54 protein-coding genes and 1 pseudogene (2 of these 55 only partly in view) are annotated in these 56,369 nt (G+C 61.5%); 19 read left to right on the top strand and 36 right to left on the bottom strand.

Annotated elements, in window-relative coordinates; translation table 11 throughout:
* The 7 genes from EFD55_RS11855 to EFD55_RS11825 all read left to right on the top strand — a co-directional run.
* Positions 1–257: the 3' end of an ABC transporter ATP-binding protein gene (locus EFD55_RS11855; protein WP_125845236.1), read on the top strand. The gene continues 529 nt to the left of window position 1, outside the view; the window shows 257 of its 786 coding nt (coding positions 530–786); its start codon lies beyond the left edge, outside the window; its stop codon occupies positions 255–257.
* Between the two features lie 39 nt (positions 258–296).
* Positions 297–1,226: an ABC transporter permease gene (locus tag EFD55_RS11850; protein ID WP_125845235.1), complete on the top strand. Its 930-nt coding sequence runs from the start codon at positions 297–299 to the stop codon at positions 1,224–1,226.
* Positions 1,223–2,350 (top strand): ABC transporter permease, encoded by a 1,128-nt coding sequence (locus tag EFD55_RS11845; protein ID WP_125845234.1) that lies wholly within the window; start codon positions 1,223–1,225, stop codon positions 2,348–2,350. The genes EFD55_RS11850 and EFD55_RS11845 overlap by 4 nt, the downstream gene beginning before the upstream one ends.
* 57 nt (positions 2,351–2,407) lie before the next feature.
* Positions 2,408–3,379: an ABC transporter substrate-binding protein gene (locus tag EFD55_RS11840; protein ID WP_125845233.1), complete on the top strand. Its 972-nt coding sequence runs from the start codon at positions 2,408–2,410 to the stop codon at positions 3,377–3,379.
* 400 nt (positions 3,380–3,779) lie between these two features.
* The gene (locus EFD55_RS11835; protein WP_125845232.1) at positions 3,780–4,970 is read left to right on the top strand and encodes an efflux RND transporter periplasmic adaptor subunit; all 1,191 of its coding nucleotides are present in this window, start codon (positions 3,780–3,782) and stop codon (positions 4,968–4,970) included.
* A 12-nt stretch (positions 4,971–4,982) separates the two neighbouring features.
* A complete protein-coding gene (locus tag EFD55_RS11830) occupies positions 4,983–8,303 on the top strand; it encodes an efflux RND transporter permease subunit (RefSeq protein WP_125845231.1) in 3,321 nt (1,106 codons plus the stop codon).
* Between the two features lie 164 nt (positions 8,304–8,467).
* On the top strand, positions 8,468–9,151 hold the full coding sequence (locus EFD55_RS11825; protein WP_125845230.1) for a Crp/Fnr family transcriptional regulator: 684 nt from the start codon (positions 8,468–8,470) through the stop codon (positions 9,149–9,151).
* Positions 9,152–9,186: 35 nt separating this feature from the next.
* Here the strand turns inward: EFD55_RS11825 and EFD55_RS11820 are convergent, their stop codons facing one another.
* On the bottom strand, positions 9,187–10,533 hold the full coding sequence (locus tag EFD55_RS11820) for a GAF domain-containing protein (RefSeq protein ID WP_125845229.1): 1,347 nt from the start codon (positions 10,531–10,533) through the stop codon (positions 9,187–9,189).
* On the bottom strand, positions 10,530–10,988 hold the full coding sequence (locus EFD55_RS11815; RefSeq protein WP_245438460.1) for a hypothetical protein: 459 nt from the start codon (positions 10,986–10,988) through the stop codon (positions 10,530–10,532). Before EFD55_RS11815 ends, EFD55_RS11820 begins: the two co-directional genes overlap by 4 nt.
* A gap of 185 nt (positions 10,989–11,173) precedes the next feature.
* On the opposite strand from EFD55_RS11815, the gene EFD55_RS11810 reads away from it, so the two are divergent.
* Positions 11,174–11,881, top strand: a complete 708-nt coding sequence (locus tag EFD55_RS11810) for a hemerythrin domain-containing protein (protein ID WP_125845227.1) — start codon at positions 11,174–11,176, stop codon at positions 11,879–11,881.
* A 255-nt stretch (positions 11,882–12,136) separates the two neighbouring features.
* On the opposite strand, the gene ureG is transcribed toward EFD55_RS11810, so the two are convergent.
* The 19 genes from ureG to EFD55_RS11715 form a co-directional block, all read right to left on the bottom strand.
* Positions 12,137–12,748: an urease accessory protein UreG gene (ureG, locus tag EFD55_RS11805; RefSeq protein WP_008534592.1), complete on the bottom strand. Its 612-nt coding sequence runs from the start codon at positions 12,746–12,748 to the stop codon at positions 12,137–12,139.
* Between the two features lie 89 nt (positions 12,749–12,837).
* Complete coding sequence (locus tag EFD55_RS11800) at positions 12,838–13,509, bottom strand: urease accessory protein UreF (RefSeq protein ID WP_125845226.1); 672 nt, start codon at positions 13,507–13,509, stop codon at positions 12,838–12,840.
* A 6-nt stretch (positions 13,510–13,515) separates the two neighbouring features.
* Entirely contained in the window at positions 13,516–14,142 is a 627-nt protein-coding gene (gene ureE, locus EFD55_RS11795; protein ID WP_125845225.1) for an urease accessory protein UreE, read from the bottom strand.
* An 87-nt stretch (positions 14,143–14,229) separates the two neighbouring features.
* The gene (locus EFD55_RS11790) at positions 14,230–15,093 is read right to left on the bottom strand and encodes a GGDEF domain-containing protein (RefSeq protein ID WP_125845224.1); all 864 of its coding nucleotides are present in this window, start codon (positions 15,091–15,093) and stop codon (positions 14,230–14,232) included.
* A 330-nt stretch (positions 15,094–15,423) separates the two neighbouring features.
* A complete protein-coding gene (locus EFD55_RS11785) occupies positions 15,424–16,095 on the bottom strand; it encodes a TIGR02117 family protein (protein WP_125845363.1) in 672 nt (223 codons plus the stop codon).
* 11 nt (positions 16,096–16,106) lie between these two features.
* Positions 16,107–17,819: an urease subunit alpha gene (gene ureC, locus EFD55_RS11780; RefSeq protein WP_125845223.1), complete on the bottom strand. Its 1,713-nt coding sequence runs from the start codon at positions 17,817–17,819 to the stop codon at positions 16,107–16,109.
* 3 nt (positions 17,820–17,822) lie between these two features.
* Positions 17,823–18,446, bottom strand: a complete 624-nt coding sequence (locus EFD55_RS11775; protein ID WP_125845362.1) for a Urease operon accessory protein — start codon at positions 18,444–18,446, stop codon at positions 17,823–17,825.
* Positions 18,447–18,462: 16 nt separating this feature from the next.
* On the bottom strand, positions 18,463–18,870 hold the full coding sequence (locus EFD55_RS11770; protein WP_125845222.1) for a lysozyme inhibitor LprI family protein: 408 nt from the start codon (positions 18,868–18,870) through the stop codon (positions 18,463–18,465).
* Positions 18,871–18,887: 17 nt separating this feature from the next.
* On the bottom strand, positions 18,888–19,193 hold the full coding sequence (locus EFD55_RS11765) for an urease subunit beta (RefSeq protein ID WP_003542314.1): 306 nt from the start codon (positions 19,191–19,193) through the stop codon (positions 18,888–18,890).
* 10 nt (positions 19,194–19,203) lie between these two features.
* Entirely contained in the window at positions 19,204–19,455 is a 252-nt protein-coding gene (locus EFD55_RS11760) for a DUF1272 domain-containing protein (protein WP_125845221.1), read from the bottom strand.
* 9 nt (positions 19,456–19,464) lie between these two features.
* Positions 19,465–19,767 (bottom strand): urease subunit gamma, encoded by a 303-nt coding sequence (locus tag EFD55_RS11755; RefSeq protein WP_125845220.1) that lies wholly within the window; start codon positions 19,765–19,767, stop codon positions 19,465–19,467.
* 111 nt (positions 19,768–19,878) lie between these two features.
* On the bottom strand, positions 19,879–20,700 hold the full coding sequence (locus EFD55_RS11750) for an urease accessory protein UreD (RefSeq protein ID WP_125845361.1): 822 nt from the start codon (positions 20,698–20,700) through the stop codon (positions 19,879–19,881).
* 151 nt (positions 20,701–20,851) lie between these two features.
* Complete coding sequence (urtE, locus tag EFD55_RS11745; protein ID WP_125845219.1) at positions 20,852–21,547, bottom strand: urea ABC transporter ATP-binding subunit UrtE; 696 nt, start codon at positions 21,545–21,547, stop codon at positions 20,852–20,854.
* Positions 21,548–21,565: 18 nt separating this feature from the next.
* Positions 21,566–22,084, bottom strand: coding sequence for a hypothetical protein (locus EFD55_RS11740; RefSeq protein ID WP_125845218.1), 519 nt, complete (start codon positions 22,082–22,084; stop codon positions 21,566–21,568).
* Between the two features lie 76 nt (positions 22,085–22,160).
* The gene (gene urtD, locus EFD55_RS11735) at positions 22,161–22,916 is read right to left on the bottom strand and encodes an urea ABC transporter ATP-binding protein UrtD (protein ID WP_020397630.1); all 756 of its coding nucleotides are present in this window, start codon (positions 22,914–22,916) and stop codon (positions 22,161–22,163) included.
* 5 nt (positions 22,917–22,921) lie between these two features.
* Positions 22,922–24,085, bottom strand: a complete 1,164-nt coding sequence (urtC, locus tag EFD55_RS11730) for an urea ABC transporter permease subunit UrtC (RefSeq protein WP_125845217.1) — start codon at positions 24,083–24,085, stop codon at positions 22,922–22,924.
* Positions 24,082–25,719 carry an urea ABC transporter permease subunit UrtB gene (gene urtB / locus EFD55_RS11725; RefSeq protein WP_125845216.1) on the bottom strand — a complete coding sequence of 546 codons (1,638 nt, stop codon included), beginning with the start codon at positions 25,717–25,719 and terminating at the stop codon, positions 24,082–24,084. The genes urtC and urtB overlap by 4 nt, the downstream gene beginning before the upstream one ends.
* 115 nt (positions 25,720–25,834) lie before the next feature.
* Entirely contained in the window at positions 25,835–27,127 is a 1,293-nt protein-coding gene (urtA, locus tag EFD55_RS11720) for an urea ABC transporter substrate-binding protein (RefSeq protein WP_125845215.1), read from the bottom strand.
* A gap of 188 nt (positions 27,128–27,315) precedes the next feature.
* The gene (locus EFD55_RS11715) at positions 27,316–29,220 is read right to left on the bottom strand and encodes an acid phosphatase (RefSeq protein ID WP_125845214.1); all 1,905 of its coding nucleotides are present in this window, start codon (positions 29,218–29,220) and stop codon (positions 27,316–27,318) included.
* Positions 29,221–29,399: 179 nt separating this feature from the next.
* Here EFD55_RS11715 and EFD55_RS11710 point away from each other — a divergent pair, with 179 nt between their 5' ends.
* Together EFD55_RS11710 and EFD55_RS11705 are read left to right on the top strand one after the other, a co-directional pair.
* Entirely contained in the window at positions 29,400–32,783 is a 3,384-nt protein-coding gene (locus tag EFD55_RS11710; RefSeq protein ID WP_125845213.1) for a hybrid sensor histidine kinase/response regulator, read from the top strand.
* Complete coding sequence (locus EFD55_RS11705; protein ID WP_125845212.1) at positions 32,776–33,693, top strand: response regulator transcription factor; 918 nt, start codon at positions 32,776–32,778, stop codon at positions 33,691–33,693. The genes EFD55_RS11710 and EFD55_RS11705 overlap by 8 nt, the downstream gene beginning before the upstream one ends.
* Positions 33,694–33,720: 27 nt before the next feature.
* Here the strand turns inward: EFD55_RS11705 and EFD55_RS11700 are convergent, their stop codons facing one another.
* The 7 genes and pseudogenes from EFD55_RS11700 to EFD55_RS11670 all read right to left on the bottom strand — a co-directional run bounded on the left by EFD55_RS11700 (position 33,721) and on the right by EFD55_RS11670 (position 40,541).
* The gene (locus EFD55_RS11700; RefSeq protein WP_125845211.1) at positions 33,721–34,692 is read right to left on the bottom strand and encodes a 2-hydroxyacid dehydrogenase; all 972 of its coding nucleotides are present in this window, start codon (positions 34,690–34,692) and stop codon (positions 33,721–33,723) included.
* A 135-nt stretch (positions 34,693–34,827) separates the two neighbouring features.
* Complete coding sequence (locus tag EFD55_RS11695; RefSeq protein WP_125845210.1) at positions 34,828–35,949, bottom strand: branched-chain amino acid ABC transporter substrate-binding protein; 1,122 nt, start codon at positions 35,947–35,949, stop codon at positions 34,828–34,830.
* A gap of 120 nt (positions 35,950–36,069) precedes the next feature.
* On the bottom strand, positions 36,070–36,423 hold the full coding sequence (locus EFD55_RS11690) for a DUF6867 family protein (protein WP_125845209.1): 354 nt from the start codon (positions 36,421–36,423) through the stop codon (positions 36,070–36,072).
* Between the two features lie 18 nt (positions 36,424–36,441).
* Positions 36,442–37,185 carry an ABC transporter ATP-binding protein gene (locus tag EFD55_RS11685; protein ID WP_183736695.1) on the bottom strand — a complete coding sequence of 248 codons (744 nt, stop codon included), beginning with the start codon at positions 37,183–37,185 and terminating at the stop codon, positions 36,442–36,444.
* Positions 37,185–38,060 carry an ABC transporter ATP-binding protein gene (locus EFD55_RS11680; protein ID WP_125845208.1) on the bottom strand — a complete coding sequence of 292 codons (876 nt, stop codon included), beginning with the start codon at positions 38,058–38,060 and terminating at the stop codon, positions 37,185–37,187. Before EFD55_RS11680 ends, EFD55_RS11685 begins: the two co-directional genes overlap by 1 nt.
* Positions 38,060–39,550, bottom strand: a pseudogene (livM, locus tag EFD55_RS11675) (high-affinity branched-chain amino acid ABC transporter permease LivM); the annotation flags it as partial. The gene EFD55_RS11680 and the pseudogene livM, both read right to left, overlap by 1 nt.
* An 88-nt stretch (positions 39,551–39,638) precedes the next feature.
* The gene (locus EFD55_RS11670; RefSeq protein WP_097613744.1) at positions 39,639–40,541 is read right to left on the bottom strand and encodes a branched-chain amino acid ABC transporter permease; all 903 of its coding nucleotides are present in this window, start codon (positions 40,539–40,541) and stop codon (positions 39,639–39,641) included.
* Positions 40,542–41,088: 547 nt separating this feature from the next.
* Between EFD55_RS11670 and cysQ the strand changes: the two genes are divergently transcribed.
* Together cysQ and EFD55_RS11655 are read left to right on the top strand one after the other, a co-directional pair.
* The gene (gene cysQ / locus EFD55_RS11660) at positions 41,089–41,886 is read left to right on the top strand and encodes a 3'(2'),5'-bisphosphate nucleotidase CysQ (protein ID WP_125845206.1); all 798 of its coding nucleotides are present in this window, start codon (positions 41,089–41,091) and stop codon (positions 41,884–41,886) included.
* A gap of 606 nt (positions 41,887–42,492) precedes the next feature.
* Positions 42,493–43,218 carry a sugar transferase gene (locus tag EFD55_RS11655; protein WP_125845205.1) on the top strand — a complete coding sequence of 242 codons (726 nt, stop codon included), beginning with the start codon at positions 42,493–42,495 and terminating at the stop codon, positions 43,216–43,218.
* 120 nt (positions 43,219–43,338) lie between these two features.
* Here the strand turns inward: EFD55_RS11655 and EFD55_RS11650 are convergent, their stop codons facing one another.
* Positions 43,339–44,085 (bottom strand): helix-turn-helix transcriptional regulator, encoded by a 747-nt coding sequence (locus EFD55_RS11650; protein WP_125845204.1) that lies wholly within the window; start codon positions 44,083–44,085, stop codon positions 43,339–43,341.
* Positions 44,086–44,485: 400 nt separating this feature from the next.
* Between EFD55_RS11650 and sciP the strand changes: the two genes are divergently transcribed.
* Positions 44,486–44,761, top strand: coding sequence for a CtrA inhibitor SciP (gene sciP, locus EFD55_RS11645; protein ID WP_007533628.1), 276 nt, complete (start codon positions 44,486–44,488; stop codon positions 44,759–44,761).
* A 20-nt stretch (positions 44,762–44,781) separates the two neighbouring features.
* Here the strand turns inward: sciP and EFD55_RS11640 are convergent, their stop codons facing one another.
* Positions 44,782–45,270, bottom strand: coding sequence for a paraquat-inducible protein A (locus EFD55_RS11640; protein ID WP_125845359.1), 489 nt, complete (start codon positions 45,268–45,270; stop codon positions 44,782–44,784).
* Positions 45,271–45,402: 132 nt separating this feature from the next.
* Here EFD55_RS11640 and EFD55_RS11635 point away from each other — a divergent pair, with 132 nt between their 5' ends.
* Positions 45,403–45,681 (top strand): GNAT family N-acetyltransferase, encoded by a 279-nt coding sequence (locus EFD55_RS11635; protein ID WP_125845203.1) that lies wholly within the window; start codon positions 45,403–45,405, stop codon positions 45,679–45,681.
* 156 nt (positions 45,682–45,837) lie between these two features.
* Here EFD55_RS11635 and EFD55_RS11630 read toward each other — a convergent pair whose 3' ends face one another.
* Entirely contained in the window at positions 45,838–46,188 is a 351-nt protein-coding gene (locus tag EFD55_RS11630; protein ID WP_125845202.1) for a flagellar export protein FliJ, read from the bottom strand.
* Between the two features lie 437 nt (positions 46,189–46,625).
* Between EFD55_RS11630 and ctrA the strand changes: the two genes are divergently transcribed.
* A complete protein-coding gene (ctrA, locus tag EFD55_RS11625) occupies positions 46,626–47,327 on the top strand; it encodes a response regulator transcription factor CtrA (protein ID WP_003542362.1) in 702 nt (233 codons plus the stop codon).
* A 306-nt stretch (positions 47,328–47,633) separates the two neighbouring features.
* On the opposite strand, the gene EFD55_RS11620 is transcribed toward ctrA, so the two are convergent.
* Together EFD55_RS11620 and chpT are read right to left on the bottom strand one after the other, a co-directional pair.
* Entirely contained in the window at positions 47,634–47,996 is a 363-nt protein-coding gene (locus EFD55_RS11620; protein ID WP_125845201.1) for a response regulator, read from the bottom strand.
* Between the two features lie 119 nt (positions 47,997–48,115).
* A complete protein-coding gene (gene chpT / locus EFD55_RS11615) occupies positions 48,116–48,763 on the bottom strand; it encodes a histidine phosphotransferase ChpT (RefSeq protein ID WP_125845200.1) in 648 nt (215 codons plus the stop codon).
* 194 nt (positions 48,764–48,957) lie between these two features.
* Here chpT and EFD55_RS11610 point away from each other — a divergent pair, with 194 nt between their 5' ends.
* Both EFD55_RS11610 and EFD55_RS11605 read left to right on the top strand, forming a co-directional pair.
* Complete coding sequence (locus EFD55_RS11610; protein ID WP_125845199.1) at positions 48,958–49,545, top strand: DUF1134 domain-containing protein; 588 nt, start codon at positions 48,958–48,960, stop codon at positions 49,543–49,545.
* Positions 49,546–49,773: 228 nt separating this feature from the next.
* Positions 49,774–50,934, top strand: coding sequence for a coiled-coil domain-containing protein (locus EFD55_RS11605; protein ID WP_125845198.1), 1,161 nt, complete (start codon positions 49,774–49,776; stop codon positions 50,932–50,934).
* 38 nt (positions 50,935–50,972) lie between these two features.
* On the opposite strand, the gene EFD55_RS11600 is transcribed toward EFD55_RS11605, so the two are convergent.
* Both EFD55_RS11600 and EFD55_RS11595 read right to left on the bottom strand, forming a co-directional pair.
* Positions 50,973–51,797, bottom strand: a complete 825-nt coding sequence (locus tag EFD55_RS11600; protein ID WP_125845197.1) for a TrmH family RNA methyltransferase — start codon at positions 51,795–51,797, stop codon at positions 50,973–50,975.
* A 7-nt stretch (positions 51,798–51,804) separates the two neighbouring features.
* Positions 51,805–52,185 (bottom strand): hypothetical protein, encoded by a 381-nt coding sequence (locus EFD55_RS11595; RefSeq protein WP_125845196.1) that lies wholly within the window; start codon positions 52,183–52,185, stop codon positions 51,805–51,807.
* Between the two features lie 41 nt (positions 52,186–52,226).
* Here EFD55_RS11595 and EFD55_RS11590 point away from each other — a divergent pair, with 41 nt between their 5' ends.
* Both EFD55_RS11590 and rpoH read left to right on the top strand, forming a co-directional pair.
* Positions 52,227–53,252 (top strand): RluA family pseudouridine synthase, encoded by a 1,026-nt coding sequence (locus EFD55_RS11590; protein ID WP_125845195.1) that lies wholly within the window; start codon positions 52,227–52,229, stop codon positions 53,250–53,252.
* 190 nt (positions 53,253–53,442) lie between these two features.
* The gene (gene rpoH / locus EFD55_RS11585; protein ID WP_125845194.1) at positions 53,443–54,351 is read left to right on the top strand and encodes an RNA polymerase sigma factor RpoH; all 909 of its coding nucleotides are present in this window, start codon (positions 53,443–53,445) and stop codon (positions 54,349–54,351) included.
* 100 nt (positions 54,352–54,451) lie between these two features.
* On the opposite strand, the gene EFD55_RS11580 is transcribed toward rpoH, so the two are convergent.
* A protein-coding gene (locus EFD55_RS11580) for a hypothetical protein (protein WP_125845193.1) crosses the window boundary here: on the bottom strand, positions 54,452–56,369 show its 3' portion. 617 nt of this gene lie beyond the right edge of the window; 1,918 of the gene's 2,535 nt are visible here — the last part of the coding sequence; its start codon lies beyond the right edge, outside the window — the gene reads right to left on this strand; the stop codon is at positions 54,452–54,454.

Here is a 56,369-nt window from a genome sequence, read left to right as displayed (position 1 = left end):
ATCTGAACGAAGAGCTGCTGAAGCTCTGGGCCCGCACCAACAAGACGATCTGCTTCGTCACCCACTCCATCCCCGAGGCCGTCTACCTCTCGACCAAGATCGTGGTCATGTCGCCGCGCCCGGGCCGCGTCACCGATGTGATCGACTCGACCTTGCCGGCCGAACGCCCGCTCGACATCCGCGACACTCCCGAATTCCTGGGAATCGCCCACCGCGTTCGCGAGGGGCTAAGGACGGGGCATAGCCATGAGGTTTAGGCGGTTGCACCCTCTCGACACCACATGGGGGCAAACCCCATGAAACCAGACACCTTCAAAAACAAGATTGTCCCCGTCACCACCATCCTGCTCGCTCTTATAGCCATCTGGTATGTCGCCGCCGTTCTCATGAATGCGCCGTTCCAGCGCGACATGGACAGCCGCGCCGGCGCCACGCCGACCACCTTCGAATTCGTCGGCAAGACGCTGGCGCAGCCGAAACCGATCCTGCCGGCGCCACATCAGGTGGCGCAGAACGTCTACGAGAATACCGTCCTGCGCAGCCTTTCGAGCAATCGCAGCCTCGTCTACCACGGCTGGGTGACGCTCTCCTCCACCCTGCTCGGCTTCGGCTTCGGCATGTTGCTCGGCATTCTTCTCGCCGTCCTGATCGTGCACAACCGCGCCATGGACCGCTCGCTGATGCCCTGGCTGGTGGCGAGCCAGACCATACCGATCCTTGCCATCGCACCGATGATCGTCATCATCTCCTACAACGTGCTGACTGGAGACAATGCGCTGGCGCATCTCCTGAACCTCGATTCCGACGCCTCCCGCCTCGTTTCCAAGGCGCTGATCTCGACTTACCTCTCCTTCTTTCCCGTCGCCGTCGGCATGGTGAAGGGATTGCGTTCGCCTGAAATCATCTATCTCGACCTGATGCGCACCTATTATGCGAGCCCGATGCAAACCTTCTGGAAGCTGCGCGTTCCGGCCTCGATCCCCTTCCTCTTCACCTCGATGAAAGTCGCGATCGCCGCGAGCCTCGTCGGCGCCATCGTCGGCGAACTGCCGACGGGTGCTGTCGCCGGCATCGGCTCGAAGCTGCTTGCCGGTTCCTATTACAGCCAGACCATCGATATCTGGGCAGCGCTCGTCGTCGGCTCGCTGCTTGCCGGCGTTCTCGTCGCGATCGTCGGCCTTGCGGGAAAGATCGTCGACCGCGCCATGGGAGGGAGGCCCGCATGAGACATCTGAGCTTCTCCTGGCAGGGCGTGACCGCCCTCCTTCTTTGTGCCGCGGCGCTGGCGAGCCTGCCCCTCCTGGGCGAGGGCGCGACGCGACCCTTGAGCGACGGCACGGCGAGCCTCATCTTCATCATCGTCGCCGCAGCCGCTCTCCTGTCTTTTGCGCCGCAGCCGACGGCCTATCGCGCCACCGTGCTGTTCATCGGCGCACATGGCGCCGCCTGGATGCTGCTTTCGGCTCTTTCCGGCAACGAGGCGACGGCAACGCGGGCATTCTTCCTGTTGCTTTTCGCCTCCTGGCTGCTGGCTTGGCGATGCGTCACGGAGCTCTCGAAACTGCAACCCATTACCGCTGTCGGCAAGTCGGCGCTCCAGCTCCTGATTCCGGCGATCTTCGGCGCCTGGATCCTCATTCTCTGGGAGGCGGTCACGCGCGGCGCCGGCGTCCCCTTCATTCTGCTGCCGCCGCCGAGCGCCATCGGCACACGCATCATGGCCTCGCTGCCGATCCTCCGCGACGACGTCAGGCAGACGATCTTCAAGGCGGTGCTGATCGGCTATGTCGTCGGCTGCCTCAGCGGCTTCGTCGCGGCGGTGCTGGCCGACCGCATTGCCTTCCTGCGCCGCGGCCTGCTGCCGATAGGCAACATGGTGTCGGCGCTGCCGATCATCGGCATCGCTCCCGTCATGGTCATGTGGTTCGGCTTCGACTGGCCGTCGAAGGCCGCCGTCGTCATCATCATGACCTTCTTCCCGATGCTGGTGAACACGGTCGCCGGCCTTGCCGCCTCCGGCAGCATGGAGCGCGACCTGATGCGCACCTATGCATCGAGCGACTGGCAGACGCTGCTGAAACTCAAGCTTCCGGCAGCGATGCCCTTCATTTTCAACGCACTGAAGATCAACTCGACGCTGGCGCTGATTGGTGCCATCGTTGCGGAATTCTTCGGAACGCCGATCGTCGGCATGGGCTTCCGCATCTCCACCGAGATCGGCCGCATGAATGTCGACATGGTCTGGGCGGAAATCGCCGTTGCGGCGCTGGCCGGCTCGATCTTCTATGGCGTCATCGCCCTGACGGAACGGGCGGTGACTTTCTGGCATCCGTCTATCCGTGGTGGCTAGACGCGCACGGGCTTTGCAAAGGGCTCGGGCATAACTTCAGAGGGTAAGGACAAGAAAATGAAAAAGTTGATGGTCGCAATGATGGCAAGCGCGATGTCGCTTGCGGCAGCCCATGCGATGGCCGCCGACAAGGTGGTGCTGCAGCTGAAATGGGTCACGCAGGGCCAGTTCGGCGGTTATTACGTCGCCAAGGACAAGGGCTTCTATAAGGAAGAAGGCCTCGACGTCGAGATCAAGCCGGGTGGTCCCGATATCGCCCCCGAGCAGGTGATCGCCGGCGGCGGCGCCGATGTCATCGTCGACTGGATGGGCGGCGCGCTGGTTGCCCGCGAAAAGGGTGTTCCGCTCGTCAACATCGCCCAGCCCTACCAGAAGTCCGGCCTGGAAATGATCTGCCGCAAGGACGGCCCGGTGAAGACCGAAGCCGACTTCAAGGGCCACACGCTCGGCGTCTGGTTCTTCGGCAACGAGTATCCCTTCTTCGCCTGGATGAACAAGCTGGGCCTGTCCACAGAAGGCGGCCCGAACGGGGTCACCGTGCTGAAACAGAGCTTCGACGTGCAGCCGCTCGTCCAGAAGCAGGCCGACTGCATCTCCGTCATGACCTATAACGAATACTGGCAGGCGATCGATGCCGGCTTCAAGCCGGAGGAACTGACGGTCTTCAACTATACCCAGATGGGCAACGACCTACTGGAAGACGGCCTCTATGCGATGGAAGACAAGCTGAAGGATCCGGCCTTCAAGGAGAAGATGGTCAAGTTCGTCCGCGCTTCGTTGAAGGGCTGGAAATATGCGACCGAGAACCCCGATGAAGCCGCCGAGATCGTCATGGACAATGGCGGCCAGGACGAGAACCACCAGAAGCGCATGATGGGCGAAGTCGCCAAGCTCGTCGGCGACGGCTCCGGCAAGCTGGACGAGGCGCTTTATGCCCGCACGGCAAAGGCGCTGCTCGACCAGAAGATCATCAGCAAGGAACCCTCGGGCGCCTGGACGCACGACGTCACCGACGCCGCCGCCAAGTAATTACGCCAGGATGCGAAGCGAAACGCGCGGAGAGATTTCCGCGCGTTTTTTATTTTTCCCATTTAGATGATAAAAACGCCTTGCAGCTGTCGCATTTATCCCAAGTGAAACGTCATTGGGGGAGAAGCTCGATCAATCATCGTAATGTTCGCATAACCCTGCGATGATTGATTCAGGTTCTGATGGTAATTATTATCGCCTCATGGGGAATTGTTTTCCACCGGGCTTGCATATCGAGCAAATCGATACCAACTAGAAGCCGATTTGCCGGCGAGGGATGAAGACGGCAAATGATGTGTGGATACCCCTGAGAATGCAGGAAAGGCGGTGGCCTGGTCGCGAGCTGAAATGGCAGACGCGCGAGTTCGGCTAACCTTGTGACAAGATTGGACCAAGACGCATGGTACTTAAGCCGTTTGGAATTCTAGGAACATCCACTTTTTTGGCAGCGGCTCTGGCTGCATCCGTCGCATTTTCGCAGGAAGCCCCGGTTGCAAAACCGCAGCAGAACCTGCCGGCAATCGTCGTCACCACGGCGGTGAACCGCACCCTCGTCGACCGTGTCATCGGCACGGGAACGGTCAAGCCCGTCGAGGAAGTGTATATCCAGCCGCAGGTCGAAGGCCTCTCGATCCGCACGCTGAAGGCCGATGTCGGCGACAAGGTCCAGGCGGAAAGCACGCTGGCGACGCTCAACGACGACGCGCTAGTGCTGGGGAAAAGCCAGATGATGGCGACGAAGGCCAAGGGCGAGGCGACCCTTGCCCAGCTGCGCGCCCAGCTCATCGAGGCGCAGGCCAATGCGGAACAGGCAAGGCAGCAGCAGGCCCGCGCCCAGGAAATGGGCAAGAAGGGCACGGTTTCCACCGCCCAGGTCGAGCAGGCCGATGCGACCGCCGCCGCCGCCAATGCCCGCGTCGTCTCCGCCGAACAGGCGATCGAGGTCGCCGAAGCCGATCTCAAGGTCTTCGACAGCCAGATCGCGGATGCGGATCTGAAGCTGGCCCGCACCGACGTCAGGACGCCGGTAGCCGGCACGGTCGCGGCAAAGAACGCCAAGGTCGGCGCCATTGCCGCCGGCAACGGAAATCCGCTGTTCACCATCATTCGCGACGGTGATGTCGAGCTTGTCGCCGAAGTCGCCGAAAGCGACATCGTCAGGGTCATGCCGGGTCAGAAGGCGACGGTTTCGCTCTCCGGCAGCCGTGAAAAACTTTCCGGCGCCGTGCGCCTGGTGTCGCCGACCGTCGATCCGGTGACCCGCCTTGGTCTCGTCCACATCTCCATCGACGATGACAGCAAGGCGCGTTCCGGCATGTACGGCAGCGCCGAGATCATCGTGCGCGAGGCCGAGGGCGTATCGCTTCCCCTGACCGCGGTTCTCACCGGCAGCGAGGGCTCTTCCGCCCGCAAGGTCGAGGGCGGTGTGGTAAAATTCGCGAAGATCGAAACCGGTATTCAGGACGGCCCCTATGTCGAGATCATCAGTGGATTGAAGAGCGGCGATGAGGTCGTCGCCAAGGCGGGCGCCTATGTCCGCGACGGCGACCACATAACGCCGGTGCATGAGCAGCCCTCGGCTTCCAACTAAAGAGACCATCCGATGAATTTTTCAGCCTGGTCCATTCGAAATCCCATCGCGCCGCTTCTGGCCTTCTGCCTGCTGATCTTCATCGGCATGCAGTCCTTCAATTCGCTGCCGATCACGCGCTTCCCGAACATCGACGTGCCGCTCGTTTCGATCAGCGTGACGCAGAGCGGCGCCTCGCCGGCCGAACTCGAAATGCAGGTGACGAAGGAGATCGAAGACGCGATCGCTTCCATCACCGGCATCGATGAAATCCAATCGACCGTGACCGACGGCAGCTCACAGACCAACGTGATGTTCCGCATGGAAGTGCCGACGGAACAGGCGGTACAGGACGTCAAGGACGCGATCGACCGCATTCGCAGCGATCTGCCGGCCACAGCCGAAGCACCGATCGTCACCAAGGTCGATGTCGAGGGCCAGGCAATCCAGACCTTCGCCGTTTCCTCGCCCGACATGTCGCTGGAAGAACTCTCCTGGTTCGTCGACGATACGATCAAGCGTGCGCTGCAGGGCCAGGCCGGCATCGGCCGCGTCGACCGTTACGGCGGCGCCGAGCGCGAAGTGCGTATCGAGCTCACTCCCGACAAGCTGAACGCCTACGGCATCACCGCCGCAAGCGTGAACCAGCAGCTGCGCGGCACCAACGTCGACCTCGGCTCGGGCCGCGGCCAGGTGGCGGGCAGCGAACAGGCGATCCGCGTTCTCGGCGATGCCCGCAACGTCGCCGAGCTTGCAGACACGACGATTGCGCTGCCGAGCGGCCGCTTCGTCAAGCTGTCCGAACTCGGCGCCATCAAGGATACCTACGAGGAGCCGAAATCCTTCTCGCGCTTCAACGATACGCCGGTTGTCACCTTCGGCGTCTTCCGTTCGAAGGGCGCCAGCGAGGTCAGCGTCGCCGAAACCGTGGGCAAGAGTCTCGACAAGGTTCGGAGCGAAAACCCGAACGTGAAGATCGAGATGATCGACGATTCGGTCTATTTCACCTACGGCAACTATGAAGCCGCCATTCATACGCTGCTCGAAGGCGCGTTGCTCGCCGTCATCGTCGTCCTGCTGTTCCTCAGGAACTGGCGCGCGACCCTGATCTCGGCCATCGCCCTTCCGCTCTCCGCGATCCCGACCTTCTGGGTCATGCACATGATGGGCTTCTCGCTGAACCTCGTCAGCTTCCTCGCCCTGACGCTCGCGACAGGTATCCTCGTCGACGACGCGATCGTGGAAATCGAGAACATCGCCCGCCATATCAAGATGGGCAAGACGCCTTATCGGGCGGCGATCGAGGCGGCTGATGAAATCGGCCTTGCCGTCATCGCCACCACCTTCACGATCATCGCTGTCTTCGTGCCCGTTTCCTTCATGCCGGGCATTCCGGGCCAGTATTTCATCCAGTTCGGCCTGACCGTTGCCTTCTCCGTCTTCTTCTCGCTGCTGGTCGCGCGCCTCATCACCCCGATGATGGCCGCCTATCTGATGCGCGCCGAAGACGGCGTCGATGACCATCACGACAATGACAGCCTGCTGATGCGTGGTTACACGCGCCTCATACGCGGCACGACCGGGCGTTGGTACACGCGTTATGCGACGCTGCTTGTGGCATTCGGTTTCCTGGCCGGCTCCATTTTGCTGCTGATGCAGGTTCCCGGCAGCTTTTTGCCGCCGGAAGATGCCTCGCGCATCGTTCTCTCCGTCGAGCTGCCGCCCAATGCACGGCTTGACGATACCGAGAAGACGACGGATGCGATCTACGACAGGGTCAAGGACATCAACGGCGTCGAAAGCGTCTTCGTCCTCGGCGGCGCATCGCCGAAGGGGGAACTCGAACTGCGCCGTGCGACCATCACGCTGGCACTTCACAAGCTCGACCAATCGCTGATCAAGAAGATGGTCAACGACGGGCTCGGCCATATCCCGGTCATCGGTCCGATGCTGCCGAAGGTGGAAGTCCACGGCCGCGAACGTCCGCAATGGAGTATCGAAAAGGAAGTCTTCGCCAAGCTGCACGATATTCCAGACGTTCGTATCTTGAAGCTCAACGACCGCGGCGAACGCGACCTCTCCTTCAACTTCCTCTCCAAGAGCGAGAAGGACCTGAACGACGCCGTCGGCATTCTGGAATCCAAGCTTCGCGCCGACCCGCTGCTGGCCAATGTCAGCGCCGACGGCGCCCTGCCCCGCCCGGAACTGCAGGTCTACCCGCGCAAGAACGAGGCCGCCCGCCTCGGGATCACGCCGCAACAGATCTCCGAGACGATCCGCGTTGCCACCATTGGCGATGTTGATGCGGCCCTTGCCAAGATCTCGCTTGACGATCGCCAGATCCCGATCCGCGTCCAGGCTGCGCTCGATATGCGCCGCGACCTTGCGGCCCTCCGGGCATTGAAGATCCAGACCGCCAGCGGCGGCACCGTTCCGCTCTCGAGCGTCGCCAATATCGACTATTCGGAAGGCGTAAGCTCGATCAAGCGCAACAACCGCTACCGCGTCGTCTCGATCGGCTCCGACCTGCCGCAGGGCGTGGCGCTCGATACGGCTTCGGCCCGGTTCCGCCAGATCGTCGACGAAGCCAAGATCCCGGCCACGGTACACCTTGCCGAAAGTGGCGACACCAAGGTGCAGTCCGAGATGCAGCAGAGCTTCGTCAACGCCATGTTGATGGGCCTCCTGCTGGTGTTGACCGTGCTGATCCTGCTCTTCAAGGACGTGATCCAGCCCTTCACCATCCTGTTCTCACTGCCGCTCGCCATTGGCGGCGTCGCAGCTGCCCTGATTCTCACCAGCAATCCGCTGTCCATGCCTGTCATGATCGGCATCCTGATGCTGATGGGTGTCGTCACCAAGAACGCTATCCTGCTCGTGGATTTCGCGATCGAGATGCGCCACCAGGGCATGGCCCGCGTCGAGGCCATGGTCGAAGCCGGCCGCAAGCGCGCCCGGCCGATCATCATGACCTCGATCGCCATGTCGGCGGGCATGCTGCCTTCCGCGCTCGGTGTTGGCGAGGGCGGTTCGTTCCGCGCGCCGATGGCGATCGCGGTGATCGGCGGCATCATCGTCTCGACAGTGCTCTCGCTCGTCGTCGTGCCCTCCTTCTTCCTGATCATGGACGATCTCTCCCGCCTGCTCGGCTGGATGTTCGGCCGCCTGGTCGGCAGGAAGGACGCGGAGGACCTGCCGCTCTCGCGCGAGGATCTCACCCGCGTTACCCGCGAAAACCAGAGCGACATCGACTCGCTGGACGAGCGCCTGACTGCGATCGAAAAGCCGGACAGCAAGCGCAAGAGCGCCAACGACACCAACGTGCTTCGCTTGCCGCCCTTCGCGGCGGAGTGAGCGAACTGCAGGAAACGGACGGGCCGGGGCGATCTCCCGGCCCGTTTCGTTTTGCCGGTCCTTTTCGCATTTGAGCGAAATCAATTCGGTCGCCATCTCCCTCCTTTATCTTAGCCGGCATGCACGGGAAATCGAAAAGACGGGCTGTTGCCGGAGGCTGGGAGATGGAGCGGACGCCGACATTCGGCGGGCATGAAATGACCATGCTTGCCGGGGCAGACATCATGACCGGGCTCGACCAAAACGAAGCCGCGGCGCTGCGCGCCTGCGCCACCGTCCGCCTCTGCGATCCGCACGAGATCCTTTTCGAGGAGGGCGAGAGGGCCGCCTATTTCTACTGCGTGCTCAGCGGTTATATCAGGCTCTATCGCAGCAACGGCGACAACAGGTTTGCCGATATCCGCATCTGCGAGCCCGGCGACAGCTTCGCCGAATGCCTGATCCATGCCGAAGCGATCTATCCCTACGGCGCACAGGCAGTGGACGATAGCGTGCTGGCGTGCTTTGACATCGCCAGGGTACGGCCGTTGCTCGATGAGCGCCCGAGGATCGGCAAGGCGATCATGCGCAGCCTGTCGCTGCATCTGATCTCGACGATGGAATGCCTGGCGGGCGACCGCATGCAGACCGCGCCGCAGCGCGTCGCCCACTATCTGCTGACCCACTGCACCGAAAACGGTGCGGCCGCCTCGCTGCGGCTACCCTTTCCGAAAGGCCTGCTTGCCCGCAAGCTGGGTCTCGCGCCGGAAGCGCTCTCGCGCGCCTTCTCGACGCTGAAGACAGCAGGTGTGACGGTCCGCGGCCGGGCCATCGCAATCAGCAACGTCGATGTGCTGCGGCAGCTCTGACCGTCCTTGTCGCCATGAGGGGAAACCCGTCGCGGTCAGTCTTCCACCACCTCAATCTCGGGACGGCCGGCGAGGATGAGCCGCAGGCGGCCGCGGTCAACGCGCTCGAGCATGATCGGGCCCGCCTTTTCCTCCAGTCGCCGGCGCAGCAAGATCAGCCGGGTCTCCAGATTGTCCTTGAAGTCAGGCAGTTGCAGGCGCCGGTCGCGGCGTATCTCGCGGTTCAGGAAGTCCCGCTTGCCGATGCGCGCATAGTCTTCAAGGAAATGCAGGAGCAGCCGCCCCGGCACGCCGCGGATGAGATAATCGTCATCGACGAACAGCGAACCGTCGCGTGGGTAGAAGCGCACGGCGATGCGCCGGCCGGCGGGCACGCTGCCGGAAGGGTCGGCCGGCGCATCGGCCTTTTCGCGCCCGTTCGTCTCCCCCCGCTCGCGTTCCTCGGAAAGGAAGGAGAGCGCGGTGGCCAGATGCGCCGCGATCACGACCAGCGCCTCCTCGTCACGATGGCGGAAGGTAAAGCGCTCGATCGATTCCGAAAACAGCACGCCGACGAGCCTTCCCCGCGCGACAAGCGGCAGCGCGATCTGACTGAGCGGCTTGTCAAGCGCCGGAAGCGGGATCGGCGTCGTATCCTCGACGCCCGCCATGGTCCGCACCGCCTGGATATAGCGCTGGCCGCGGCTGAGATCGGTGATCCGCACATTGCGCCGCCGCTCGGCCGCAATCCCGATAATGCCGCGCCCGAGAGGAACCTCCGCGCCGAAGCCGAACTGGTCGTAGCCACGGCTGGCGATCGTCGTCAGCCCGCCGCGTTCGCCGTCCGGCACCAGCACCATGGAATGGTTGTAGCCGAAGAGCTTGCCGAGGCCCTCAAGCGTCACGTCGAGCAGCGTTTCCGGATCGCTGCAGTCTGACATCCGTGCCGTCAGCCTCGCCACCTTGCCCATCAGGTCGGGCAGCACGAGCGGCTCCGGCTCGACCAGCGGATTGGCGGCCGGCACGGCCCGACAGTCCTCCACCCGGTAGATGTCGACAGCGCGCAGCTTCATGATTCCGGTCATCCGGCTTTCCAGGATCGCCAGATGGATCGCCACCCGCTCGAAAGTCTCGCTCTCCGTCTCGGAGCGCTCGAACGTCAGGTCGAGCACATGCTGCTGGCCGCTATAACCGTCGACTACCATCACGGTCGCGAGCCCGTTGCGCGCCACGTTGGTGGCGGTTTTGGAGAAGAACTGGTTGGAGAGCGCGACATGCGTCTCGTCTACATAATGCACGTGCGAGAGATAGGAGATATTGGGCATTCCGTCCGCATCGGTGGTGGCGATGACGGAGGGAATGATACCCTCGAAACTGTCCCGCAGCCTTTCGAGCGGAATCATGCGACGGCTTCCGGCGTCAGCCTGCGTCCGGCGCCCGGCCCGGGCGTCTGCTCGAAGATCTCCTGCGGCTCGATCGTCATGCAAACGAGTTCCTGGTCCGAGAGCGTGCTCGAGAGCTGCATCCGGGTGACCCCGAGCGCCAGCATCCGCGCGAGCTGTTCTGCGACATAGGCCTGGCCCAGTGCCCGGAAGGCGGCATCCGCCGGCCCCGCCTCCAGGACCCGGCCCTTGATCTGGTAGGCCTTGTAGTCGGCGGCCCGCACAAAGGTCGTGGCAATCGGCCGGCCGGCCAGCGCCTCGCCCGCGGCATCAGGCCATTGGCTGCCGGAGGCGAGAAAGTGTAGATGCCCGCTCTGCCGGTCGACGCGTACGCCGGAGCCGCGGCCAATCATCGGCCGGCCGGCCTCGTCGCGCGTCGCGAACAGGATCATGACGGGGCTCTCTATGAATTCCACAAGTTCCGGCCCCAGCAATGCTTTTCCCCCCGATGTCAGGCGATGATAGTTAGTTAGGATATTCTTAGCAATCGTTCCAATTGCTTAGGATGGTTTTAGGAAGCGTCTCGCAAAGGCCTCGGTTATCTCACGGCCATCAGCCCGGCGCACATAAGGAGGCGCCGGCCAACGAGAGGAAAACCATCGTGAGCCACGAATTCTCGCTTACCAGCATCCCCGATCTCAACGGCCGTTACGACATTTACGGCGCGATACACAAGGGCCTGCGCAAGGCCGGCTGTGACCTGCTCGGACGCCTCGGCACCGCCGATTTCCAGAATGTCGAGGAGACGATCTTCCTGATCGGCGACCTGCGCCATTACCTGATGCTTGCCGCCTCCCACGTCAGTCACGAGGACGACAACATCCACGTGGCGCTCGCCGCCAAAGGCGTCTCGACCGTCACGCTGGACGAGCAGCACGACGACCACCGCACCGCCTTCCGCGAACTCGAAGAACTTGTTGTCGCCTGGGAGAACGCTTGGCCGTTGCACAAGTCCGCCTGCGGCCGCAAACTTTATCTCGCCTTTGCCGCCTATATCGCCGACGACTTCGCGCATATGCATGAGGAGGAGGCGGTGACCGGCCCTCTGCTGTGGCGCAACTTCACCGACCAGGAAATATTCGGCATCGAGATGCGTATCATCGGCTCCCTGCCGCCGGAGAAGAGCATGGCCTTCATGCGCCTCATGATCCCGGCGATCAATCCGGCGGAGCGTGCGGCACTCTTGGGCGCCATGAAGAAGGATGCGCCGCCGGAAATCTTCCAGGCAGTCATCGACTTCGCCGTCCGTCCGGGGCTTTCGGCCGGCGACTTCGCCATGCTTGCCGACGCGCTGAAGCTGGCCGCCTGAAAAGATTGCTGCGGGCGGAGGATCGAGGCTCCGCCCGTGGCATCGCCGAGCATTTCCGGAGAAGAACCATGTGCAAACCGAACGGCAAGGCCGGCATTCCGGCCGCGTGTCCGCGCCGCGGCGATTGTCACAGCTGCCCCATGCTGCTTTCCGCCCTGGCGGGGGAAGGAAGCGCCTCGCGTCTTGACGCGCTCGTCAAAGAAGGACGCCCGCCACCCGCGTCGGAGAACCGCTCTAGGTCAATTCAGACTAAATCTAGAGCCCGCCCTGCTCTCTCAGGAAGCTGACGATCGAGCTGACCCCATCGCCGCGCTTCATGTCGGAGAACACGAAGGGGCGGCTGGCGCGCATGCGAGTCGCATCCCGGTCCATCACTTCGAGATCGGCGCCGACATGGGGTGCGAGATCCTTCTTGTTGATGACGAGCAGGTCCGAGCGGGTGATCCCCGGCCCGCCCTTGCGCGGGATTTCCTCGCCCTGGCAGACGGAGATGACATAGATGGTGATATCGGCAAGATCAGGCGAAAAGGTCGCCGCCAGATTGTCTCCGCCGGATTCGATGAAAACGACGTCGAGATCGGGGATACGCTCGTTAAGGCCGGCGATCGCCTGGAGATTGATCGTCGCATCCTCGCGAATGGCGGTATGCGGGCAGCCGCCCGTCTCCACGCCGACGATCCGGTCCGAAGGCAGCGCCTGCATGCGCACCAGCGCCTCGGCATCCTCGGTCGTATAGATGTCGTTGGTGACGACGGCGACGGAATAGTCGTCGCGCATCGCCTTGCAGAGCTTTTCCGTCAGCGCCGTCTTACCCGAGCCGACCGGTCCGCCGATGCCGACGCGCAGAGGTCCGTTTCTTGATTTCATGTGTCTTACTCCAATCGAACCCGATGATAGCGCCGCCGCTGGCGAGCGCCACCGTCAAATGACGCAGCCTCGGCGGAAATTTTGGACCGTTATGAGCGGAATAGCCGCGTCGCCTGGGTTTCGTGGCGCAGGCTTGCTATATCGGCCTGCACCGTCGCCGAACCCAGATCGTCGAGCGTCGAGGCGGCCGCGTGCCGCGCGATCTCCGCAATGCGCTCTTCGAGATCGGCGAGGACCGCAACCCCATCCTTCTGCCCGGCGACGCCGAGACGGATGCCCGCCGAAACCGCCTGTGAGGCATAGGCATGCAGGAAGGCGGCGAGCGCCTTCTCGGGCGCGATGCCATGCGCGCCCGTCACCGCCCCAACCGCAACGGGATAGGCAGCCTTCTGAGGCAACCTTTCGAACACGCCGTCCGGCCAGGCTTGCGCGGCCGAGAGGAAGGCGTCACCGAGCAGCATCGTTTCCTGATGGCGTTCACGCGATCCGGCAAGCGCCTCGGCGAGTGCGGCGATTTCGGCAAGGTACGCGGCGTCTGCATGGCGCCTGTGGCTTTCGGCCATCAGCACGGCATCGTTCCAGGCCGAACCATGGCCGATCAGCGTCCCGATCCAGGCCGCAAGCAAGGCCGCATCGGTGACCAGCCCATCGGCAACTGCTCGCTCCAGCCCGCCCGAATAGGCAAAGCCGCCGATCGGAAAGGCCGGCGAGAGCCATGCCGTCAGGCGCAGCAATGCCTGTAGCTCGCGATCCCCGGTCATCACGCTTCAATCGTGCTTGTGGCCGTGATGCCCGTGACCATGGTCGTGGTCATGATCACGATCATGGTCATCATGATCATGGTCGCAGCTGTGATCATGTTTGTGGTCATGGTCATGCGCGTGATCGTGGTGATCGTGCCCGTGGGCATGGCTATGTCCATGATCATGTGCGGCATGCCCATGATCATGCGAATGCCCGCCGTGGGAATGATAGGCTCCCCGCGCCGGCTGGAAGGGCTCGTCGATCTCCAGCACCGAGGCCCCCAGCCCCTGCAGCATGGCGCGGATGACATGATCGCGCAGGATGACGATACGGTCTTCTTCGATCTGGGCGGCCAGATGACGGTTGCCGAGATGCCAGGCAAGCTCGACCAGATGCACGCGGTCACGTCCGCGAATTTCGAAGAGCTTCTCGTCGGCCGCAAGAATCTCGATCAACTCGCCGTCCTCGCGCACCAGCAGGTCGCCATTGGCGAAAAGCACCGGATCCTTGAGATCGAGCATGACCATCTCGCCGTTTTCCAGATGCAGGAGCTTGCGGCGAAGATGGCGCAGATCATGCGGCAGCTTGACCTGGGCGGTCGGATGGGAAGAAGGAGTGCCGGCGGGAAGATATGAGGTGACGCGCTGCATGATATGTCCGTTTTGATGAGACGACGACCATGCAAAATAGCCTTTCCCGATGCAAGCACCAATGATCTTTCGCTTGCGTCTCAGCTTTTATATTCCGTAGGCCTGCATCACGTTGTCGCTGCCCGTGCCCCTGCTCTCGGTACCGAAGCCGTTTTCGGCAAGCCCGTGCCAGGCATGCTGCAGACCTTCCCGCTCGTGCACGACGCGATTGCGCCCGAGCGCCTTGGCGAGATAGAGCGCTCGGTCGGCCGAGGCATAGACCTGCTGTTTGCTGCGCCCGGCAACGAGATCGGCGACGCCCCCGGAAATGGTGATGGCGATATTCTGTCCTTCCACCGTAATCGGCCTGCCGGCGATGCGCGCCCGTACGGCGTGGATCCGCTCCAGCCGCGCCTCCAGCGGTTCGCCGGAAACGATGACGCCGAATTCCTCGCCGCCGAGCCGCGCGACGACGGACAATTCATCGAAGGCCGACGTCAGCACGGCCGAGACCGCCATGATGACCGCATCACCGCAGGCATGGCCGAAGCGATCGTTGATCGCCTTGAAGCGATCGACGTCGAAAATGACCAGGGAGGCGTTGTCCTCGGTGGTTTCAAGCGCCTCCGTGAAAGCGCGCCGGTTCAACAGGCCGGAGAGCGTGTCCGTGCGACTGAGCTTTTCGAACTCCGCCCGCGACAGCGTCAGCTCGTGCATGGTGAACCCCGCGGCCAGCGACAGCATGCCGGAAACCGTCCCGCCGACGAGCCAGGAAAAAATCGCGGCGAAGCCGATCGCATGCGGCAGCGTCATCGGCAATAGCCCGAAAAAACCGAGCGGCGGTATCGTCAGCGCGATGATGACGCCGGAGAGAATGACCGCGAGAAAGCTCATCTTCAGCGCGAAGACGTAGACGTTCCTGCGGTATTGAAAGTTGCCCAAATCGGCCTGCAGCGACATCCAGTTTCTCATGAGAATCAACCTTCCTGCCCGGCGTTACAAGGCATTGATAAGAGCCCAATTGCTGCGGGTGTCTTAATCGACTCGTTAAGATTCGAACAGTTTCGGACGATTCGGTAGGCAGGTTTTTTCTAGCAGGGGATGCAGATGTCCAATCCCTGAATCGGACAGTGCAAGGGGACAGTTAGACAATTGAAATAAAAGCGCTTTTTTGCGCTGTGCTGCAGGGCTGTTCCAGAATGGTTTAACTGGGGAAAATAATGGTTTTTCCCCTGATTTTTACAACCGAATGGAGAGTGCCATTCACAATTTAGTTTAAGAGCGGAATGGCCGTCTGTTGCTTCAATTGTAGACACCGACAGATAATCGCAATGATTGTGGAAACGGGTTCCATAAGCCGGTCCGAAGCCCGGCCGAGCGCAAGGCGGCGGCAGTCCAGGTGTTGCAGCCGAAGAGAGCGTTGAAGTATCCCTTGGCTTCGAAGAACCGGTCGATCTCGCCGTAACCCGCATCGGGGATCGGTATGATCTCGCCTTCGTCGCGGACGAAGCTGTCCACCATGAAGTGACGCAGCCGCTCCAGTTGATCGTCGCTGATATCGAATGCCGTGACAGCCGGTTGCGGCTCGGCGATATGACCGGCGAGGTCCACATGCAGCACCGAACGGTCGATCGTCAGCGCCCGCAGCACGGGCATCGGCTTCAGCTCTGCCCAGGTTGGGGTTTCCAAATAGAAGGCGCGGCCACCCCAGCCGACAACGAGCCATTCCGCATTCGGATGGCCGAGCGGAAAACCGGTATCGTCCAGAAAGGAAAATGCCGCCCGCGTCTCCTCATCGAGCGGGATTGCGATATCGGTATGAATCGGCCCCGACAGCAGGAATATCCGATGCGTCGCCTCCGTGGACGACGCCTTGACAGGAGCAATCAGCGGCCGCGGAATGAAGGTTCCGCCCGCAGCCAGAGCCACGAGCAGGACCATGATCCGCAGTAGCCAGCGCATGCCGGTCCGCACGGAATGGCCGGCTAGAACAGGAAATAGCGCTGCGCCATCGGCAGCACCGTCGCCGGCTCGCATGTCAACAATTCGCCGTTCGCCCTGACTTCATAGGTCTCCGGATCGACCTCGATCTCGGGTGTCAGGTCGTTGTGGATCATCGATGCCTTGGAGATGCCGCCGCGCGTATTTTTCACCGCCACGAGTTCCTTGGCAACGCCGAGCCTGCCCTTCAGGCCGGCATCGAGCGAGGCCTGGCTGACGAAGGTGACGGAGGAATTGGTGAGGCTCTTGCCGTATGAGGCAAACATCGGCCGGTAGTGCACCGGCTGCGGCGTCGGGATCGAGGCGTTCGGATCGCCCATGGGGGCTGCCGCGATCGAGCCGCCGAGCAGCACCATATCAGGCTTCACGCCGAAAAAGGCTGGGTTCCACAGCACGAGGTCGGCGCGCTTGCCGACTTCGACCGAGCCGATCTCATGGCTGAGACCATGGGCGATCGCCGGATTGATCGTGTATTTGGCGATATAGCGGCGAACACGGAAATTGTCGTTGTCGCCCTTTTCCTCCTTCAGCCGGCCGCGCTGGCGCTTCATCTTGTCGGCCGTCTGCCAGGTGCGGATCGCCACCTCGCCGACGCGACCCATGGCCTGGCTGTCAGAGGAGATGATCGAGAAGGCGCCGATATCGTGCAGAATGTCTTCGGCGGCAATCGTCTCCTTGCGGATACGGCTTTCGGCAAAGGCGATATCTTCCGGGATCGACGGGGACAGGTGATGGCAGACCATCAGCATGTCGAGATGCTCGGCGATCGTATTGACCGTGTAGGGCCGGGTCGGATTGGTCGACGACGGGATGACGTTCGGTTGGCCGCAGATCTTGATGATATCAGGCGCATGCCCGCCACCCGCGCCTTCCGTGTGGAAGGCATGGATGGTGCGACCCTTGATGGCGCCGATCGTATCTTCGACGAAGCCGCTTTCGTTCAGCGTATCCGTGTGGATCATCACCTGCACGTCGTATTCGTCGGCAACCGAGAGGCAGCAGTCGATGGCGCCCGGCGTCGTGCCCCAGTCCTCATGCAGCTTCAGCGAGGTGGCGCCGGCCAGCACCATTTCCTGCAACGCGCCCGGCAGCGAGGCATTGCCCTTGCCGGCAAAGGCAAGATTCATCGGGAAGGCGTCGGCGGCCTCGATCATGCGCGCAAGATGCCAGGGACCGGGTGTGCAGGTGGTGGCGAGCGTGCCATGCGCCGGCCCTGTGCCGCCGCCCAGCATGCAGGTCATGCCTGACATCAGCGCTTCCTCGATCTGCTGCGGCGCAATGAAATGGATATGGCTGTCCATGCCGCCAGCGGTCACGATCTTGCCTTCGGCGGCAATCGCCTCCGTGCCCGGGCCGACGATGATATTGACACCGGGCTGCATGTCGGGATTGCCCGCCTTGCCGATCGCAACGATGCGCCCGCTCTTGAGCCCGATGTCGGCCTTGTAGATGCCGGAATGATCGACAATGACGGCATTGGTAATGACCGTATCGACCGCGCCGTCCGCCCGCGTCACCTGGCTCTGGCCCATGCCGTCACGGATCACCTTGCCGCCGCCGAATTTCACCTCCTCGCCATAGGTGGTGAAATCCTTCTCGATCTCGATGAAAAGCTCCGTATCGGCAAGGCGCACCTTGTCGCCGGTGGTCGGTCCGAACATGCCGGCATAGGCGGCGCGCGAGATCTTGTAGGGCATCCATCAGGCTCCGTAGGAGGAAGAAACAATCATTTTTCCGTCGAGCCGCGTGATGCGGCCGGCGGCAACATAAGTATCAACAAGCTGCCTTTCGGCGGCGAACGGGTGCCATTCCCAGCCTGCGTGACCGAAGCCGGCCAGCACTACCTCGGCGTCGGCAAATTTATTCAGCATCTCGGCGATGACGATCATGCCGCTGCTCGGCACGACGTAAGGTGCGGGATCATAGGCCGAAAGCTCCGCATCGACGACCTCGTGAACCACCTTGTCGATGACGAGGTGCGTCTTACCTGTCTCGGCGCAAAAGGCGCTGAACGCGTCCGTATAATCGTCGCAGAAATCGTCGAGTTCGGGATGCGAGACGGCAAGGGGCGCCCGCAGTGCCCCGAATTTTTCCGGGTCGCGCACGCTCCAGATCTCGGAGGCCGAGACGACGCCGGGATGGGTACGCCACTGCTCCGAGCCGAGCATCGCCTTCGCCGGCCGGCCGGTATTGCAGACAGCAACGGCATCGGTGCGGCCACCGCTGGCGCCATAGGAGCGGCAATCGTTGAAGCGGATGACGAAATCGGCAGCGTCGATGACGCCAGCCGCTCCTTCCCCGATCTCACCATTGCCGACGATCATGATTTTGCTGACCACCTCAGTTGCTCATCGAATGTTCGAGCTCTTTCAGCTCTTTCGTGCGTTTGTCCGTGATATCGGCGAGACACCCGGCGACCAGCATGGGCTCCATCGTGCCACCTCGCGCCTGGAAGCCGGCGGCATCGCATTCGGCATCACGATAATCGATCCAGGCGCGCTGCGCCTTGACCAGCGCCTGCTCCGCGCCCTTCATGTCGCCATCCAGATCCTTGTCGATCGCCACCATCGCGGCGCGCGTTTTCTTATATTGCACGTTCAACGCCTTGTCGGCTGCATCGTGACGCGCCGCCTCGCAGGAGGTCATGTCCGATTGCGTCTGGGGGTTCTTGCAGTCGATATCCTGGGCAGAAGCCGCGCCTGACATCAGCAACATCGCGGCCCCGGCGAGGCAGATATTCAAACGCATGCATCCCTCCCGCTTGTTTAGAGCTTACCCATCACCAGCTGACGGAAACCATAGACCTCGCGCTTGCCGGAAAGCGGGATCAGCGTCACCGAGCGCGTCTGCCCCGGCTCGAAGCGCACAGCCGTTCCCGCCGGAATATCGAGCCGCTTGCCGTGAGCCGCCGCGCGGTCGAAGGAAAGCCCGGCATTGGTTTCGGCGAAATGGTAGTGGCTGCCGACCTGCACCGGCCGGTCGCCGGTATTGGAAACCTCCAGCGTCACCGTCGGCGCGCCGGCATTGAGTTCGATGTCGCCGCTTGCGGCAATGATCTCGCCCGGAATCATCTCATTCTCCCTAAGCCGCCTTGGGCGCGCAGCCCTCGGCCTTCAGCACACGCTTCGTCGACGCCGGATTTTTGGCGAGCATCGCGACCGGCCGAACGGGCCTGGCAACGAGATTGCCGCCGCAGTTCGGGCAGACACCCTTCAGCACATTGTCCACGCAATCGGCGCAGAAGGTGCATTCATAGGTGCAGATCCGCGCGTCCGCGCTCTCCGGCGGCAGATCTTTGTCGCAGCATTCGCAATTTGGCCTGAGCTCCAGCATTCTAAGTCCTCACCTGATCGGTTCGTGCACGGTCACGAGCTTGGTGCCGTCTGGGAAGGTTGCCTCCACCTGCACGTCGTGAATCATTTCGGCAACGCCTTCCATGACCTGGTCGCGGCCGATCACATGGGCGCCGGCCTCCATCAGCTCGGCGACCGGGCGTCCGTCGCGGGCGCCTTCGACGACGAAATCGCTGATCAGCGCGATCGCTTCGGGGTAGTTCAGCTTGACGCCGCGCTCCAGCCGCCGGCGCGCCACGATCGCCGCCATTGAAATCAACAGCTTGTCTTTTTCTCTCGGAGTGAGGTTCATCGCTTGCCCATCTGCTGCATGCCTAGAACAGGATGATCCTGTTCTACATTAAAGAGTTAGAGCATGATGTCGCCCGAAAACCGCTCACACTTTTCGGCATCATGCTCAGGTTTATAGATTCCAGACTTTCGGCACAGGCGCGCCGTTGCGCAAGGCGGAAATGACCGGGATCAGGATTTTTCTGAGCGAGAAGCCGTCAGGCGCGGCAAGGCGCACGATGAGCTTGTCGCTCCAGGCGCTCGCTCCGCCCATCGGCCCTTCGACGAGCGGCCGCACCTTGCCGAGATAGGCCTCCGCCAGCGGCCCCGCATAGAGCAGCGTCGCAAAGGCCACCTGCCCGCCGAGCACGGCCTGGCGCGCGGCAAGGGCCGCCACGCCATCGGAAAGCCTGAGTTCCTCGGCATGGATCAGACGGCCGGACCGGCGGATACGCCAGCGGTCGCGGAAAAGCCCCGTCTCCATCATCTCGCCCATCGCCTTGCGCCCGAGCAGCACGGCTTCGACGGCCAGAAATTCGGCTTTCTCGTCAAGATCGACATCCAGCCGGCGAGACAGCGATGCGCGGTCGAAAAGGATCGTCTCCTGCGGCAGCCAGTCGACGCGGGCACCCGCGCCGACCTCGATCGTGGTCGAAACCTCCGCCGTGCCGGCCGAAGCCTTGTAGATCTTCTCGCAGGCCTGGGTGGTGACGTCGATCCGCGTACCGGCGCCGGCAACGACGCTCCAGGCCATGCGGTCACCGCCTGTCAAACCACCAGCGGTATTGATGATCACGGCTTCCATCGAAGCATCGAAGGTATCGGGCAGGCGGATCTTTGCCGCGCCCTCCTGATAGAGTTCGCGGATACGCGTGCGGCCATCGAACAGCTTTGCCGCCAGATGCCCACGTCCTTCCGCTCTTTGCGGTCTCGTGCTCGCCGCCGCAATCGTCATATCGTCCTCTTCGGCCACGCCACCGGTTTTCATTCAATCGCGCGGATGACGGAAAGCAAGCAATTCCCATGCCGTCCGGGTAAACCTTTGGCAGCGGCGGAAGGTTTTGTCAGACGCCGCACCCTCTGCCGCAAAAAGCGGCATCTGCCGATCAGACGGTCAGATGACGGCGCGCTTCCGGCGTATCCAGCGTTTCGGCAAGCCCTTCATGCACGATCTCGCCGCGGTCCATGATGTAGACGTAGTCGGCAAGCTCACGGCAGAAATCGAGATACTGTTCGACGAGCAGGATCGCCATGCCTGTGGAATCACGGAGATAACGGATCGCCCGGCCGATATCCTTGATGATCGACGGCTGGATGCCTTCTGTGGGCTCATCAAGTACGAGGATCTTCGGCCTTGTCACCATGGCGCGTCCGATCGCCAATTGCTGCTGCTGCCCGCCGGAAAGATCGCCGCCGCGACGCGACAACATCGACTTCAGCACCGGGAAAAGACTGAAGATATCGTCCGGAATGTTGCGGTCACGGCGGCCAAGGGGCGCAAAGCCGGTCTCGAGATTTTCCTTGACGGTCAGCAGCGGGAAGATTTCGCGGCCCTGCGGCACATAGCCGATGCCCTGCTTGGCGCGGGCAAAGGGCGGCAGGCCGTTGAGCCTGGCATCGTTGAAGGTGACGGTGCCGGCCGAAAGCGGATGCTGGCCGGTCACGGCGCGCAGAAGCGAACTCTTGCCGACGCCGTTACGGCCCAGCACGCAGGTGATCTTGCCCATCTCGGCCTTGACCGAGATGCCGCGCAGCGCCTGGGCGGCGCCGTAGTGGAGGTTTGCGTTTTCGACTGTCAGCATCCGTTCACCCATTCCCCATCAATTCATCAACGTGCGCCTCAGCATCTGCAGGGCGTATTCCTGTTCCTTCGTTCTCTCGCCACCGGCCTCGGCCACTTCCTCGGCAATGCCGATCAGTTGCTGACGCTCGTGCATGCCGAGAGCCTTTATCCAGAGATCCCGGAACCGGCGGATCGGATCTTCGGGACTGGTGACGTTTTTTGACGCCCACTCCCCGAAAAGCAGCACTTCATCCATGTCGCCCGGCCGGATGATGCCCTTCATGCGGTTGCGGACGACATTCTTCGCAGCGTCCAGATACATCGGTTTTTCCTTGGCAAGGCAGAAGAAGAAGGCCACCGCTGCTATCGCCGGATCGGCGATCGAGGCCAGCGGCGCTACCTCGGCCTGCTTGCGAAACTTTTTGCGCTTATAAGCGCCCCGCATCCGCTCGACGGAATCGATGATCTCGTTTCCCACCTCACGCACCATTTTAAAACGCCAATACCAGATGACCGCGCCGCTGAGCGCCGCTACCAGAATACCGAGAAAAGCCATGATGAAACCCCACAATGAAACCCGCTCGTTTTAGAGCGTCTTCTTTTGTCAGGTTCAAGCCTGGAAGTTGCATCCCTCACCGCCCCAAATAGTTCTCGATCACCTTCGGATCGGAGCTGACGAAATCGATCGATCCTTCCGCCAGCACCGAGCCTTCCGCGAGGCACGTGACCTTGACGCCGAGGTCGCGGATGAAGCCCATGTCGTGCTCGACGACGACGACCGACCGGGTCTTAGCGATATCCTTGAGCAGGATCGCCGTCTCCGCCGTTTCGGCATCCGTCATGCCGGCCACCGGTTCGTCGACCAGCAGCAGCTTCGGCTCCTGCGCCAGCAACATGCCGATCTCCAGCCACTGTTTCTGCCCATGCGAGAGATTGGCGGCGAATTCGTCGCGCCGGTGCGTCAGCCGCACCGTTTCGAGGATCTCCTCAATGCGCGCCTTGTCCTCACCGGAGAGCCGATAGAACAGGGTGGAGAACACGCCGCGGCGGCGGTTCAGCGCCAGTTCCAGATTGTCCCAGACCGTATGGCTTTCGAAGACCGTCGGTTTCTGGAACTTGCGGCCGATGCCGAGCTGGGCGATATCGGCCTCGTCCTTCTTGGTCAGGTCGATCGTGCCGTTGAAGAAGACTTCGCCTTCATCGGGCCGGGTCTTGCCGGTGATGATGTCCATCATCGTTGTCTTGCCGGCGCCGTTCGGGCCGATGATGGCGCGGAGTTCGCCGGGCTCGATGACGATCGAGAGCGAATTCAGCGCCTTGAAGCCATCAAAGGAAACCGAGACGCCGTTGAGATAGAGCACGCTGTTGGGTTTGACGTCGGGAATCATGGCGCTCACTCCGCTGCCTGGATTTTCGGCTCGAGATCGTCTTCCTGCGCCGCGGGCGGGGCAGCATTGGAGACGGCTTTCCGTTTGCCGAGATATTGCGCGATCGTGCCGACGACGCCCTTCGGCAGGAACAGCGTGACGGCAACAAAGAGGCCGCCCAGCGCAAACAACCAGATCTCCGGGAAGAGGCCGGTGAAGATCGTCTTGCCGCCGTTGACGAGGATCGCACCGATGATCGGCCCGATCAGCGTCGCCCGTCCGCCGACCGCCGTCCAGATGACGACTTCGATCGAGTTGGCCGGTGCGAATTCGCCGGGATTGATGATGCCGACCTGCGGCACGTAGAGCGCGCCGGCAATGCCCGCCATCATCGCCGAGACGACGAAGGTGAAGAGCTTGAAATGCTCGACGCGGTAGCCGAGGAAGCGCGTGCGGCTCTCCGCATCGCGCACGCCGACCAGCACCTTGCCGAATTTCGAGCGCACGATCGCCGAGGCGATCACCAGCGACAGCGCCAGGAAGACTGCGGTCGCGGCAAAGAGGCTTGCGCGCGTGCCGTCCGCCTGGATGTTGAAGCCGAGGATGTCCTTGAAATCGGTCATGCCGTTATTGCCGCCGAACCCCATGTCGTTGCGGAAGAAGGCAAGCAGCAGCGCATAAGTCATCGCCTGGGTGATGATCGAGAGGTAGACGCCATTGACGCGCGAGCGGAAGGCGAACCAGCCGAAGACGAAGGCAAGCAGGCCCGGCACGAAGAGCACCATCAGCGCAGCGAACCAGAAATGGTCGAAGCCGTACCAGAACCAGGGAAGTTCCTTCCAGTTCAGGAACACCATGAAGTCAGGAAGGATCGGATCGCCATAGACGCCGCGCGAGCCGATCTGGCGCATCAGGTACATGCCCATCGCATAACCGCCGAGCGCGAAGAAGGCGCCATGGCCGAGCGAGAGGATGCCACAGAAGCCCCAGACGAGATCGAGCGCCAGCGCCAGCAGCGCGTAGGTCAGATACTTGCCGAACAGCGCCATGATATAGGTCGGGATGTGCAGCGGATGGGCCGGGCCGGTTGCGAGATTCAGCACCGGCACGAGAATGGCGATCGCCAGCAAGAGGGCGACGGCGATGGAGATCCTGCGATCGAGCGACCGGAGAAGGAAGGCCGTTATCATGCTTCCACCGCCCTTCCTTTGAGTGCGAAGAGCCCGCGCGGACGCTTCTGGATGAAGAGAATGATGAGGACGAGCACCAGGATCTTGCCGAGCACGGCGCCGGCGAAGGGCTCGAGGAACTTGTTGACGACGCCAAGTGAGAGTGCGCCGACCAGCGTGCCCCAGAGATTGCCGACACCGCCGAAGACGACGACCATGAAGCTGTCGATGATGTAGGATTGGCCGAGGTTTGGCGAGACGTTGTCAATCTGGCTGAGCGCCACGCCGGCGATGCCGGCAATGCCGGAGCCGAGCGCGAAGGTGAAGGCATCGACCCAGCCGGTGCGGATGCCCATCGACGACGCCATGCGGCGATTCTGCGTAACGGCACGCATCTGCAGGCCGAAGGCGGAGCGCTTGAGCAGCATCAGCAGCGTCAGGAACACGACCATCGAGAAGACGATGATCCACAGCCGGTTCCAGGTGATGGCGAGCCCGCCGAGATCGAAGACGCCGGACATCCAGGTCGGATTGCGGACCTCGCGGTTGGTCGGGCCGAAGATGCTGCGCACTGCCTGCTGCAGGATCAGCGACACGCCCCAGGTGGCGAGCAGCGTTTCGAGCGGCCGGCCGTAGAGATAGCGGATGACCGCGCGCTCGATCACCAGACCGACGAAGCCCGTAAAGACGAAGGCCGCAGGCACGGCAAAGGCCAGCGAATAGTCGGCAAGTTCCGGAAAGGCTGAGGTTATGTATTCCTGCACCACATAGGTCGTATAGGCGCCGATCATCACCATTTCGCCATGCGCCATGTTGATGACGCCCATGACGCCGAAGGTGATGGCAAGGCCGATCGCGGCAAGCAGCAGTACCGAGCCGAGAGACAATCCGTACCAGATGTTCTGGACGATATCCCACAACGCCAGACTGCGATTGATGGAGCTGATATCCGCCTGGATCGCCGGTTTCAGGTCTTCTGGCGCGGTTTCGAGTGTGGTCGTGAGGATGGTCAGCGCATCGCGATTGCCGCGCGCCGCAATCGTATCGATCGCAGCCTTCTTGTCTTCGACGCTCGCATCCGTCTTGAGCAGCAGCACAGCGCGCGCCGCTTCCATCGTATTCTTGATCTCAGCGTCCTTCTCGGCCGCAAGCGCCGAGTTCAGCAGGTCGAGATTGGCGGGATCAGCATCTTTCAGCAGACCCTGCGCCGCGGCAAGCCGCGCGGAACGGTCCGGGCTCATCAGTGTCAGCTGGCTGGTGGCGGCGCTGATGACGCCGCGAAGCGCGTTGTTGATCTTGACCTTCGTCATCAGATCCGGATCGACATCGGCAGCGGCTTCGCCGGTGATCGGGTCTGAATAGGTCGGCTCGTCATCGGTACCGCCCTGGAGGAGAACCGGGCCGCCATCGGAATTGACGTAGAGAAGGCCGTCGCTCAACTGCTGCAGGATCTGGCTGACATGCTGGTCCTTGGAAGCGACCAGCGCTTTGATGGCCGCTTCGCGTTCCGGAAAGTCGCCGGCGCCGAGCGCGTCGATGAGCACGTGGATATCGTCCTGGGCCTGGACTTCGCTCGAGATTGTCAGGCCCGAAAACGTCAGACCCGGAAATGTCAGGAAAACCGTGATGAGGAAAATCTTTACGGCGCGATACATCGGCTTTCTCGCCCTTGATAGTGTTGGCCTCGCGGCGCGATCGCTGGGACAGAGCGTCCGCCCGGGATCAAACCCGGACGGAAGCCTTCAGGCAATCATCGGATCGGGGTCGTACTCAGGAACCCTTGCCACCGCACTTGCCCGTCGCAACGTTGAAGTTGCCGCAGGACATCGGCTTGCGCCAATCGGAGATCAGGTCCTTGGAGTCAGGCAGGTAGTCGGACCATTCGTCACCGACGACGGCAGGTGTCTGCTGGACGATTTCGAACTGGCCGTTGGCCTGGATTTCACCGATCAGCACCGGCTTGGTGATGTGGTGGTTCGGCATGACGGTGGCAGTGCCGCCGGAGAGGTTCGGAACGCTGACGCCGATGATGGTGTCGAGAACCTTGTCGGTGTCGGTCGTGCCGGCAGCCTGGACGGCCTTAACCCATGCGTTGAAACCGATATAGGCGGCTTCCATCGGGTCGTTCGTCACGCGCTTGTCGTTCTTGGTGAAAGCGTGCCAGTCCTTGATGAACTTCTTATTGGCGGGGCTTTCGACCGACTCGAAGTAGTTCCAGGCGGCGAGATGGCCGACGAGCGGCTTGGTGTCGAGACCGGCAAGCTCTTCTTCGCCGACCGAGAAAGCGACGACGGGAATGTCGGTTGCCTTGATGCCCTTGTTACCCAGTTCCTTGTAGAAGGGAACGTTGGCATCGCCGTTGATCGTCGAGACGACGGCGGTCTTCTTGCCAGCCGAACCGAATTCCTTGATCTTGGAAACTTCGGTCTGCCAGTCGGAGAAGCCGAACGGCGTGTAGTTGGTCATGATGTCTTCTTTCGGAATACCCTTCGAAATCAGGTATGCCTCGAGAATCTTGTTGGTCGTACGTGGATAAACGTAGTCCGTACCTTCGAGAACGAAGCGCTTGACGCCTTCTTTTTCCATCAGGTAGTCGACAGCAGGAATGGCCTGCTGGTTCGGAGCAGCACCGGTGTAGAAGATGTTGCGCGAAGACTCTTCGCCTTCATACTGGACCGGATAGAAGAGCAGCGAATTCAGCTCTTCGAAAACCGGCAGAACGGACTTGCGCGACGAGGACGTCCAGCAACCGAAGACGGCGGCAACCTTGTCCTTCTGGATCAGCTCGCGTGCCTTTTCGGCAAACAGCGGCCAGTCGGAAGCCGGGTCGACGACGACGGCTTCAAGCTTCTTGCCGAGAAGGCCGCCCTTCTTGTTCTGCTCGTCGATGAGCATCAGCATGGCGTCTTTGAGCGTGGTTTCGGAAATCGCCATCGTGCCCGAAAGCGAATGCAGCACGCCGACCTTGATCGTGTCGTCGGCAGCAACCGCACCGTGGAAGGCGGCCGATGCGGCCATAACAGCGCCGAGCGCTGCGCCCGTAATAGTGGATTTGAGATTCATCTGATTGAACTCCCCTCTTCTTGTTCCGCAACAGGCCGGAAACGGAAATTAACTGTTGCCGAGGGGACTATCGGGTGCTGCAGCGCAAAAACACATACGCCAAATGACGTAGGCGCAGGGGGCAAACGGGCAGACGAGAACAAGGAAGGGCACCCCACGGAAAGGGGATGCCCTGTGGTTCGATATTATTATCCGCCGATCGTCAGGGTGACCGATGTCGGGCCGTAGGAAAGGGCCGCCCTGTGGCCGGAGATGGTGAACCTGTCGAAGATGCCGGTGACGGCTCCTGCCTTCAGGATCTCGATCGTCGTTCCGGGCGCCGGGTCATAGCCAGCGGCAAGCGTCACGTCGAGGTCGCCGGAGAGCGCCGCCTTGCCCGCGATGACCAGCGTGCCTGCGCCGTCAGCACCGAGCGTCGGCTTCGCCGCGGCATTGCCGAACTGCTGGTAATCACCGCCTACAGTCAGGGGCTTGTCGGCCGCCAGGACGAGAAAGCCGCCGTTCACCGTCAGTCCGCCGGTGCCGAAGGCCGAGGGTGAGCCTGCCACCAGTACGCCTTCTTCCAGCACCGTGCCGCCGGCATAGCTGTTGGTGCCGGAAAGGCCGAGTATGCCGCTGCCGCGCTTCACCAGCTTGCCCTTGCCGCCGATATCGTTGCGCCAGGTGTCGATCACATTGAAGCCGCCCTTTTCGGCATCCATCGTCACCGTCACATCCTGTTCGAAGGCGCCATAACCGTCGGGGGCAGCAAACAGGTTGAGGCGGCCGTAGCCTTCGGCATCGTCGAGCAGCGGATAGCCCGAGGCGATCTCCGTCGTCTTCAGCACGTCACGGCGCTGCTCGCCGTCGAGATAGGGCAGACGGGTTTCGAGAAGCGCTTCCGCGCCCTGCGGCACGCGGGCCGGCTGGTCGGTCGCATGGACGGTGGGCAGGCCATAACTCAGGCGCTGCAGCACATAAGCGCGGTTGGCATCATGATCGGCGAAACGGTCCGCGGCAAGCGGCGCTGCATGGGCGGCGACTTCAAGCGCGCCGGCATCCGCAACGCCTGATTTGGCGGCGAGCCAGGATTGCGCCTGGGCGTAAGCATCGCTCTTCAGCGCTGAATTGTCGGCCTTGTTCAGATTGTAGACGACCGTGGCGGTGCCAAGCATGCGGCCACCCATCACGTCGAGGGGGGAATGCATGCCGGCAAGGATGCGGTCTTCGCCCATTTCGCTGGCGCGCGTGATCATTTCCTGAAAACGCTGCGGCACGAGATAGGCCATAGCGAGCGCATCGCGCCAGGCTTCTGCCGTATGCCCGCTCGGGAAGCCGCCGTCCTCGACCGGCTTGCCGTTCTTGGCGGGCTCGAGCGTCGGGATGACCGAGACATCCTGGCTCCAACGATAGGGACGGGCATATTTAAAATAACGCTTGGCCGGCTCCGTCGAGCCGTCACCGCTCGCGGCATTGATGAAATCGATGGCAAGGCCCATGTCCGGGTTGGCATCGGTCTTGTTTTCCGTGTCCGGCTTGCTGCCGGCGCCGCGATTGTTGCCCTTGTCGTCATATTTGACGGTCGTCGCATCGGCGGCCACTTCGGTAATCGTGGTGGTCTGCTTGGAGCCCGCCTTCCAGGCATCCGTCAGCGGGCCGAGGCCATCGACGATGCTGGCATTCTTGCCGCGCCGATCGTCGAGATAGGCGGCGACCGCCTGATCCGCCGTCCGGGCCTTCGTCGCCTTGACGACATAGGCGATGTTTGCATCATGGACTGGCTTGTTGACGACCTGGCCATCGGCCTTGCTGAAGGGAATGCCGTCCCAATCCGTCTTGGCCACCGCTGGGCAATTGTCCTTGGCCGGGGCCTCAACGCCGGCATCTACGAAGGGCGTGCGCGGTGTCCAGACTTCGAGGAAGCCAGAGAGAAGATGGACAGCGGCATTGGTATCCACCGTCGAGAAGCAGGCATCGCCACGCTTGTTCGTGTTTCCGGCCTCGGCATAAGGCGCTTTCGCCGCTGTCGCCTGCTCGGCGGCGGCAAGCGACGGCACGATCGAAACAAGGCAGACGAGGGCGGTGCTCAGGCGGAAAAGGCTTAAAGCAGACATGATGATACCCGAAATGATTGAACGAACGGCGGGAGAGTTAGAGCCCTTATGTGACAGACCGGTTTCAAAAATATTGCTGTTCTGTGAATCTGCCGGCGCTCCGCCTCTTGCCTTTCCCGCCCGTCCCGCCAAGAGTGCCTGGGAGACGATAGGCCCAACCGGAATGCCGGAAGGAAGACATGGCAGCACGCCAACGCATCATTCCGGTAAGACGCGAATACAATCGCTGGGTCGCCAACCAGACGCTGGAAGATTATGCGCTGCGCTTTACCGCAAAGAGCGCCCGCCATTTCTCTTCGCAGCGCATCTCGCAGACGGCGATCGGCGCGATCTCCTTCCTGGCGCTGGAAGCGATCGGCGGCGCGATCACGCTCTCCTACGGCACCACCAACGCCTTCTATGCCATTATCGTCGCTTCGATCGCCATGCTGGCGATCGGCCTGCCGATCAGCCGCTATGCCATCCGCCACGGCGTCGACATCGATCTTCTGACGCGCGGCGCGGGCTTTGGCTACATCGGCTCGACCATCACCTCGCTGATCTATGCAAGCTTCACCTTCATGCTGTTTGCGATCGAGGCCTCGATCATGTCCGGCGCGCTGGAGCTGACGCTCGGCATCCCGCTCTGGATCGGTTACATCATCAGCGCCGTCATGGTGATCCCGCTGGTGACGCACGGCGTGCGGCTGATCAGCAAGTTCCAGTTGATGACCCAGCCCTTCTGGATCGTGCTGAACATCCTGCCCTTTATCTTCATCGCCTTTATGGACTGGGGAAAATTCGATCTCTGGCGCGCCTTCGCCGGCATCCGCCACGCTTCCGGCCCTCCCGGCACGGTCGCGGATTTCAATCTCGTCGAATTCGGCGCCGCCTCCGCCGTCATCCTGGCGCTGATGTCGCAGATCGGCGAACAGGCGGACTTCCTGCGCTTCCTGCCGCCCGACCCGCAGCGCAAATGGCGCCATCGCCTCGCCATCTTCCTCGCCGGTCCCGGCTGGGTCATCATCGGCGCGCCGAAGCTGCTTGCCGGTTCGTTTCTCGTCGTGCTGACCTTCACGTCAGGCGTGCCGCTCGACCGCGCAGCCGACCCGGCGCAGATGTACCTGACCGCCTTCGGCTACATGGTCCCCTGGCACAATGCCGCGCTGCTGCTGATGGCCGCCTTCGTCGTCGTTTCTCAGCTGAAGATCAACGTGATGAACGCCTATGCGGGCTCGCTCGCCTGGTCGAACTTTTTCTCGCGGCTGACCCACAGCCATCCCGGCCGCGTCATCTGGCTGGTCTTCAACGTCGCAATCGCCCTGCTCCTGATGGAGCTCGGCATCTACAGGCTGCTGGAGGAGACGCTCGGCATCTTCTCGATCATCGCCATGGCATGGCTCTGCACGATCTCCGCCGATCTCTTCATCAACAAGCCGCTGGGGCTTGCTCCCCCAGGCATAGAGTTCAAGCGCGCCCACCTCTACGACATCAACCCGGTCGGCCTCGGCGCCATGACGCTGTCGGCGACGGTGTCGCTGATCGCCCATTTCGGCGCCTTCGGCGGGACCGCCGCCTCGCTCGCCCCCTACATCACCCTCGCCATCGCGCTGGTCGCCACGCCGGCGCTCGCCTGGGCGACGAAAGGCAAGTTCTATCTCGCCCGCAAGCCGCGCCAGAGCTGGAAGAACCTGACGAGCATCACCTGCTCCGTCTGCGAGCACCCCTTCGAGCCGGAGGACATGGCCTGGTGCCCGGCCTATGCTGCGCCGATCTGCTCGCTCTGCTGCTCGCTCGACAGCCGCTGCCACGACATGTGCAAGCCGGCCGCCCGTTTCAACGCGCAGGTCGGCACCGTCGCCAAGACGCTGCTGCCGGAGAGCATTCTGGGCAAGCTGACGACGCGCCTCGGCCGCTACGGCATCGCCGTCGCTTTGGCGCTGACCGCGATCGGCGCGATTCTCGCGATGATCGCCCATCAGGTCGCTTCCGCCTCGCCGGAGACCGCCGAGGTCGTCAACCGTACCATCCTGATCGTCTTCTTCGTCTTCTCGGTGATCTCAGGCGTCGTCTGCTGGTTCTATGTGCTCGCCCATGACAGCCGCGTCGTCGCCGAGGAGGAATCCTCGCGCCAGAACACGCTGCTGCTCAAGGAAATCGCCGCCCACAAGAAAACCGACGCGGCTTTGCAGAATGCCAAGGAGACGGCCGAAGCCGCCAACCGCGCCAAGAGCCGCTATGTCGTCGGCCTCAGCCACGAGCTGCGCACGCCGTTGAACGCCGTGCTCGGTTATGCCCAGATCCTCGAGCGTGACGAGACGATCCCTGTGCCGCGCCAATCTTCGATCAAGGTCATCCGCCGCAGCGCCGAACATCTCTCCGGACTGATCGACGGTCTCCTGGATATTTCCAAGATCGAGGCCGGGCGCCTGCAGGTCTATTCCAACGAGATCAATATCCAGGACTTCCTCGATCAGATCGTCGACATGTTCCGCCCGCAGGCGCAGGCAAAGGGGCTCGCCTTCACCCATGAGCGCTCGCCGGCCTTGCCGCAATTCGTCCGCACCGACGAAAAGCGCCTGCGCCAGATCCTCGTCAACCTGCTCTCCAACGCCATCAAGTTCACCGACGAAGGCAGCGTTGCCTTCGATGTTGGCTACCGCAGCCAGGTTGCGACGTTCACCGTCACCGACACCGGCCGCGGCATCGCCGAGAAGGACCTGACGCGCATCTACGAACCCTTCCAGCGCGGCGAGGCCGAAAGCGTCCGCCCGATGCCGGGCCTCGGCCTCGGCCTTACCATCACGCGGCTTCTCACCAACACGCTCGGCGGCGAGATTGCGGTTTCGAGCATCAAGGACGAAGGCTCGACCTTCCGCGTGCGGCTGATGCTGTCTGCCGTCATGCGCCCCGCCGCTCCGCCGCAGGAAAAGCGCATCGTCGGTTACGAAGGCCCACGCCGCACGGTCGTTGTCGTCGACGACAACGAGGATCACCGCGAGATGATGCGCGAAATCCTGGCGCCGCTCGATTTCATCGTTCTGACGGCGGCAGGCGGCGGCGAATGCCTGACGCTGATCGAGGGCATCATGCCTGACCTTTTCCTCGTCGATATCCTGATGCCCGGCATGAGCGGCTGGCAGCTCGTCTCGCGCCTGCGCGAAGCCGGCCAGACCGCCCCGATGCTGATGCTGTCGGCCAATATCGGCGACGCGGCGGTTCTCGGCGACAGCGACGACAGCCATAACGATGCGATCGGCAAGCCCGTCGACATCCGCCAGCTGCGCGACAAGCTTGCCCTCCATCTCGGTCTGGCATGGGTCTATGCCGACACGGCCCCCGCTATCGTGGAAAAGACCGAAGCGCCGATGCTGAGCCCGGGTACTGCCCATGTGCAGGAGTTGCTTCGGCTCGGCGAGATCGGCTATATCAGGGGCATCGAAGCCAAGCTCTCGGATCTTGCCAAGCTGGAGGCAAATCGGCCATTCACGGAGGCGCTTCGCGCCTATGTCGCCGCCTTCGACCTGGCCGGCTTCATGACCTTCCTGCACGACTTCGACGAAAAGGTAGAACCCATTGGCTGAGCCGGCCCTCCCCCGCGACATCGTTCTGCTCGTCGACGACTCGGCAGAAGCGCTCGGCTTCCTGACCGACGCGCTTGAGCAATCCGGCTTCTCCGTGCTGATCGCCACCCCCGGCGCGGCAGCACTTGGTATCGTCGAGCGCATCACGCCCGATCTCATCCTGCTCGACGCCGTCATGCCTGCCATGGACGGCTTCGAGACTTGCCGCAGGCTGAAGGCGAATGCAGCGGTGGCGCAGGTGCCGGTCATCTTCATGACCGGACTGACCGAGACCGAACATGTCGTGCATGCGCTGGAATCCGGCGGCGTCGATTATCTTACCAAACCGATCAACATCGACGAGCTGCGCGCCCGCATCCGCGTCCACTTGCGCAATGCCCGCTCGGCCCAGAGCGCCCGCGTCGCCCTCGACGCGGCCGGCCGCCATCTGCTGGCGGTCAAAGGCGATGGTGCGATCCACTGGTCGACGCCGCAGGCGACCCGGCTCGTCAATGCCGCCATGGGCAGCGATGACGGCATGGAGATCGTCGTGCGCCATATTTCCGGCTGGATGCGCGACCGTATGGCCGCGGTGCGCGACGGCATCATCTCGATCGCTCATGCCGGCCAGGCGGCCCTTCAGCTTGCCTTCCTCGGTGCGATTGGGCCCGACGAATATCTCTTCCGCCTCACCGCCGCCAGCCAGCGCAGCGACGACGAGGTGTTGCGCCAGCGCTTCTCGCTGACGCAGCGCGAATCCGAAGTGCTGCTCTGGATCGCCAAGGGCAAGGCCAACCGCGATATCGGCGAGATATTAGGACTGTCGGCGCGCACGGTGAACAAGCACCTCGAACAGATCTACGTGAAACTCGGCGTCGAGAACCGGGCATCAGCCGCCGTGAAGGCGACGCATGTGCTGCACGAGATATAGCACGGCGCGCCACCCAAGACTGACAGCTCAGACCACGCGGTCCGGCGCATCCCGACCCTCGAAAAACGCCGTCACGTTATCGACCACCTTCATGCCCATGGCCGTGCGTGTCTCTTCCGTCGCGCTGCCAAGATGCGGCAGCACCACAACGTTCTCCATCCGCCGCAAGGCGTCCGGCACGTTCGGCTCCGCCTCATAGACGTCAAGCCCCGCGCCACGGATCGTACCGTTCTCCAGCGCTGAAATCAGCGCCGTCTCGTCCACCACATCACCGCGCGCGGTATTGATGAGAAAAGCACCCGGTTTCATTGCCGCAAGCCGCGCCGCGTTCATCAGATGCCGGTTCTCCGCCCCTCCGGGGCAATGCAGCGAGACGAAATCGGCCGTCGCCAGCACCTCCTCCACCGAAGCCAACTGCCGTGCACCGTAACGGGCCGCCTCGGAGGGATCGACCGGCGAGCGGTTGAAGAACACGACGTCCATGCCGAAGCCGAAATGACAGCGTTGCGCGAAGGCCTTGCCGATGCGGCCGAAGCCGATGATGCCGACCGTCTTGCCTGTTACCTTGGTGCCGATCATATGGGTCGGGCACCAGCCCTTCCATTCACCGGCGCGCACCTGCCGCTCGCCCTCGCCACCGCGCCGGGCGACGGAAAGCAGCAGCAGCATGGCGATGTCGGCAGTGCAGTCGGTCAGCACGCCCGGCGTGTTGGTGACCGTGATGCCTCGTGCTTTAGCAGCTGTTATATCGATGTGATTATAGCCGACGCCGAAATTGCCGAGGATCTTGGTGACGACAGATGCGCCTTCGAAGATCGCGGCCGGCAACCGGTCGGAAACCGTCGGCAGCACGGCGTCATAGGTCGAAAGTGCCGGGCGCAACTCGTCTTCGCCAAGCGGAATGTCATTGCGATTAAGCGTGACGTCGAAACGTTCCGCAAGGACGGTCTCCACCGCGGTTGGCCAGCGCCGGGTGACGAGAATGCGGGGTTTGGACATGGGCGGCTCCGCTCGATGCTGCAAAACGATGGCAAGAGTTAACCCAGGCGGAGAGCAATTGAAACGCCCGCAAAACGAAAGAAGCCCGGTCGAAACCGGGCTTCCACAATCCTGTCCCGTAAAGGACGGCTAAGCTTACATGCCCTGCGGGACGTAGGTGTACTTGCCGTCCGCGCCCTTCTTCCATTCGTACATGATGTAACCAGGAATCTTCGGGTCGCCCTTCTCATCGAAGGAGATGTCGCCGAGAACGGTCGAGAACGGACCCTTTTCCTTCATGGCCGTGGCAACAGCTTCAGCATCGAGCGATCCAGCAGCCTTGGCGGCACCGGCGATCGCCTGCATCGCAGCGTAGGAATAGAGCGTGTAGGCTTCCGGGTTGAAACCGGCGGCCTTGAACTTCGCAACGAGGTCCTTGTTGGCCGGGTTCAGCGTCGGATCGGGACCGAAGGTGTTCAGCGTACCGGCGACGGCGTCACCAGCGATGGAGGCCAGTTCGTTGGAAACGATACCGTCACCCGAAACGAGCGTTGCCTTCAGGCCCTGGTCGGCCGCCTGGCGGATGATGAGACCGGCTTCGGTGTGCAGACCGCCCCAATAGATGATCGAGACGCCGGCTTCCTTCATCTTGGCGATGAGGGCCGAGAAGTCCTTGTCGCCAACGTTGATGCCTTCGTACATAACTTCGGTGAGACCAGCGGCATTCATGGCCTTCTTGGTTTCATCGGCAAGGCCCTGACCGTAAGGGGTCTTGTCGTGAACGACGGCGATCTTGGCGTCCTTGAAGTGATCGGCAAGATACTTGCCGGCGATGGCGCCCTGCTGGTCGTCACGGCCGCAGGTGCGGAACGTGTTCCAGAGGCCGCGCTCCGTAAACTTCGGGTTCGTAGCGGCCGGGGTGATTTCGAGAATGCCGTTTTCGGCATAGACTTCAGAAGCCGGGATCGAAACGCCCGAGTTGAAGTGGCCAATGACGAACTTGACACCGTCGGCAACGAACTTGTTGGCGACCGAAATGCCCTGCTTCGGATCGGAGACGTCGTCACCGAGCTCGATCTTGATCTGCTCGCCGTTGATGCCGCCAGCAGCATTGATGTCGGCAGCAGCCTGCTCGGCACCCTTCTGGAGCTGAGCGCCGAATGCGGCGTTCGGGCCGGTCAGCGGACCAGCGACAGCGATGAGAACGTCGGCCCAAGCGTTGCCGCTGAAGGCGACCATCGCCGTCAGAGCCACTGCCGACAGAAGAGACTTCTTCATATTGTTACTCCCAATTTTTGGGCGGGTTCCGGTCCAAGGCCCGGCGCACTACCCACCATTGACTGCGCCAGGAAAGCTGTTCCACTCTGAAGGCAATTCATGCCTAGTTTCAACGGACTGTCAATGTTTGTCCTTCCACGAGAACGCGGAAGTTTTTTCGTACAGCCAGTAATAGTTGTTGACCATCTGATTGGTGCGGCGAAAGCGGAAGCCGGCCGTCGAAAAGACAAGCAGCGTCACGAAGTCGATAGCGTAATAGAGGGTGCTGAGCATCGGCCCATTGAAGAGGGCATGGTGGAGGAACTGCATCGCCCAGGCAAGCAGGAAGGTGTAGACGATCACCCGCGGATAGTTGCTCCAGCTGTCCGCAACCGCTTTGCCTGCTCGCCAAGCCGTCCAGAAGCCGATGAGCGCGACAATCGCGCGGATGACCAGACGGGCGCCGTCATCGCTTTCGAAGAAAAGTCCCTGCATGTCAAACTCTCCCTTCGACTAGTGTCTTCCGCCTTCGAGATAGGCGGCGCGAACTTCGGGATTGGCGAGCAGTTCCTTGCCGGTGCCACTCATGGTCACCTTGCCGTTCACCATCACGTAAGCGCGGTGCGAAAGCCTCAGCGCAGCGAATGCGTTCTGCTCGACGAGGAAAACCGTGAGCCCTTCCTGTTCATTGAGCTTTCGGATCGCCTCGAAGATGCCCTTGACGATCAGTGGCGCAAGGCCGAGCGAAGGTTCGTCGAGCAACAGCAGCTTCGGACGAGCCATCAGCGCGCGGCCGATCGACAGCATCTGCTGCTCGCCGCCCGAAAGCGTACCGCCGCGCTGGGCGTGGCGTTCCTTGAGACGCGGGAAGAGCGTGAAGATCTTCTCGACGTCTTCGGCGAAGTATTTGAGGTTGTCGAGGCCCGCACCCATCTGGAGGTTTTCCAGAACCGTCATGCGCGGAAAGATGCGGCGGCCTTCCGGCGACTGCGCGATGCGCAGCCGGGCGATTTCATGGGTCGGAAGCTTGGTGATGTCGCGGCCCTCGAAGACGATCGAACCGACACGGGCCTGCGGACTGCCGCAGATCGTCATCATCAGCGTCGACTTGCCGGCGCCGTTTGCGCCGATCAGGCTGACGATCTCGCCCTTGTTGACATGAACATCGATGCCGGCCAGCGCACGGATATTGCCATAATAGGTTTCGACGCTGTTTACCTGAAGGAGCGCTTGACCCGTCATTACTTCATCGCCCATCAGTTTGCGCCTCCTTCGAGCTGCTCGACGGTTGCGATCACCTCTTCCACTTCTTCATCCTCGACACCGAGATAGGCCGCGATGACCCTCGGATCGTTCTTCACATGATCCGGCGTGCCATCGGAAATCTTCTGGCCGTATTCGAGAACGACCACGTGGTCGGAAATTTCCATGACCACCGACATGTCATGCTCGATGAGCAAGATGGATGTTCCGGTTTCGGCACGGATGTTCTGGAGAAGCTCATTGAGCGTCGCGGATTCGCGCGGGTTAAGGCCCGCGGCCGGCTCGTCCAAGCAGAGCAGTTCCGGACCGGTGCACATGGCGCGCGCAATCTCGAGACGGCGCTGAGCGCCGTAGGGCAGATCACCGGCGGGGTCGTCGGCGCGGTCGATCAGGTTGGCCTTCTCAAGCCAATGACGCGCGAGCTCGATTGCTGCGGCGGCTTCACGCTTGTAGGGACCGACGCCGATGAGGCCGAGGATCGTATAACCCGAGGCCTGCATCAGTTTGTTATGCTGGGCGACGAGCAGATTTTCGAGAACGGTCAGGCCGGAAAACAGCCGGATGTTCTGGAAGGTGCGCGCAACCTTGGCTTCCTTGGTGATCCGGAAGTCCGGAAGACGCTCCAATAGGTATTGCTTGCCGCCCTTCTGGTTGAGCGTGATCATGCCCATCGTCGGCTTGTAGAAGCCGGTGATGCAGTTGAAGACGGTCGTCTTGCCGGCGCCGTTCGGGCCGATCAGCGCAGTGATGTCGCCACGCTTGGCTTCGAAGGAGAAGTCGTTGATGGCCATCAGGCCGCCGAACTTCATCGACAGGTGCTCGACCTTGAGAAGAATGTCGCTCGACATCGTATTGGTGACCGGGCTCATCAACCGTGTCCCTCCTTGATGAAGCTTCCGGAGATTGCCTTACGCGCCTTGAGGAAGGCTGTCGGCGATCGCGAGCCGACGAAACCACGCGGCTTGAATAGCATCACCACAACCATGGCGAGGCCGAAGATAAGCATGCGGTAAAGCTCCGGCGTGAAGGTCGGACCGAAGATGTATTTCAGGAAGTCCATACTGCGTAGCGCCTCGGTACCTCCGACCATGACGATCGCAGCAATCGCGATTCCGGTCAGCGAGCCCATACCGCCGAGCACGACGATGGCGAGGATGACAGCCGACTCCAGGAAGACGAAGGATTCTGGCGAAACGAAGCCCTGGCGTGCTGCAAAGAACGAGCCGGCAAAGCCCGCGAACATCGCACCGGTAGCGAACGCCGTAAGTTTAGTCGTCACCGTGTTGATGCCAAGTGAGCGGCAGGCGATCTCGTCTTCACGCAACGCTTCCCAAGCTCGGCCGATCGGCATGCGGCGTAGCCGGATCGTCACATAGGCGGTCAGCATGCAGAGCGCCAGGATGACGTAGAACAGGAAGATTTTGTAATAGGCCGATGACGAAGGCAGCCCGAAAACCTTGGCGAAATTATTCACCTTGCCGACATCGAAGGTCCAGATACCGAAGACCGAAGCCTTGGCAATGCCTGAGATGCCGAAGGTGCCCTTCGTCAGATCAGTCCAATTGATGATCACGAGGCGTATGATTTCGCCGAAGGCGAGCGTCACGATGGCGAGGTAGTCGCCGCGTAAGCGCAATACCGGGAAACCGAGGATGACACCCCAGAGTGCGGCGAAGATACCGGAAAGCGGCAGCAGCACCCAGAAAGACAGGCCGAAATAGCTCGACAGCAATGCATAGGAATAGGCGCCGACGGCGTAGAAGGCGACATAACCAAGGTCGAGAAGACCGGCAAGGCCGACAACGATGTTAAGACCCCAGGCGAGCATCACGTAAATCAGGATCTGAATGCCGAAATTGTCGACAAACGTCAACGAACCCTGAGGACCTCTGAGCGCTACAGCCATCACAGGATAGAGCAGCAACAGAGCCAGCACGACCTTCAGAAAATGGGTCTCATACGGGCTTGCTTCCAGCGGCAATCCAAGTCTTTCGGCCTCTACATTGCGTTCCCGACGCCTCTCCTCTGCCGGGAGAAGAACGTATTTGATCAGCACGCCCAACAATGCGGCCAGCACAACCAGGCCGCCCAGGATCAGCAGATCGAGCCAAAACTGTTCACGAATGAACACGTAAGCCAGGTAGGCCACGATCATCAGAACCGCTACAGGAACCACCACTCGCATAGTCTTGGCGAACAGGCCGGGTATTGCTGCAAACATGACGACGGCGAAGCGGCCAACTGCGGCGATTATGACGAAAATCGCAAGCAGTCCCCAGCGCTGAACGATGACCAGCTCGTTGCTGATATTCTGGTCGGTCTTGAGACCGACATAGAGAACGAACATGCCGAACGCCAGCACGGCGGCGAAAAGGGCTTGGATAAGACCCTTGCGGACAAGTCCGGCATCGGGCTTGCCTGCAGAATTCTCAATGTTTGCCATGACGTTATACCTTCTCGACTTCCGGCCGCCCAAGAATGCCCGTCGGCTTGAAGATCAGCACGAAAGCGAGGATGGCGAAGGTCGCGACATCCTTGTACGCGATGGTGAAATAGGCTGACCACAAAGATTCGATGAGGCCGATCATCAACCCGCCGAGAACGGCGCCCGGCAGCGAGCCGATGCCGCCGAGGACGGCTGCGGTAAATGCCTTTACACCCGGCGTGAAGCCGTCGGCGAACGAGGCAACGCCATAATACATCAGATACATCGTGCCGGCGACGGCAGCGAGTGCGGCACCCATGACGAAGGTGATCGAAATCGTCTGGTCGACATTGACGCCGAGCAGCGCCGCCATCTTGCGGTCCTGCTCCGTGGCGCGCTGGGCGCGGCCGAGCGCTGTATGGTTGACGATATACCAGAAGACCGTGAGCAGCACCGCCGTGATGATGATGATGACGATCTGCTTCAGCGACACGGAGATGTTGCCGAACTGATAGACCGAGCTCACCAGCGGCGGGATCGGCTTGTTGCGCGGACCCTGCGTCACCTGGATGAAGTTGGACAACACGATCGACATGCCGATCGCGGTGATCAGCGGCGCCAGGCGGAAGGAACCGCGCAGCGGACGGTATGCAATGCGCTCGATCGTCCAATTCCACAAACTCGTCATCAGCATCGCGACGACAAGCATCGCCAGCAGCAGAATTGCCACCGGGAGACCTGCGAAGATGGATGTGAGGACGAGAAAGACGATAAGAGCGGCAAAACCACCGAGCATGAAGATGTCGCCATGGGCGAAGTTGATCATGCCGATAATGCCATAAACCATCGTATAGCCGATAGCCACAAGGCCATAGATGGATCCGAGCGTCAGCCCATTGAAGAGCTGCTGGACGAAATACTCCATATGTCGTTTTCCCCTGGATGCGAGCCGAATAAGCTGCATCTCTTTTTGGTTCATTGGTTCTCCGTTTCAGAGAACCTCATAGGCCGCATGCATAGCGGTTTCGTTGAAAATGTGAAGACAAAAAGGCTTTACTCCGACAGATTCTTGGTGGAACAGGCCTAAATGGCTCGTTTTGAACCAAAATCCACAGAAAAACGGCACCGAAAGGCGGATTTTTAGCCAGAAATCGCCATCGGGTTAACCATCCGGTGATATTGCCGCCGATTTCTTGCGCCGCTCGCCGCGTAAGCTATTCCACAGAATTGGAAGATGGCGCAAATTCAGACCCTGGGGTGGATGCTTTTTCGAATGCCATTTCATGACTGAATGCTCGCCTCTCGTCTGACAAGGCTGGGAACTTATGGTAGCATCACCGGATTACGTATGAGGGGTGCGAAGCGCGGCGGGAAACACCATATAAATTCTCGACGGGTAGATGGCATGACTGGGATGGTTTGCGGACGAGCGACAGCGGGGTGCTCGCCGCACGGCGAACGGCAAAAGGACAATGCTGAGGACATTCGAAAAGGCGGCACTGGAAGCCGGTAAGGCCATCATCACGGTCTTGCGCGAGGGCTTTCCCGTCTCCATGAAAGCGGACGCAAGTCCGGTCACGGTCGCCGACGAGGAGGCCGAACGCATCATCCTCGCCCATCTCGCCAGAGACTATCCCGAAATACCCGTCGTGGCGGAAGAGTCGGTTGCCGCCGGCAAGGTGCCTGATATCAGCGGCCGAGGCTTCTTCCTGGTCGATCCTCTCGACGGCACACGCGAATTCGTCGACGGACGGCAGGAATTCACCGTCAACATCGCCTATATCGAGAACGGCGCCCCGGTGGCCGGCATCGTCTATGCGCCGGCGCTCGGGCTTGCCTTCTCGGGAGAGTGCGGCCACGCCGAAAGGCTTGTTGTCACCGACGATTTCACGGTCGGCGCGCGCAGCACGATCACCGTGCGCGAACAGCCGGACGACAGGCTGGCGCTCGCAAGCCTTCGCCACAACAGCCCGGAGACCGGCAGCTTCCTTGCCCACCACGCGATCTCCAAATGCACCAATATCGGCTCCTCGCTGAAATTCTGTCTGCTGGCCGAAGGCAAGGCCGACGTCTATCCGCGTTTCACCCGCACAATGGAATGGGACACGGCGGCCGGCGATGCGGTGCTGCGCGCCGCCGGCGGCTCGACGGTGACGCTCGATGGCGCGCCCCTGACTTATGGCAAGACGGGAGCGGCGGCCGATTTCGACTTCGCCAATCCGAACTTCATCTCCTGGGGCGGCAGGAAACGCGTCCTCGAACCGGCGTGACCATCCGCAGCAAGCGCTGAAGGTAGCCAAGCCGCAATCCTCCTGCCGCGTGATGCTCAGTTGCCGCCATTGGCCGCAGCATCCCTCCCGCGCGATCACCTCACATCATCTTGTCGTTCTCAGGCCGCTGCCCCTCGCGGAGCGATTCGCAGGGTCGGCGCCCGATCAAGTGATTCTCGACGCGACCCGATTCTCTGCATATGCGGTCACCGATCCTGCCTTGATTTTGTCACATTGTGACACAGGTTGACGGCAACCGAGCGCCCTCACCAAAAAAATTTCGTGTCGGATCCGGTTAAAAATATTGGTTAACGAGTACCGACCGAGTGTCGAAACAGCACGCCATCACACCCCTGGAAGCCCTCGCCAAGGGCCTAAAAACCTTGACGAAATTCCAATTCTTAACGGAATATCATGAGGTTGCCTCAACTTAACGCAAGTGCGAAAGATTTGCTGCGATGCGATATTTCTCTGGACAGCATTACACAATTGTCGCATTTTTCCGTTTTAGTAGGGTTACTAAGACCTGAGTGCACCCCTGGTGACAGGGTTAACCATTGATCGCCTATTGCCGCCGCGCCCCTCGAAGACAACAGAGTACGATCCTTGAGCATCACGGAACTAAACAACAGCATTTCGACTGAGTCCTTCCGGTCGAGCAGCCGCCAGCTGCCGAGCCTGAAGATGCAGACTCCCGTTATCCATAGCGACGCGCCGCAGGCGCCGTGGATGGATCTTGCCCTGAAGCGGGCGTTCGACATCGTTTCGTCGTTGAGCGCCCTCCTCGTCCTCGCTCCTTTCCTCCTCCTCGTCGCCCTGCTGATCAAACTCGACAGCCCGGGACCGGTGCTCTTCAAGCAGACCCGCTGGGGCAAGAACTGCAAGACCATCAAGGTCTACAAGTTCCGCTCGATGCGCACCGACCTCTGCGATGCCTCGGGTGTCGCTCAGACGGTGAGGAACGATCCGCGCATCACCCGCATCGGCGCCATCCTGCGCCGCACGAATATCGATGAGCTGCCGCAACTGTTGAACGTGCTGCTGGGCGACATGTCGGTCGTCGGTCCGCGCTGCCATGCCATCGGCATGCGCGCAAGCGACATGCTTTACGAAGAGCTCGTACCGGAATACCACCAGCGCCACGCCATGCGTCCCGGCATGACGGGTCTTGCCCAGATGCGCGGTCTGCGCGGCCCGACCGATCGTCCGGCCAAGGCGCGGGCCCGTATCGTCAGCGACCTCTACTACGTCCAGAATTTTTCGATCTGGATGGATATGCGCATCATCGTCGGAACCGTCGTGTCCGAATTGACCCGCGGAAAAGGCTTCTAAGTTTTCCGGGAAAGACCGCCTCCCTCTATATCGCCCAAAACTGCACAGCGGTTTTGGGCGATATGCATTGATGCGGGAACCCGAAGCGCCGGAAGCGAATCTGAAAGATTGCAACGCGCTTCAGAGCAGCCGGTAGCGAAATGCCCTGGCGACCGCCTGCATCCGGTTGACCGAATCAAGCTTGCGCATCGCGCCCTTCAGATACCCTGCAACAGTATGCGACGAGAGATCGAGAATGATCGCGATCTCGTCACTGCTCTTGCCGGCCGCCGACCAGCGAAGGCATTCGATTTCGCGCCGGGTGAGCGCCTCCGACGGCCCTTCCTCCGGTTTGGCGCTGCGCGAGATCTTGTCCAGAAGCTCCATATAGCCATAAAGCAGCGCCGTCGCCTGCTCCCGCGCGGGCATGGGAGAGCCGCCTGAGAAGGCGAAGATGTATTGTTTCAGGTCAGAGTCGTGCAGCGTGAAGGCATAGGTGCTCTTCAACCCGTGCATCTGGAAGAGCGTGTTCAACCGGCGGTTTTCCTGATTGGCGGCGCTGCCCGCAAAGGGGCCCTCCTCGCAGAAGATCGGCATGATCGTCCGCTTCATCGCGCTCACCAGCCTGCTGCAATAGAAGAGATCGGCCGCCTCGTAGAAGCCGACGAGGCTTTGCGGCCAGTTGCTGATCAGCCGGTTTTCGATGAAGGCCGTGCGGTCGCCCCGCGGGAAGGCCGAGAGCAAGTAGAAATCGAAGCCCGCAAGCTTCGCCATCTCGCCGAGCCGTTCTTCGGCGTCCTTGAATGCAATACCGGCGGCATCGGCCCGCGAAGGCGAAAATGCAGCATCTTCAGCGCAGTCGTCGACTGCGCGCTCACGTCTTTTCATTTTCGTATCCTCATACGGCGCGCTTCGGCTCAGCCTCGCTGTCGGCGACGAGAAGCTCGCGCCGAAGCACCGGCAAACACGGCTTTTGCCCGCATCCCGAGGACACGAAGCGTCGAAAGCACGAACTGGACCGATACAGCGGGAAGAGCGGAGACGAAGGTCTTGCGCTCGTTTTATGTTGAAGTGCTTATAAAATTTTCCCGGCAAACCAGGTAATATTTATTCCGCATGGCTCCCATGCAACCGTCACAAATTGACGTAGCGGCAGGCGGCCCTGCCAAATCAGCGGTCGCGCGAGGGCATCTAAATTTGTTATCAAAGTCTTACGATGGGCTTAGGCAATTTTTAAATGTGGCAGGCTAGAGTGGGGCTCGTGGTCTTGCGTTGTGTAGAGAGTCCAATGACCGAAATGATACGTCCCCGAGTAAAATATGTCATCGGCCCCGATGGCAGCCCCCTGACGATCGCGGATCTTCCGCCGCCCAATACGCGGCGCTGGGTGATCCGCCGGAAGGCAGAGGTTGTCGCGGCTGTCCGCGGTGGCCTGTTGAGCTTGGAAGAGGCCTGCGAGCGTTACACGCTCACCGTCGAAGAATTCCTCTCCTGGCAGTCGTCGATCAACAGCCACGGCCTCGCCGGCTTGCGCACCACGCGCATCCAGCAATATCGCCACTAATCACCCGCCATCACCGACATTTATTTCGGGCCGGACGCATCTCCCATAAGGGAATGAAGAAGGCCCGAAATCATTGACGAGGCCGCGTAGCACCAGAGCCCGGGCTGCGTGAAGGCATCCGCCAGACCCGTCGTTTTCGCAGCCGCAATCACGATCGCGACCAGCAGCACGTCCATCATTGACCACTTGGACAGATGCGGCACCACGCGACGATAAAACAGGCTGCCGGTCCCGCCGCCGGCAGCCGTTACTTCTGCGGTGATCCCCATCGCCTCCGCGGTGATGCCGACCATCTTCAGAAATGGAAGTACGATCGAAACCAGCGCGACGATCGCCGCCAGCAGCCCGTCCCCGCCCTGCCAGAGCGAGAGGACGATTTCAATGAGCGACGGCGTCTTGTTGAAGAAATACAAAGTCTCGAAACGGACCAGCGGCAAGATCAGGCCGAGCGCCAGGAGAAAGGGCGCAGCGACAAGAAGAACGGGGCGGATCATCGAAAGCGCTCCCATAAGGACGAACCGCGTCGATCCAGCATTTTTCATGAACACTCCGTTTCCTCCAGCAATTGCCTCACCGACTTGGCACGACTGCGCCGCCGTGTCACGGTCGGCGACAACGATATCCGTTCATGAGGAAATACGATGGACATTCGAAACGAAGAAGGCGCCTCCGGTGGCCGCTATGCGGCCGAACTCGAAGGACACGAGGCGGAGATGACCTATTCCAGAACATCGCCGAAACTTATCATCATCGATCACACGGCCGTTCCCGACGCGCTGCGCGGCAAGGGCGTCGGCCAGGCCTTGGCGTTCCATGCTGTGGAAGCAGCCCGCGCCGGCGGCTGGAAGATCATCCCGCTCTGCCCCTTCTTCAAGGCACAGGCCCAGCACCATCCCGAATGGAAGGATGTCGTGAACTGATTCCGGTCACCTGAAACCGGCGCGGGTTTTGGGTCGCGGCATGCGGCTGTCGAAAGATGGAAACACCAAAAGCCATGTATGACGGACAGCGCGCCCATCATACATGGCTTCTCAGTGGCGATCTCCAGGGCGCCGAGGCCGGCGCCCACCTTTCTCTTACGCCCTAGCGCGGGCGCCGCCGTCACGCTCTTCCAGCGCCGTCGCCCTTGCATATTCCGCCTGCATCTCTTCGAGCGCCAATTCCAGCGTCTCTTCCTGCATCTTCAGTTCCTTGATCGAAACCTGCAGGTTGTCGGCCCGCTGACGCGCAGCCTTGGCGAAGGTCGGATAAGCAAAGTGATTCGGGTCTGATATACCGGACTTCTTTTCCTCGACGACGATCTGGCTCTCCAGATCCTTCGTCATCCGTTCGAATTCAGACATCATCATCTGCAATTGCTGCAGCTGACGTCGTTTTTCGTTCACCTGAAACTCTTTCAGGCGAACGAGACTTTCTCGCGACTTCATACGCATTACTCCCGTGATGCGAGACCCCGGCTCAACTTGAAACCGCCCTGCGCGCCGCTTTGACACGGTTTGCTAAAAAATTTCCTGCGATATTAACAAAAACCTACCGCTGGTAACCTTTCGTTTACGGGCATCGTTAATGATAGGCCCGATGATTTAAGGGTCGGTAAATGCTGAGGCATGAAATTCGAACCTTTTCATTGGCGAGTCGGATGAATCACTTAGCGCTGTTTCCTAATGTTAAAGTTGAGGAAAGCCTTTTTGAGATTCCTATTGGAAAACAGAGAAATGGAAAAATTATTTAATAAATTCGATACTCCTTGCCAGAGTGAATTAGAATTTGTTAACCATTTCGTGGCAGCTTCCAAATCACGTAGCTTGTTCGGGTATCGTGTAGGGGGCCAGACCACCTTTCGGCGGCGGTAAAGGGGATAATTATGCGGGTACTTCTCATCGAGGATGACAGCGCTACGGCGCAGAGCATCGAGTTGATGCTGAAATCAGAAAGTTTTAATGTTTATACCACCGATCTCGGTGAAGAAGGCGTCGATCTGGGCAAGCTGTATGATTATGACATCATCCTTCTCGACCTGAACCTGCCCGACATGTCCGGATATGAAGTGCTGCGCACTCTCCGGCTGTCCAAGGTCAAGACACCGATCCTCATTCTGTCGGGCATGGCTGGCATCGAAGACAAGGTTCGCGGCCTCGGCTTCGGCGCCGACGACTACATGACCAAGCCCTTCCACAAGGACGAGCTCGTCGCCCGCATCCACGCCATCGTCCGCCGCTCCAAGGGTCACGCCCAGTCGGTCATCATGACGGGCGAACTGATCGTCAACCTCGATGCCAAGACCGTCGAAGTCGGCGGCCAGCGTGTTCACCTGACGGGCAAGGAATACCAAATGCTGGAGCTGCTTTCGCTCCGCAAAGGCACGACGCTCACCAAGGAAATGTTCCTGAACCACCTTTACGGCGGCATGGACGAGCCGGAACTGAAAATCATCGACGTCTTCATCTGCAAGCTGCGCAAGAAGCTGGCCAACGCCGCAGGCGGCGCCAACTACATCGAGACGGTCTGGGGCCGCGGATACGTTCTTCGCGAGCCGGATGGTGCCGAATACGCCGAAACCGCCTGACTTTCCGATCCCCTTATCGGATAACGAAGATCCCGCCCTTCCGGCGGGATTTTTCGTTTCTGCCGGCGCAACAGGACGCCGCCCGAATAACGAAGGGTTTGAGGCTGGACCGGCCCGAAATCTCTGCATCTAGATAGGAAATGGACGGTTGCGGCAGCCGAGCGCTTGCACTTCGGCACCTTGCTCCAGAGAAAAGGCCTGCTCTTAGAGCAATTCCAGGAAAAGTGCGAAGCGGTTTTCCGTCCGGAATTGCGTAAAAACAAAAAGTTAGAGCGGTTCTGCGCTTCCGTGAAAAGCTGAACCACTCTAGGCGGCGATTGCGCGGTTTCCGAAGACGGCGGTCAGGATCTTGCGATCGAACGGCTTCAGCAGGAAGTCAGTGGCGCCGGCCCGTTTGCCCGCCATCAGCTTCTTCAGATCCGCCTCGACGACGCAGTAATAAATCTTGACCTCTTTGCCGCCCTCCAAGGCGCGGATGGCGGCGATGAGATCGAGCGCGCCTTCCATGCCGGAATCGACGATCAGGTATTCCGGCAGCTCCGCCTGGCAGCGCTGCAGGGCTTCGCTGGCGTTGGAAGCTTCGCTGACGAGAAAGTCGAGTTCGGAGAGAATGCGCTTGCCGACCTTGCGGACGATGTCCGAATTATCGGTGATCATGAACCTTTGCATGGCCGCTCCTTTGCCCCCGCATTCGTCGCAGCGAGGGGCCTCTTACAACCGTGGATGATAGGTCCATCTGGCTAAGGAATCGTTACCGGACGGGCGCCGCCCCCGTCGGCGCTCCAAAATCAGGCAGCGGCGGCCACCGCCGTGAACACCAGTTCCTCGGCGCTGGCGCTGTGATCGAGCGTCATTCCGCACTCCTGCGCCAGCAGCACGGTGTAGTAGGGCTGGATCGAATGGGCGTCGATCGCTTCCTCGATCGTGCCGGTCGAGATCTCGACGAATTTCGGCGGCAGGCGCATCAGCTTGCCTTTGGCCGTGAGCTTGAACCTGGCATCGAATTCAGGATTCTCGAGCGTCACCTCAAGCACGCCGCCGCGCGGAATGGAGGAATAGGCGACGAGGAAGAGATTGAGCAGCAGCTTGACCCGGTTCTTGGCGACGATAGCGCGCGGTCCGTTCCAGATCACTTCGGTCTTCTTCTCGGCGACAGCGAAATCCTTGGCCGCCCGCTCGGCCTCGCCAGTATCGATCGAGGCGCCGACCGAGCCAGACGCGCCGAAAGCCAGCCGCGCGAATTTCAAGCGGACGGAAGCGTTGAGCGCGCTGGTGCGGATCAGATCCATCGCGTCGGCATCGGCGCCGCCCTCATCCAGGAGTTCCAGGCCGTTGTTGATCGCGCCGACGGGCGAGATGACATCGTGGCAAACGCGGCTGCAAAGAAGCGCGGCCAGATCCGGGCCGGACAGGGTGAGATTAGGGTTGTTGGACATCATCGTCTCCTGAGGGGCGGCAATCTCATGCGCCCGGTAGTATGCTTCATCAAAATTGCGCGAAGTTTGCGATCGTATTCGGCGCCATAATGACACCATATTTGGTAAACCGATTGTTAAGATCATCGGCGCAAAATGCACCAATCGCCGCGAGCGGTTGCCCGCTCCCAGCCAAACGACGAACGGATGACACCATGCGCCCTCGATTTCCGCACCGATTCATCGATTTCTGCAGGCTGCTCTCGGCCATCGTCTTCTCCTCGCTGATGATTGCCGGACCGGCCGCCGCCCAGAATAACGGCCAGTATACGATGCAGGAAATCGTTGATGCCGGCCACTCTTTCTTCGGCTCCACCAGCGGTGGACTTGCCAAGGTAGTCGAAAGCGCCTTCCAGAAATACGGCCTGCCGAACGGCTATATCCTGGGACAGGAAGGCGGTGGCGCCTTCATCGCCGGCCTCACTTATGGCGAAGGCCAGCTGAACACCAAGAACGCCGGCGAACATCCGCTCTACTGGCAAGGGCCTTCCCTCGGCATCGACTATGGTGGCCAGGGTTCGCGCGTGATGATGCTGGTCTACGACCTGCCCTCCATCAACGGCATTTATGCCCGCTTCGGCGGCGTCAGCGGCTCAGCCTATGTTATTGCCGGCTTCGGCATGACGCTGCTCAAGAACAATGACGTGCTTGTTGTGCCGATCCGCACCGGCGTCGGCGCCCGTCTCGGCATCAATGTCGGCTATCTCAAGATCACCCAGGCGCCGACCTGGAACCCCTTCTAAGGCCGCAAAGGCGCTGGAATCGGCCGCAGTTCCATCGGCGGCCTTGCCCATATGCGCCATGCATGCTTAATCATTATGGCTGAGCAGGAGCATAATGCCGAAAGGCGTGAGCGGTTTTCGGACGACATCATGCTCCATCTCTTTAATTGAGAACGGGATCTAGATTTCAGGCCACCGGGGCTAAAATCATCCCGCTCTGGTATCAACCTGCGAATCGATGGCCGCGCCGTGATCGAATATGCTCTCTTGTTCGGATTGGGCTTCCTGACCGCGGCCTTCCTCGTCTTTCTGGTCTCGCCCGCCGTTCACCGCCGCATTGTCTGGTATACCGAGAACCGGCTGAAGGCGACGATGCCGCTAAGCCCGCAGGAGGTCCGCGCCCAGAAGGATATGGTGCGCGCGCTCTATGCCGCCGAAAATGCCCGCACCACCCAGGACCTTCTGCGTGAGCGCGAGAAATCCCTGTCGCTCCAGCTGCGCCACGATGCGCTCGCCGTCGATGCCGGCAGGCTTGCCGCCGAGATCGGTGAATTGCAGGCCCATATCGGCGAAATGCAGGTCGAGGCAGCCGAACAGCGATCGCGTCTGCGCAAGGATGAGAACTATATTAGCCAGTTGAAGACCAATCTGCATATCGCCGAGCAGTCCGCCGCCAACAAGGAAAGCGAACTGGCAACGATGCGCACGCGGCTGAATAAGCTCGGCGAACAGGCCGATGGGCTGAGGATCGACCTGGCCGCCCGCGAGACCGAGGCCGAAAGCCTGAAATTCCGCGCCAACGCGCTGCGCGACGAACGCGACACGATGCGCCAGGACGTCCTCCTGTTGCAGAAGCGCGCCAAAGATGCCGAACAGCAACTGACGCAGCAGCAGCATATGGTGATCCGCCTGGAGGACAAGGCCGCGCGCGAGAGCGCTTCCGCCGCCGAAAAGGAAAACCTGCTTGCCCGTCGCCAGCAGGAGATTGCCAAATTGAAGGAGCAGTTGAAGACTGCCAATGCCGAGATCCGCAAGGTAAATCGGGTGCTGCGCGACGCCGGCCTTGCCAAAATGGCAGCGGAACTCCCAGCGGAAACGGCCGCCGAAGAGACGGCCGACTCCACGCTCAACACCGCCGCTGTCACCGGGCAGATGGGCGACGATGTCCGCAAGCGCAGCGCCGCCCTTGCCGAGCGCCTGCAGAAGGCAAAGACCGTCACCGGACGCGACGGCGCGATCCGCGAGGAGATTGCCTCGATCGCCGCCAACATGGTGGCGTTGACCGCACTCAACGAAGGCCCTTCGTCGCCGATCCACACGCTTCTGCCGGAAGCTGCTGAAAAGAACCCGAGCGATCGCGTCAGCCTTGCCGACAGGGCGGCAGCGATTATCGCCAATCCGCCGCTCTGACAGGCGTGCGGGCTCGAACCTGATGGGAGCGATACGCTTCAGATCCGCCCCATCGCGGAGGCCATGGAAAATAGCGCAATCCCCGTCGCCGTCGCGGCATTGAGGCTGTCGAGTTCGTCCGACTGCGGAATGCGCGCGCTCTGGAAGCGCTGAAGCAGCGCTTCCGGCAGGCCCTCCCCTTCGGTGCCGACGACGAGCGCCATGCGCGCCGAAGGCGGGATGCTGCGGATATCGGTCTTGCCGTGCGGCGAAAGCGTCCAGATGGCAAAGTCCCGCTCGGCAAGCGCCAGAAGGACATCCAGCGCCTTGCCGCCACGGCGATGGGCAACGCTCAGCACCGATCCGACCGAGACACGCAGCGCCTTGCGATAAAGCGGATCACAGGACGTTTCGTCGAGCCACACCGCATCCGCCCGGAAAGCGGCTGCATTGCGGAACATCGAACCGGCATTGTCGTGGTTGGAAATGCCGCAGCCGACGAGCACCAGCGCCCGTTCCGGCAGCGCATCGAGAAGTGCGGCCTCCCCACGGTCTTCCCGCCGGCCGACGGCGAGAACGCCGCGATGCAGATGAAAACCGACGACACCATCGAGCACATCGGCGTCGGCGACATAGACCGGCACATCCGCCGGAAACCGCTCGAGGATCGGCAGCACGCCCTCGACGCGGTTGCGCAGCAGCAGGATCTTCTCAGCGAAAAAGCCACGGCCTCCCGCATGCGCCTCGGCAAGCATGCGCAGCACGACGGTGCCTTCGGCAATGAAGCGGTTCTCTCGGCCCGTCAGGTCGCGCTCTCTTATATCGCGGAATTCGGCGATACGCGGATCATCAGCGCTGTCGATTGTGATCGGGACAGCGGCCATACCAGCCTCAATTGCCCGCGACGGTGACGTCGGCGACGGTGCGGCCAGTCCGGAGATCGAAGACCAGCGCCTTGTTCTTGCCCTCGGCCGTTTCGCCGTAGAAAAGGATCTGCCCTGCCGAAAACGAGGTGGACTGCACCTTGAAGCCGAGCGGCAGGGAGACGGTCGCCGCAAGCGGCGCATCCGAAGGCACGCCTGAAGCGGCGGCGGCAGGCGCTGCCGCTTCGCTGTGCATCGCCTTGTAGACAACCGCGCCGAAGACCGCCATAAGGCTCACGAACATGATGGCCCCGGAAACGATCTGCAGGCGGACCATTTTGCGCCGGACACTTTCCATCGCCGGATCAAGGGGCTTCTCTTCCTGGTCTTCTGGCTCGATCGTCGTCATCGGTGCGTTCCGTTCTAAAAATACTTCGGAGAAGAAGCGTCTTGAGCGACCCCTTTAAACAAGCAGCTGGCATTAGAAAAGTCCTGACCGCCGATGAAACCGCCGAAGGCCGGCTCGACGCCTGGCTGACGGCGCAGGTCGGCGAGGAATTTTCCCGCAGCCGCATCAAGGCGCTGATCAAGGACGGCCAGGTTTTCATGCGCGGCGAGCCCGTTACCGATCCGCAGCGCAAGGTGCGCGTCGGCGACAGTTTCGAGCTCGTTCTGCCTGAGCCTGAGGACCCGACGCCGCAGGGCGAGGACATTCCGCTCGATATTCTCCATGAGGACGAAGACGTCATCGTCATATCGAAGCCGGCCGGCCTCGTCGTTCATCCCGGCCCCGGCAACTGGACGGGAACGCTGGTCAATGCGCTGATCCATCATTGCGGTGATACGCTCTCCGGCATCGGCGGCGTGCGCCGCCCCGGCATCGTCCACCGTCTCGACAAGGATACCACGGGCGTGATGGTCGCTGCCAAGAACGATATCGCCCATCGCCACCTCTCGCTCCAATTTGCCGATCACGGCCGCACCATGCCGTTGGAGCGCGCCTACCAGGCGATCGTCTGGGGCCGGCCGCGCACGTTGACCGGCACGGTCGACGCCCCGCTCGGCCGCGCCACCGGCGACCGCACGCGCCGCGCCGTCAAGCGCCCGGACAGCCATGACGCCGACGAGGCGATCACGCATTACGAGGTGATCGAGCGCTTCCAGGAAAAACCCGACGCGACTGCGCTCGCCTCGCTGGTCGAATGCCACCTCGAAACCGGCCGCACCCACCAGATCCGCGTCCACATGGCCCATATCGGTCACCCGCTGCTCGGCGACACGGCCTATGGCGCCGGCTTCAAGACCAAGGCCAATCTTCTGCCCGAAGAGATCCGCAAGGTCGTCAACGGTTTCGGCCGCCAGGCGCTGCATGCCTTCATGCTGCAATTCGAGCATCCTCGCACCGGCGAAGTCATGCATTTCGAGGTCCCGATGCCGGATGACATGGTAGAATTGGTCGAGGCATTGCGGGGATAAAGGGCGGCTCCGGACGCCGCTCTTCCCGCTCACACCTGCGTGAGCGGCACCTTGAATCGCCGTTTTGCCATACTTATCTGTATATGGACTTAGTGCGGGCTTGGGTAGAGAGCCGCACGTCCCGGTTTGCCTTTTCAACGCGGGGGCGCGTTTTCATCGGGAACCGGAATCCACTTTAGGAGGGTGCACTATGGCCCGAAATACCTTGCCGTCCATTACAGCCGGCGAAGCCGGTCTCAATCGTTATCTCGACGAAATCCGCAAGTTTCCGATGCTCGAGCCGCAGCAGGAATACATGCTTGCGAAACGTTATGCCGAGCACGGCGACCGTGATGCCGCCCACAAGCTCGTCACCAGCCATCTTCGCCTCGTGGCGAAGATCGCCATGGGTTATCGCGGCTACGGCCTGCCGATCGGCGAAGTCGTCTCCGAGGGCAACGTCGGCCTGATGCAGGCCGTCAAGAAGTTCGATCCCGAGCGCGGCTTCCGCCTCGCCACCTATGCCATGTGGTGGATCAAGGCCTCGATCCAGGAATATATCCTGCGCTCGTGGTCGCTGGTGAAGATGGGCACGACCGCCAATCAGAAGCGCCTGTTCTTCAACCTGCGCCGGCTGAAAGGCCGCATCCAGGCAATTGACGATGGCGACCTGAAGCCGGAGCATGTCTCGGAAATCGCCACCAAGCTTAAGGTCTCGGAGGAGGAGGTCATTTCGATGAACCGCCGCCTCTCCGGCGACGCATCGCTGAACGCGCCGATCAAGGCGGCCGAAGGCGACAGCGGCCAGTGGCAGGATTGGCTGGTGGACGATCACGACAGCCAGGAAGACGTGCTGATCGAACAGGATGAGCTCGACACCCGTCGGCGCATGCTGGCGAAAGCGATGAGCGTGCTGAACGAGCGCGAGCGCCGCATCTTCGAAGCTCGCCGCCTCGCCGAGGATCCGGTGACGCTGGAAGACCTCTCGGCGGAATTCGACATCAGCCGCGAACGCGTCCGCCAGATCGAGGTCCGCGCCTTCGAAAAGGTCCAGGATGCCGTTCGCAAGGAAGCCCTGGAACGTGCCAAGGCCGTCCGCGTCGTCGAAGCCACGGCATAAGCTGCTGCGCGATGGAATTGAAGAAGGCGGGTCCTTGCGGCCCGCCTTTTCTTTTCATCGATCTCTGTCGCACCCCGGTCCGCTACCGCCGGAAAAGCCATCACTGGCTCGTCGAAACATCTCCGAGCGCTGTCCATTCCTTGATCGCGGTATTGAACGCATCCGTTCCCGTGCCGCCCTTTTCCATCGTCAGCAGCGCGCGGCGGCCGTTGCGGTAGGTGATCGGGATATCGATCCAGTTGCGGGTCGACATCAGGTCGAGATTGGCCTTGCGCGCATCGGGATAGTCGTTGAGCGCGATCATGTGGAAATCGTCGGTGATCTTGGCCGGAACCGCGATCAGCGCGTCGCCACGATCCTGCTCTGTGCGCTTCATGGAGATGCGTTGGACGCTTTCGATGCTGCCACCTTCGAAATTCGGCGGCACCGAGAAGACGATCTCGACGAGATGGCTTGCCGGCAGCGACGGATCGGAATTGCGCTTGAAGGTGACGAGAGCCGAGAGATTGCGCTCGGGAACGGTGACGTTACCCTGCACTGTCGCCTCCTGCCGGCCGTCCTGACCTGTCTCGTGCTGCACGCTCCAGACGACCGATCCTTCGATCGCCGTCGGCGAGCTCTGGCCGATACGCTCCTCGTAGAGGAACATCTTTTCCGACGAGCCGACCGGTGCGGCCTGCTGCGGCGATGCCGCCGGGCCATTCGGCGTCGGCGTTTCGGCGGGGGCCGCATCACCCTGCGCGCTGGCAGGCGGCGTATCGGCTGCGGCAACATTCTGTTCGGCGACCGATTTGCCTTCCGCCGTCGGCGTTCCCGGCACCGTTGCCGGCCCGCTGTCGACCTCGGTTCCATCGGCAAGCAGCCGCTGCGTAAATTTGGAATTGGCCGCCGCGCCGTCATTGTTCAATGACGCCACCTGCTGGTTCGGCTGGTTCGGCTGTGCCGGCGCCGCTGGAGTATTCTGTGCTCCCGGCGGCGTCGTCGGCTTGGCCGGTGTCGTGGCGCTCGGCTCGGCAGGTGTCTCGGATCCCGCCGGCGCCGTCGTCGCCTCGTTCTTCGTCGCCTCGTTTTTCGTTGCCTGTGTCGGGGCCGAGCTGACAAGCCCGTCGACCATTGCCACCAGCGCCTCCCTGTTCGTCCAGCCGGCATAGGCGCCGCCGCCGATCAGGATGAGCGCGAAGAGGAGCGTGATCACAGTGCCGATGCCGAAGCGGCGGCGCTTCGGCTCCATCCGGAAACTCTTGCCCTGCAGCTTGGAAGCGACCATCTGGTCGATATCCATTCCCGGGTTGGTGTCATCGTCGTCAGCGGCAACCGAGCCACGGCGGTCGTAGCCGCGCAGCGCCTTCGCCTCGCGCCAGTCCTGGCTCGGCGCGCCGCCCGCAAGCGCCGGCTTGCCGTCGTGTACTTCCGCGAAGATATCGACATCGTCGAAATGCGAGGCGACCGGCGTCTTCTTGTTGTTGCCGGCCTCGATCGGCGGCAGGTCGTCAAAGGCGGCCGTCTCCCAGGAGAAACTTTCCTTGGCGGCCGGCATGACGGCCGCAGGCGCCACTTTTTCGAGGCTCGATATCACCTCTTCGAAGGCGCGTGCCGAGGCGTCGGCAGTGACCGGCGCCGTTTCCGAATATTGCCGGAGTTCCTCTTCGGCCCATTCGGTCTCGGCATCCTTCGGCGCCGGAGCCGGCGTTTCGGCGGCAGGCTCGCTCCAGATGGGATCGAAATGCGCTACGGCATCGGCCTGCAGCGGCTCCTCGCGGCTGTGCTCGACAAATTCCTGCGGACGATCGAACTCAGCGACAGGCTCCATCAGCCGATGGGCTGCATGGTCGAGGCCGCGCGTGACAGGTTGGAGCGACTCGACAGGCTCGTAAGCCTTCTCGGCGGCCGGCTCCTCGCTTTCCAGCGTCGCCGGTTCGGCCGCAATCTCTTCGGCTTCTGCAGGATGCTGCTCGTCAGGATGATATTCGCCGGCGTCCTCGGAGCGATGCTCGGCAGGCGGTTCCCAGCGCCCATCG

Origin of the sequence: Rhizobium pisi (assembly GCF_003938655.1) — a bacterium.
GTDB classification, from domain to species: Bacteria; Pseudomonadota; Alphaproteobacteria; order Rhizobiales; family Rhizobiaceae; genus Rhizobium; species Rhizobium pisi.
This window is presented reverse-complemented; position numbering and strand designations above follow the sequence as displayed.

Bases quoted from the DNA above. Each gene is read 5' to 3' on its own strand.
- EFD55_RS11850 (WP_125845235.1), top strand. From the start codon at position 297: ATGAAACCAGACACCTTCAAAAACAAGATTGTCCCCGTCACCACCATC.
- EFD55_RS11845 (WP_125845234.1), top strand. From the start codon at position 1,223: ATGAGACATCTGAGCTTCTCCTGGCAGGGCGTGACCGCCCTCCTTCTT.
- EFD55_RS11840 (WP_125845233.1), top strand. From the start codon at position 2,408: ATGAAAAAGTTGATGGTCGCAATGATGGCAAGCGCGATGTCGCTTGCG.
- EFD55_RS11835 (WP_125845232.1), top strand. From the start codon at position 3,780: ATGGTACTTAAGCCGTTTGGAATTCTAGGAACATCCACTTTTTTGGCA.
- EFD55_RS11830 (WP_125845231.1), top strand. From the start codon at position 4,983: ATGAATTTTTCAGCCTGGTCCATTCGAAATCCCATCGCGCCGCTTCTG.
- EFD55_RS11825 (WP_125845230.1), top strand. From the start codon at position 8,468: ATGGAGCGGACGCCGACATTCGGCGGGCATGAAATGACCATGCTTGCC.
- EFD55_RS11820 (WP_125845229.1), bottom strand. From the start codon at position 10,533: ATGATTCCGCTCGAAAGGCTGCGGGACAGTTTCGAGGGTATCATTCCC.
- ureG (WP_008534592.1), bottom strand. From the start codon at position 12,748: ATGAAATCAAGAAACGGACCTCTGCGCGTCGGCATCGGCGGACCGGTC.
- EFD55_RS11800 (WP_125845226.1), bottom strand. From the start codon at position 13,509: ATGACCGGGGATCGCGAGCTACAGGCATTGCTGCGCCTGACGGCATGG.
- ureE (WP_125845225.1), bottom strand. From the start codon at position 14,142: ATGCAGCGCGTCACCTCATATCTTCCCGCCGGCACTCCTTCTTCCCAT.
- EFD55_RS11790 (WP_125845224.1), bottom strand. From the start codon at position 15,093: ATGAGAAACTGGATGTCGCTGCAGGCCGATTTGGGCAACTTTCAATAC.
- ureC (WP_125845223.1), bottom strand. From the start codon at position 17,819: ATGCCCTACAAGATCTCGCGCGCCGCCTATGCCGGCATGTTCGGACCG.
- EFD55_RS11775 (WP_125845362.1), bottom strand. From the start codon at position 18,446: ATGATCGTCGGCAATGGTGAGATCGGGGAAGGAGCGGCTGGCGTCATC.
- EFD55_RS11770 (WP_125845222.1), bottom strand. From the start codon at position 18,870: ATGCGTTTGAATATCTGCCTCGCCGGGGCCGCGATGTTGCTGATGTCA.
- EFD55_RS11765 (WP_003542314.1), bottom strand. From the start codon at position 19,193: ATGATTCCGGGCGAGATCATTGCCGCAAGCGGCGACATCGAACTCAAT.
- EFD55_RS11760 (WP_125845221.1), bottom strand. From the start codon at position 19,455: ATGCTGGAGCTCAGGCCAAATTGCGAATGCTGCGACAAAGATCTGCCG.
- EFD55_RS11755 (WP_125845220.1), bottom strand. From the start codon at position 19,767: ATGAACCTCACTCCGAGAGAAAAAGACAAGCTGTTGATTTCAATGGCG.
- EFD55_RS11750 (WP_125845361.1), bottom strand. From the start codon at position 20,700: ATGACGATTGCGGCGGCGAGCACGAGACCGCAAAGAGCGGAAGGACGT.
- urtE (WP_125845219.1), bottom strand. From the start codon at position 21,547: ATGCTGACAGTCGAAAACGCAAACCTCCACTACGGCGCCGCCCAGGCG.
- EFD55_RS11740 (WP_125845218.1), bottom strand. From the start codon at position 22,084: ATGGCTTTTCTCGGTATTCTGGTAGCGGCGCTCAGCGGCGCGGTCATC.
- urtD (WP_020397630.1), bottom strand. From the start codon at position 22,916: ATGATTCCCGACGTCAAACCCAACAGCGTGCTCTATCTCAACGGCGTC.
- urtC (WP_125845217.1), bottom strand. From the start codon at position 24,085: ATGATAACGGCCTTCCTTCTCCGGTCGCTCGATCGCAGGATCTCCATC.
- urtB (WP_125845216.1), bottom strand. From the start codon at position 25,719: ATGTATCGCGCCGTAAAGATTTTCCTCATCACGGTTTTCCTGACATTT.
- urtA (WP_125845215.1), bottom strand. From the start codon at position 27,127: ATGAATCTCAAATCCACTATTACGGGCGCAGCGCTCGGCGCTGTTATG.
- EFD55_RS11715 (WP_125845214.1), bottom strand. From the start codon at position 29,220: ATGTCTGCTTTAAGCCTTTTCCGCCTGAGCACCGCCCTCGTCTGCCTT.
- EFD55_RS11710 (WP_125845213.1), top strand. From the start codon at position 29,400: ATGGCAGCACGCCAACGCATCATTCCGGTAAGACGCGAATACAATCGC.
- EFD55_RS11700 (WP_125845211.1), bottom strand. From the start codon at position 34,692: ATGTCCAAACCCCGCATTCTCGTCACCCGGCGCTGGCCAACCGCGGTG.
- EFD55_RS11695 (WP_125845210.1), bottom strand. From the start codon at position 35,949: ATGAAGAAGTCTCTTCTGTCGGCAGTGGCTCTGACGGCGATGGTCGCC.
- EFD55_RS11690 (WP_125845209.1), bottom strand. From the start codon at position 36,423: ATGCAGGGACTTTTCTTCGAAAGCGATGACGGCGCCCGTCTGGTCATC.
- EFD55_RS11685 (WP_183736695.1), bottom strand. From the start codon at position 37,185: ATGGGCGATGAAGTAATGACGGGTCAAGCGCTCCTTCAGGTAAACAGC.
- EFD55_RS11680 (WP_125845208.1), bottom strand. From the start codon at position 38,060: ATGAGCCCGGTCACCAATACGATGTCGAGCGACATTCTTCTCAAGGTC.
- EFD55_RS11670 (WP_097613744.1), bottom strand. From the start codon at position 40,541: ATGGAGTATTTCGTCCAGCAGCTCTTCAATGGGCTGACGCTCGGATCC.
- cysQ (WP_125845206.1), top strand. From the start codon at position 41,089: ATGCTGAGGACATTCGAAAAGGCGGCACTGGAAGCCGGTAAGGCCATC.
- EFD55_RS11650 (WP_125845204.1), bottom strand. From the start codon at position 44,085: ATGAAAAGACGTGAGCGCGCAGTCGACGACTGCGCTGAAGATGCTGCA.
- sciP (WP_007533628.1), top strand. From the start codon at position 44,486: ATGACCGAAATGATACGTCCCCGAGTAAAATATGTCATCGGCCCCGAT.
- EFD55_RS11640 (WP_125845359.1), bottom strand. From the start codon at position 45,270: ATGGGAGCGCTTTCGATGATCCGCCCCGTTCTTCTTGTCGCTGCGCCC.
- EFD55_RS11635 (WP_125845203.1), top strand. From the start codon at position 45,403: ATGGACATTCGAAACGAAGAAGGCGCCTCCGGTGGCCGCTATGCGGCC.
- EFD55_RS11630 (WP_125845202.1), bottom strand. From the start codon at position 46,188: ATGAAGTCGCGAGAAAGTCTCGTTCGCCTGAAAGAGTTTCAGGTGAAC.
- ctrA (WP_003542362.1), top strand. From the start codon at position 46,626: ATGCGGGTACTTCTCATCGAGGATGACAGCGCTACGGCGCAGAGCATC.
- EFD55_RS11620 (WP_125845201.1), bottom strand. From the start codon at position 47,996: ATGCAAAGGTTCATGATCACCGATAATTCGGACATCGTCCGCAAGGTC.
- chpT (WP_125845200.1), bottom strand. From the start codon at position 48,763: ATGTCCAACAACCCTAATCTCACCCTGTCCGGCCCGGATCTGGCCGCG.
- EFD55_RS11610 (WP_125845199.1), top strand. From the start codon at position 48,958: ATGCGCCCTCGATTTCCGCACCGATTCATCGATTTCTGCAGGCTGCTC.
- EFD55_RS11600 (WP_125845197.1), bottom strand. From the start codon at position 51,797: ATGGCCGCTGTCCCGATCACAATCGACAGCGCTGATGATCCGCGTATC.
- EFD55_RS11595 (WP_125845196.1), bottom strand. From the start codon at position 52,185: ATGACGACGATCGAGCCAGAAGACCAGGAAGAGAAGCCCCTTGATCCG.
- rpoH (WP_125845194.1), top strand. From the start codon at position 53,443: ATGGCCCGAAATACCTTGCCGTCCATTACAGCCGGCGAAGCCGGTCTC.